General features: G+C 67.6%; 50 protein-coding genes and 2 pseudogenes. 22 read left to right on the top strand and 30 right to left on the bottom strand.

The features are described from left to right. The first annotated feature begins 117 nt into the window (after positions 1-117). From ABNQ39_RS36780 to ABNQ39_RS36750, 7 genes are all read left to right on the top strand, one after another. Positions 118-1,467 carry a hypothetical protein gene (locus ABNQ39_RS36780; RefSeq protein ID WP_376967819.1) on the top strand — a complete coding sequence of 450 codons (1,350 nt, stop codon included), beginning with the start codon at positions 118-120 and terminating at the stop codon, positions 1,465-1,467. Between the two features lie 129 nt (positions 1,468-1,596). After that, complete coding sequence (locus ABNQ39_RS36775; RefSeq protein WP_376967817.1) at positions 1,597-1,728, top strand: hypothetical protein; 132 nt, start codon at positions 1,597-1,599, stop codon at positions 1,726-1,728. Between the two features lie 11 nt (positions 1,729-1,739). Beyond that, positions 1,740-2,171, top strand: coding sequence for a hypothetical protein (locus ABNQ39_RS36770; protein WP_376967815.1), 432 nt, complete (start codon positions 1,740-1,742; stop codon positions 2,169-2,171). 345 nt (positions 2,172-2,516) lie between these two features. Continuing rightward, complete coding sequence (locus tag ABNQ39_RS36765; RefSeq protein ID WP_376967813.1) at positions 2,517-3,716, top strand: IS256 family transposase; 1,200 nt, start codon at positions 2,517-2,519, stop codon at positions 3,714-3,716. 1,053 nt (positions 3,717-4,769) lie between these two features. Further along, on the top strand, positions 4,770-5,666 hold the full coding sequence (locus ABNQ39_RS36760) for a hypothetical protein (RefSeq protein WP_376967810.1): 897 nt from the start codon (positions 4,770-4,772) through the stop codon (positions 5,664-5,666). 332 nt (positions 5,667-5,998) lie between these two features. Further along, positions 5,999-6,277 (top strand): DUF4167 domain-containing protein, encoded by a 279-nt coding sequence (locus tag ABNQ39_RS36755; RefSeq protein WP_376967808.1) that lies wholly within the window; start codon positions 5,999-6,001, stop codon positions 6,275-6,277. Between the two features lie 13 nt (positions 6,278-6,290). Next, positions 6,291-6,674, top strand: coding sequence for a hypothetical protein (locus ABNQ39_RS36750; RefSeq protein WP_376967805.1), 384 nt, complete (start codon positions 6,291-6,293; stop codon positions 6,672-6,674). A 6-nt stretch (positions 6,675-6,680) separates the two neighbouring features. On the opposite strand, the gene ABNQ39_RS36745 is transcribed toward ABNQ39_RS36750, so the two are convergent. The 3 genes from ABNQ39_RS36745 to ABNQ39_RS36735 all read right to left on the bottom strand — a co-directional run bounded on the left by ABNQ39_RS36745 (position 6,681) and on the right by ABNQ39_RS36735 (position 9,092). Further along, positions 6,681-7,052 carry an SDR family NAD(P)-dependent oxidoreductase gene (locus tag ABNQ39_RS36745; RefSeq protein WP_376967803.1) on the bottom strand — a complete coding sequence of 124 codons (372 nt, stop codon included), beginning with the start codon at positions 7,050-7,052 and terminating at the stop codon, positions 6,681-6,683. A 466-nt stretch (positions 7,053-7,518) separates the two neighbouring features. Then, positions 7,519-8,805, bottom strand: coding sequence for a type II toxin-antitoxin system HipA family toxin (locus ABNQ39_RS36740; RefSeq protein WP_376967800.1), 1,287 nt, complete (start codon positions 8,803-8,805; stop codon positions 7,519-7,521). Beyond that, entirely contained in the window at positions 8,802-9,092 is a 291-nt protein-coding gene (locus ABNQ39_RS36735) for a helix-turn-helix domain-containing protein (RefSeq protein ID WP_376967798.1), read from the bottom strand. The genes ABNQ39_RS36740 and ABNQ39_RS36735 overlap by 4 nt, the downstream gene beginning before the upstream one ends. Before the next feature lie 148 nt (positions 9,093-9,240). Between ABNQ39_RS36735 and ABNQ39_RS36730 the strand changes: the two are divergent. The 3 genes and pseudogenes from ABNQ39_RS36730 to ABNQ39_RS36720 all read left to right on the top strand — a co-directional run. Then, positions 9,241-9,657: pseudogene (locus ABNQ39_RS36730) on the top strand (DDE-type integrase/transposase/recombinase); the annotation flags it as partial. Positions 9,658-9,710: 53 nt separating this feature from the next. Beyond that, positions 9,711-9,845: a hypothetical protein gene (locus ABNQ39_RS36725; protein ID WP_376967795.1), complete on the top strand. Its 135-nt coding sequence runs from the start codon at positions 9,711-9,713 to the stop codon at positions 9,843-9,845. Positions 9,846-9,931: 86 nt separating this feature from the next. Further along, entirely contained in the window at positions 9,932-10,402 is a 471-nt protein-coding gene (locus ABNQ39_RS36720) for a hypothetical protein (protein ID WP_376967793.1), read from the top strand. A gap of 237 nt (positions 10,403-10,639) precedes the next feature. Here ABNQ39_RS36720 and ABNQ39_RS36715 read toward each other — a convergent pair whose 3' ends face one another. Continuing rightward, complete coding sequence (locus tag ABNQ39_RS36715; RefSeq protein ID WP_376967791.1) at positions 10,640-11,551, bottom strand: hypothetical protein; 912 nt, start codon at positions 11,549-11,551, stop codon at positions 10,640-10,642. A gap of 1,121 nt (positions 11,552-12,672) precedes the next feature. Between ABNQ39_RS36715 and ABNQ39_RS36710 the strand changes: the two genes are divergently transcribed. Continuing rightward, the gene (locus ABNQ39_RS36710; protein WP_376967789.1) at positions 12,673-13,842 is read left to right on the top strand and encodes a hypothetical protein; all 1,170 of its coding nucleotides are present in this window, start codon (positions 12,673-12,675) and stop codon (positions 13,840-13,842) included. A gap of 128 nt (positions 13,843-13,970) precedes the next feature. On the opposite strand, the gene ABNQ39_RS36705 is transcribed toward ABNQ39_RS36710, so the two are convergent. Next, complete coding sequence (locus ABNQ39_RS36705) at positions 13,971-15,113, bottom strand: hypothetical protein (protein ID WP_376967787.1); 1,143 nt, start codon at positions 15,111-15,113, stop codon at positions 13,971-13,973. 301 nt (positions 15,114-15,414) lie between these two features. On the opposite strand from ABNQ39_RS36705, the gene ABNQ39_RS36700 reads away from it, so the two are divergent. Next, positions 15,415-16,569, top strand: a complete 1,155-nt coding sequence (locus ABNQ39_RS36700; RefSeq protein ID WP_376967785.1) for a tyrosine-type recombinase/integrase — start codon at positions 15,415-15,417, stop codon at positions 16,567-16,569. Positions 16,570-16,655: 86 nt separating this feature from the next. Here the strand turns inward: ABNQ39_RS36700 and ABNQ39_RS36695 are convergent, their stop codons facing one another. From ABNQ39_RS36695 to ABNQ39_RS36685, 3 genes are all read right to left on the bottom strand, one after another. After that, entirely contained in the window at positions 16,656-16,904 is a 249-nt protein-coding gene (locus tag ABNQ39_RS36695) for a hypothetical protein (RefSeq protein WP_376967783.1), read from the bottom strand. 12 nt (positions 16,905-16,916) lie between these two features. Next, positions 16,917-17,165, bottom strand: a complete 249-nt coding sequence (locus tag ABNQ39_RS36690; protein WP_376967781.1) for a hypothetical protein — start codon at positions 17,163-17,165, stop codon at positions 16,917-16,919. Between the two features lie 256 nt (positions 17,166-17,421). Continuing rightward, positions 17,422-17,781 (bottom strand): hypothetical protein, encoded by a 360-nt coding sequence (locus ABNQ39_RS36685; protein WP_376967779.1) that lies wholly within the window; start codon positions 17,779-17,781, stop codon positions 17,422-17,424. Between the two features lie 441 nt (positions 17,782-18,222). Between ABNQ39_RS36685 and ABNQ39_RS36680 the strand changes: the two genes are divergently transcribed. Next, a complete protein-coding gene (locus tag ABNQ39_RS36680; RefSeq protein ID WP_376967777.1) occupies positions 18,223-19,770 on the top strand; it encodes a hypothetical protein in 1,548 nt (515 codons plus the stop codon). 16 nt (positions 19,771-19,786) lie between these two features. Here ABNQ39_RS36680 and ABNQ39_RS36675 read toward each other — a convergent pair whose 3' ends face one another. Continuing rightward, positions 19,787-23,809, bottom strand: a complete 4,023-nt coding sequence (locus ABNQ39_RS36675) for a S24/S26 family peptidase (protein WP_376967775.1) — start codon at positions 23,807-23,809, stop codon at positions 19,787-19,789. 453 nt (positions 23,810-24,262) lie between these two features. Between ABNQ39_RS36675 and ABNQ39_RS36670 the strand changes: the two genes are divergently transcribed. Together ABNQ39_RS36670 and ABNQ39_RS36665 are read left to right on the top strand one after the other, a co-directional pair. Beyond that, complete coding sequence (locus ABNQ39_RS36670) at positions 24,263-25,072, top strand: IS5 family transposase (protein ID WP_376967773.1); 810 nt, start codon at positions 24,263-24,265, stop codon at positions 25,070-25,072. Between the two features lie 230 nt (positions 25,073-25,302). Continuing rightward, a complete protein-coding gene (locus tag ABNQ39_RS36665; protein ID WP_376967771.1) occupies positions 25,303-26,364 on the top strand; it encodes a sigma-54 interaction domain-containing protein in 1,062 nt (353 codons plus the stop codon). A 369-nt stretch (positions 26,365-26,733) separates the two neighbouring features. Here the strand turns inward: ABNQ39_RS36665 and ABNQ39_RS36660 are convergent, their stop codons facing one another. The 14 genes from ABNQ39_RS36660 to ABNQ39_RS36595 form a co-directional block, all read right to left on the bottom strand. After that, entirely contained in the window at positions 26,734-28,974 is a 2,241-nt protein-coding gene (locus tag ABNQ39_RS36660) for a DUF4157 domain-containing protein (RefSeq protein WP_376967769.1), read from the bottom strand. A gap of 89 nt (positions 28,975-29,063) precedes the next feature. Next, positions 29,064-31,091 carry an ATP-binding protein gene (locus ABNQ39_RS36655; RefSeq protein WP_376967767.1) on the bottom strand — a complete coding sequence of 676 codons (2,028 nt, stop codon included), beginning with the start codon at positions 31,089-31,091 and terminating at the stop codon, positions 29,064-29,066. After that, positions 31,091-32,650, bottom strand: coding sequence for a hypothetical protein (locus ABNQ39_RS36650; RefSeq protein WP_376967765.1), 1,560 nt, complete (start codon positions 32,648-32,650; stop codon positions 31,091-31,093). Before ABNQ39_RS36650 ends, ABNQ39_RS36655 begins: the two co-directional genes overlap by 1 nt. Beyond that, on the bottom strand, positions 32,651-34,825 hold the full coding sequence (locus tag ABNQ39_RS36645) for a tail fiber domain-containing protein (RefSeq protein ID WP_376967763.1): 2,175 nt from the start codon (positions 34,823-34,825) through the stop codon (positions 32,651-32,653). A gap of 54 nt (positions 34,826-34,879) precedes the next feature. After that, on the bottom strand, positions 34,880-36,310 hold the full coding sequence (locus ABNQ39_RS36640; RefSeq protein ID WP_376967761.1) for a hypothetical protein: 1,431 nt from the start codon (positions 36,308-36,310) through the stop codon (positions 34,880-34,882). A 105-nt stretch (positions 36,311-36,415) separates the two neighbouring features. Beyond that, the gene (locus ABNQ39_RS36635) at positions 36,416-38,878 is read right to left on the bottom strand and encodes a YncE family protein (RefSeq protein ID WP_376967759.1); all 2,463 of its coding nucleotides are present in this window, start codon (positions 38,876-38,878) and stop codon (positions 36,416-36,418) included. 9 nt (positions 38,879-38,887) lie between these two features. After that, positions 38,888-40,993 carry a phage tail protein gene (locus tag ABNQ39_RS36630; protein WP_376967757.1) on the bottom strand — a complete coding sequence of 702 codons (2,106 nt, stop codon included), beginning with the start codon at positions 40,991-40,993 and terminating at the stop codon, positions 38,888-38,890. After that, a complete protein-coding gene (locus ABNQ39_RS36625) occupies positions 40,990-42,906 on the bottom strand; it encodes a putative baseplate assembly protein (protein WP_376968083.1) in 1,917 nt (638 codons plus the stop codon). Before ABNQ39_RS36625 ends, ABNQ39_RS36630 begins: the two co-directional genes overlap by 4 nt. A 34-nt stretch (positions 42,907-42,940) precedes the next feature. Next, positions 42,941-43,759: an IS6 family transposase gene (locus ABNQ39_RS36620; RefSeq protein ID WP_376967755.1), complete on the bottom strand. Its 819-nt coding sequence runs from the start codon at positions 43,757-43,759 to the stop codon at positions 42,941-42,943. A gap of 82 nt (positions 43,760-43,841) precedes the next feature. Beyond that, a complete protein-coding gene (locus ABNQ39_RS36615; RefSeq protein WP_376967753.1) occupies positions 43,842-44,225 on the bottom strand; it encodes a hypothetical protein in 384 nt (127 codons plus the stop codon). A gap of 13 nt (positions 44,226-44,238) precedes the next feature. Then, positions 44,239-44,394, bottom strand: coding sequence for a DUF4167 domain-containing protein (locus ABNQ39_RS36610; protein ID WP_376968080.1), 156 nt, complete (start codon positions 44,392-44,394; stop codon positions 44,239-44,241). 216 nt (positions 44,395-44,610) lie between these two features. Further along, the gene (locus ABNQ39_RS36605; protein ID WP_376967751.1) at positions 44,611-45,105 is read right to left on the bottom strand and encodes a BLUF domain-containing protein; all 495 of its coding nucleotides are present in this window, start codon (positions 45,103-45,105) and stop codon (positions 44,611-44,613) included. A gap of 249 nt (positions 45,106-45,354) precedes the next feature. Then, positions 45,355-45,726 (bottom strand): response regulator, encoded by a 372-nt coding sequence (locus ABNQ39_RS36600; RefSeq protein ID WP_376967749.1) that lies wholly within the window; start codon positions 45,724-45,726, stop codon positions 45,355-45,357. Between the two features lie 260 nt (positions 45,727-45,986). Next, positions 45,987-46,736 carry a sulfite exporter TauE/SafE family protein gene (locus tag ABNQ39_RS36595; RefSeq protein ID WP_376967747.1) on the bottom strand — a complete coding sequence of 250 codons (750 nt, stop codon included), beginning with the start codon at positions 46,734-46,736 and terminating at the stop codon, positions 45,987-45,989. A 187-nt stretch (positions 46,737-46,923) separates the two neighbouring features. Between ABNQ39_RS36595 and ABNQ39_RS36590 the strand changes: the two genes are divergently transcribed. Next, a protein-coding gene (locus tag ABNQ39_RS36590; RefSeq protein ID WP_376967598.1) for an IS630 family transposase occupies positions 46,924-47,873 on the top strand; the annotation gives its coding sequence in 2 pieces (ribosomal slippage) (positions 46,924-47,263 and positions 47,263-47,873; 951 coding nt in all). On the opposite strand, the gene ABNQ39_RS36585 is transcribed toward ABNQ39_RS36590, so the two are convergent. Genes ABNQ39_RS36585 through ABNQ39_RS36560 form a run of 6 tightly spaced genes read right to left on the bottom strand, consistent with a single transcriptional unit; the run spans position 47,858 to position 51,366 of the window. Beyond that, positions 47,858-48,061, bottom strand: a complete 204-nt coding sequence (locus ABNQ39_RS36585; protein ID WP_376967745.1) for a TniQ family protein — start codon at positions 48,059-48,061, stop codon at positions 47,858-47,860. The two genes, ABNQ39_RS36590 and ABNQ39_RS36585, sit on opposite strands and share 16 nt — an antisense overlap. A gap of 16 nt (positions 48,062-48,077) precedes the next feature. Then, positions 48,078-48,992 carry a TniB family NTP-binding protein gene (locus ABNQ39_RS36580; protein ID WP_376967743.1) on the bottom strand — a complete coding sequence of 305 codons (915 nt, stop codon included), beginning with the start codon at positions 48,990-48,992 and terminating at the stop codon, positions 48,078-48,080. After that, a complete protein-coding gene (locus ABNQ39_RS36575) occupies positions 48,986-50,164 on the bottom strand; it encodes a Mu transposase C-terminal domain-containing protein (RefSeq protein WP_376967741.1) in 1,179 nt (392 codons plus the stop codon). The genes ABNQ39_RS36580 and ABNQ39_RS36575 overlap by 7 nt, the downstream gene beginning before the upstream one ends. Further along, on the bottom strand, positions 50,143-50,811 hold the full coding sequence (locus ABNQ39_RS36570) for a hypothetical protein (protein WP_376967739.1): 669 nt from the start codon (positions 50,809-50,811) through the stop codon (positions 50,143-50,145). The genes ABNQ39_RS36575 and ABNQ39_RS36570 overlap by 22 nt, the downstream gene beginning before the upstream one ends. Beyond that, positions 50,796-51,026 (bottom strand): hypothetical protein, encoded by a 231-nt coding sequence (locus tag ABNQ39_RS36565; RefSeq protein WP_376968089.1) that lies wholly within the window; start codon positions 51,024-51,026, stop codon positions 50,796-50,798. The genes ABNQ39_RS36570 and ABNQ39_RS36565 overlap by 16 nt, the downstream gene beginning before the upstream one ends. Next, the gene (locus ABNQ39_RS36560) at positions 50,974-51,366 is read right to left on the bottom strand and encodes a Tn7 transposase TnsA N-terminal domain-containing protein (protein ID WP_376968077.1); all 393 of its coding nucleotides are present in this window, start codon (positions 51,364-51,366) and stop codon (positions 50,974-50,976) included. Before ABNQ39_RS36560 ends, ABNQ39_RS36565 begins: the two co-directional genes overlap by 53 nt. A gap of 358 nt (positions 51,367-51,724) precedes the next feature. Between ABNQ39_RS36560 and ABNQ39_RS36555 the strand changes: the two genes are divergently transcribed. From ABNQ39_RS36555 to ABNQ39_RS36530, 6 genes and pseudogenes are all read left to right on the top strand, one after another. Next, positions 51,725-52,482, top strand: a protein-coding gene (locus ABNQ39_RS36555) for an IS5 family transposase (RefSeq protein WP_376967737.1) whose coding sequence is annotated in 2 segments (ribosomal slippage) — positions 51,725-52,058 and positions 52,058-52,482 — 759 coding nt in all. Because the reading frame shifts where the segments join, the coding sequence is not laid out codon by codon here. Between the two features lie 125 nt (positions 52,483-52,607). Continuing rightward, entirely contained in the window at positions 52,608-53,489 is an 882-nt protein-coding gene (locus ABNQ39_RS36550) for a hypothetical protein (protein WP_376967735.1), read from the top strand. A 292-nt stretch (positions 53,490-53,781) separates the two neighbouring features. Further along, entirely contained in the window at positions 53,782-54,069 is a 288-nt protein-coding gene (locus ABNQ39_RS36545; protein WP_376967733.1) for a toxin-antitoxin system TumE family protein, read from the top strand. Next, on the top strand, positions 54,066-54,428 hold the full coding sequence (locus ABNQ39_RS36540) for an HVO_A0114 family putative DNA-binding protein (protein WP_376967731.1): 363 nt from the start codon (positions 54,066-54,068) through the stop codon (positions 54,426-54,428). Before ABNQ39_RS36545 ends, ABNQ39_RS36540 begins: the two co-directional genes overlap by 4 nt. A gap of 27 nt (positions 54,429-54,455) precedes the next feature. Then, positions 54,456-54,740 carry a hypothetical protein gene (locus ABNQ39_RS36535; RefSeq protein WP_376967729.1) on the top strand — a complete coding sequence of 95 codons (285 nt, stop codon included), beginning with the start codon at positions 54,456-54,458 and terminating at the stop codon, positions 54,738-54,740. 27 nt (positions 54,741-54,767) lie between these two features. Further along, positions 54,768-55,420 (top strand): annotated as a pseudogene (locus ABNQ39_RS36530) (IS5 family transposase). 792 nt (positions 55,421-56,212) lie between these two features. On the opposite strand, the gene ABNQ39_RS36525 reads toward ABNQ39_RS36530, so the two are convergent. After that, positions 56,213-57,031: a hypothetical protein gene (locus ABNQ39_RS36525; protein WP_376968074.1), complete on the bottom strand. Its 819-nt coding sequence runs from the start codon at positions 57,029-57,031 to the stop codon at positions 56,213-56,215. Positions 57,032-57,142: the final 111 nt, after the last annotated feature.

The raw sequence follows: 57,142 nt of genomic DNA, 5'->3' as shown, positions 1-57,142 counted from the left end.
GCGATACGACGTACCTATGAGATGAGGGCGGCAGCCGGAACAACAGGTGTTGATCGGCCAGAAGGGTGAGCAATATCCGCCTGGGTCCATGAAGGCAGAACCGCAAGGGTCCACAGAATGACGATGTTCTCCCTGTCGATTGATCGGAATGCTCCGCCGCTCTCCGGTGCCGTCACCCTCGTCGGGCTCGCCCCGTCGCCGGTCACGGTGGTGCCGACGCCCGTGCCGCAGACGGCGAGCCTCAGCGGCCGGCCGGTGTCCCGGCTCACCGCGCACTTCCTTGTCCACCAGACCGATGACAACGGCGATCTCATGGCCCATGCCGTCGCCTCCCTCGACGTGGTGGAGATGGGGACCCTGCGGTATCCCGCCTTTCTTCAGTGCGTGGCCGGGCTGGTACGGCGGTGTGGCTCGCTGGGGCGGCGTGCTCTCGTCCTGGCCATTCGCGAGGCCGGTCCGGTGTTCGGTCTGGCGAAGCACGTCGCCGAACGCGAAGGCCGGGCACTCGCCGACGCCCTGCTTACCTTGCGTGATGTCAAGCAGCAGGCGCGCCGGCGCGAGGGGCCCAAGCCTATGCGGCCCGTCTGCTTGCCGTCTACCCGCTTGAAGCGGCGGCTGGCCCGCGGTGTCGCGCAGACTGTCCGCACGGCGCCGAAGACTGCCGCCACCGTCATGGTGAACGGCTCCGGCGCGGATGGCGCCCCGCCCCATCCGGGGCATGAGCGCTACCGGCCTGTTCTGCTGAGCACGCCGACCATCCTGTTCCGCAGCGTTTCCTTGCCCGAATTGGCGGACATTGTCCGCTCCGGACGGATCGTCGGGCGGCAGAATCTTTTCAACCCGTTTGAAGAGCGTCGGGAGGTGTTCTTCGGCACCATGATGACTTCAAAGCTAATCTGGCAGGGGGAGGAGATCGCGCGCCAGCTGAGCACGGCGTTGGAGAAGCACCCCCATCATGCAGCGCTTGCGTGCATTTGCGCTGCCAAGGAGCTGCTCAAGAAGGACTTGGCTGCCGTGAAATCCGCCAACGCCGAGCGTCTCAATCGGCGGCGGCAACTGAACGGTTTGCCGCCGATCGATGAATCGGCATTCGATGATTTCATGCTGCGGGACGAGGATGGGGATCGCCTCTTTCGGGTGCTGCGTAAGTTGGATCAGGAGATAAGCGAGCTGCACGCAACACACGGGAAGCTGCGCTGTTGCATGGAGGCCGCGGCCAAAGCGCATATCAAGCGCCTGCCGGTGACCTCGGCGGTGTTGGAGACGAGGCCCTTGACCGGTGGCTGGCTGTACAGTGAGCGTTATGGCGGCATCTCGGCGATGGACAATCAGGATGAAGTCGGCTTCCTGCCGGGGGTGGTAGAATGGGCCGACATCGTGGCGGTGCATTTGGTGCGGCAGCGCACCGTGACGCGCTGCATTGAGCCGAAGAATGTCGAGGCGGTGCTGGCCCTGTGCCGGATGTGAAAAGGCGCGTGGACCTCTCGCCAAAGACGTGATCATCGGTGCTTGCCGGAACAGCACCGCCGGGGTGGGGCAATGCCGTCGTACCCCGGCGTGGAGGTTGCAGGCTGCTCCGAACAGGGGAACGGACGTGTGATCCAAGCCGAACCTATCGGCGCCATCGCCGCCAAGCTGCGCGGCAGCAAGGCGGATGCCGGCGAGGCGCTGGAGGCGGTTCTGGACAGCCGGCAGGACGCGCTGGTCAAGTGTTCGATCTGTGACTGAGGGGCTGCGACATGCTGCCTCTCGGTGGTAGAGAACCGGACGACGGGTCCCCGACGTTAGAGGCGCCGATATTTTCCCTCGAACAGATCGCCCAAGGCACGCCGGAGCAGGATCGTCACCCGGACTTGCCGGCGGTGGAACGCGCGGTTGTGCAGAATGTGGTGCCGCTGACACCAAGCCGCGAGATCGGGCGGCGTCACATTCGCCGGATCATGGTCCCGGTGACAGGCCGCGAGGATCACCCGCGTCCTGCGGACGGTGCAGGCGTCCACGACATCCGGCCAAGCTGCGTCGCGACCATGATCGTCGCGCCAGGTATGCTGCTCCGGATCGAACCAGCGGCCGTCCGCCAGCACCCGGATTTCGTGCCCATGTGGCTTGCCACAGGTCCAGCAGCGGCCTCTCCCGTGTGGACCCTCAATCTCGAAGCGGACGCGCTGTGAGATCAAGGGCCAGTCGATCGGATACAGCCACCTCCGTTCGCGCCGGATCGGCACCGAAGGCCTCCCTTCTTGGATCATCCATCTATATTGCAGCGTTCATGGTTCAGTCTCAACATGTTGTTTTGGGGACGGTTGGAAGGGGGCCTTATGCCAAACGATCGAATCTTGATTGGGTGCAAACTGCGATCGCGTCCCACTGCGTGGTGTCTGAGGCGTGAGGCCGGCCCGCCGGAGCGCTCCCCCATAGCTGGCGCAGGCGGGCCGGCCGTTCGGAAGCGGGCGGTCACCGTGTTCTTCGGCTAAGTTGAGGTTGCTTGACGACCATCAACTGTGACGGAGACCACGATGACCGAGGACAGGATCGCTCTTCAGGAGCTGATTGGGAAGAGTGCTGACGCTGACTTCTTGCGCGAGATGGTCGGCTTCGCCGCCCAGCGCCTGATGGAATTGGAGGTCGAGAACCTGTGCGGCGCCGGCTATGGCGAGCGCAGTGAGGATCGGCAGATCAAGCGCAACGGATACCGAGATCGCACCTGGGAGACCCGCGCCGGCGCCATCGACCTGCGCATCCCTAAGCTGCGGCGCGGTTCCTACTTTCCGGCCTTCCTGGAACCACGGCGCACAGCGGAGAAGGCGCTGATAGCCGTGATCCAGGAGGCCTACGTGCAAGGCATCTCGACGCGCAACGTCGATGATCTGGTCAAGGCGATGGGCATGACCGGCATCTCGAAAAGCCAAGTCAGCCGCCTGTGCCAGGAAATCGACGAGCGCGTGCAGGCGTTCCTGAGCCGTCCATTGGAGGGCGACTGGCCGTTCGTGTGGTTGGACGCAACCTATGTGAAGGTGCGCCAGGACGGCCGCATCGTCTCGCTGGCCGCCATACTGGCCATCGGCGTCAACAGCGATGGCCGGCGCGAGGTGCTGGGGCTCGGGCTGGGGCTGTCGGAAGCCGAGACCTTCTGGACCGAGTTCCTGCGCTCGCTCACCCGCCGGGGCCTGCGCGGGGTGAAACTGGTGATCGCCGACGCGCATCTCGGGCTGAAGGCTGCCGCTTCCAAGGTGCTGGGCGCGACACTCCAGCGGTGCCGGGTTCATTGCATGAGGAATCTGCTGGCCTGCGTCAGCAAGGACCATCAGACGATGGTCGCGGCGACCATCCGCACCGCCTTTGCCCAGGACACCGCGCAGGCAGCGCATGAGCAGTGGCGCCGGGTTGCCGACAGCCTACGGCCACGGTTCTCCAAGCTGGCGGCGCTGATGGACGAGGCAGAGTTCGACGTGCTGGCCTACATGAAGTACCCCAAGGACCTCCGCACCAAATTGCACAGCACGAATCCTCTGGAGTGGCTGAATGGCGAGATCAAACGGCGCACCAACGTCGTTGGTATCTTTCCGGGACAAGCAGAGGTTGAGCGCCTGGTTGGAGCCTTGCTGCTGGAACAGCATGACGAGTGGGCGGTGGCCCGGCGCTACATGACCATGGAAAGCCTAGCCGAGCTGTGCCACCCTCAAATCCCTGACCCGCTGACCATCGCAGCGGAGTAGACCGGCGGCCTCAACCCGCCGAAGAGCACAGAGCCCCCTCAGACACCACGCCTCGGGGCACGATCCAAACTGCTCCTTTTCACCACGGATCTGCGCTGCTCCATTCGGGACGACGAACTCACGCGGCTTGGACAATATCCTGCCGTAAGACCGTGTTGCGTGATTGGGTCCTGGAGTGGAGAGCTGGATGATCTGGACTGAGACCAGCCTCAACGGCGGTTCTATTCCCGGCGAAACCACCCGCGTGGGCTGTTGGACGCTCACGCTATGGCCATCTTGGCGGGGGTGGGGTTGGTCCGCCGCAGCCTCCGGCCGCCGCTTTGTCGATGGGATCGAAGAAACCTGGGACGCGGCGCGTACGGCCGCAGCCGCGGCGGTCCTCGCGCGGGCCCATGCCGACGACCTAAGCGGACATGAGCGTGGGGCGCTGACGGCTCTCGCCCAGCGGCGCGCCTGACAACGACGTCGGGGCCAATGTCGTCCTGGTTGTCGCCGGCACACGGACGCTGTCGGCGTCCGCCGATTGCGCCGTGCTGACAGTGGCCCGCCGGTGTGTCACTTGCGGTACCTGCAGCAAGTTTGGCAGCAGGGGGCTCTGGAAAGCGAGCGGCTGCCTCGGTACCGCGCGCCGGTCTGCGTTCGAACTTGCATGCCGGGCAGGTGTCGCCGGCGGCGAGTATCAGCCGTAGAGATATCGGGCGTGGGGCCGACGGCGCTGCCGCGTCTTCACCATGGTTGGCACGTTCGATGCCGTGGGTGGTGTCGGCGAGCGGCGCTGTATCGTCCCTTCGGACATTGGCAGCAGGCCGCTCCGATAGCTTCAGAGGGCCGCCCCAACGGCTTCGTAGCCGGTCTTCTCTCTGCCGGACGAGTTCGAGCCGTGCGCTGCTGAGGCGATGCGGAGTGGTCCATGTCTCCGTGCTAAGAGTGCAGGCCGTCATCAAAAACACGCGTCGGCGCCGTGCCTACGCGGCAGCGGACCATATACCCCGCCACCACGGCCTCGGCCCGGCAGTCCGCCGCGCCGACCCTGGTGGAGAAGGGGTGCAAGCCATGTCGAAACAGTCTGCCAAAAGGACGGCAGCCGTCGCGATGTACCGCCGCGACCCTGGGATGACGGCCGCGGCGATCAGCCGCGCGCTTACGCTGTCGCCCGGTGTTGTCCGGCAGTATCTGCGCGATGCCGGCTGTTCCCCGGCCCGGCGGTGGTCGCAGCGGGGAATCAGCAAGGGCGAGGTCTTGCGCCTGGACGGCGAGGGACACGGCAGCTCCGCGATCGCGGCGATCATGGGCTCTCCCGAGAGCAGCGTTCGCTCAGTGCTGCGGCGCGCCGGCGTGCGGCCCAAGGTCGTGCATCCGCCGCCGTTGACGGAGGAGCAGGCCCGCGAGGCGCGCCGGCTGCAGCGCGAGGGTTGGTCGGTCCGGCGCATCGCTCAGCGGCTGGGGCGCGGTCATACGGCAATCCGAACCGCGCTCCGCCGCTGGCGGGTTCCGCGCGTTCCCCGGCAGTGGCTGACGCCGGCGGACAAGGCCCGCGTTCTGGACCTGGCAAACAGCGGGCACACGATCGTGGCGATCATGGCCTGGACGGGGCGCTCGGAGCATGCCATTCGGCGCGTGCTCCGGCGGGCGGGCGTTCAGCGGGGGCGGCCGCGGCTGGACCGGAGCCGCATCGTCGCTCTGCTCACGGCGGGTTGCCGCATCGGCGCAATCGTCGCCGAAACGGGGTGCGCGCCAGGCTCAGTCTACCGCATTTCGCTCCAGGAGGGCGTCGGCACCGCCGGGGTTGCGCTTCGGGCCGAGGAACTACTGCTCGCCGGACGGTCCATCCCGGACATTGCGTTCCTTCTCGATGAGGAGGAAGCGAAGGTCCGCCGCCTGTTGAAGGCGCGGATTCATCACCGTCGTCGGCGTGACGAAGGCGGGCGAAGATCGGCGCGTGACTCTTGATGAACGCCCTCCGACCAGACCAGATGCCCCTTGGAGCCGAACCGAAGCGTCCCAATGCAAGGGGGCACTACATGAAAGTGTGCTAATTGTCCGGGATGCAAGGTTGCGATGCGAACGTGGGCGTGGCTGCCGGTTGGTGGCTCAGTCGCTGATGACGAGAGGGGCGGTTTGGCCATCTCGCCAGCGCCGCTTCGGCTACGGACCACTGGCCCGGCCGGTCGGTCGCGCCCCCGGTGTCGGTCCGCGCGTCGGCAGATGTCAGCATCACCGCCGCGTCAGAAAATTTTCGCGCATCGTAGCGATGCACGGCGTAGACTCTGCCGGGTTACAGGATGACGCTTCACTCTCCAAGGAAGTCGGTAAGCTCCATGCCACCCTCGAGGCCCCGCGTACCAGTGCCGCGACCGAATTTCAACAAACCTCGTCCAACCACTGTCGCTTCGGCCGGAGTTCGACCATTACCCGCCCGTGTGAACGGATCAGCTCTTCAGAAACAGTCTCAGTGGCTCGCCCGCGCGGCCGATGCCGAACGCACCGGAGATGGCGTGGAGGCTGAACTGTGTCGGCAATATGCTGAGCATTGGTTCCGCGTATCGCGGGGAGAGGATTGAGGGAGATGAACCGGTGAGCGACACCACCTTGACGTCGCGGGAGCGGGCTCTGATCCGCACCGAATTCATGGTGCGCTTTGGGCAGGCACCACGGCTGGAGAGCGGCATTCTGGTGAAGCGGTGGGCCACCGGGCCGAACAAGGGTCAGCCGAAGCCGGGAACGGTCATTCAGGGGATGCTGGACCGTGGGCTGCTGGAGTTGCGGGATGACGGTAGCCATTGGCTGCGGGCTCGGTTTACCGAGGCTGGCCTCGCTGCCTTACGGCATATGGCCGAGGATGCACGCGCGCTGCCACCAAGCGAATACCAGCATGTTTTGGACGAACTCGGAAGCGGGCGACGGGCAGATCACAACGACGCATCGCCGGCCACCCCAGGTTCGATATCTATCGCGTAAAGGAGGTTAAGCGCCGCCAAGCCTACGTCCACCTCGTGTTCCTACATCCCGGACAATCTGTACATTTTCGTGTAGTGCCCCCAGGAACAGCCGCGCGGTCTGCAGCGCCCCGACGAAATTGACCGAGAACTGCTCGTGGATGGCCTGTTCGTCGCTGTCGGCGAAGGAGACCACCTTGGCGACGCTGGCGTTCGGCACCACCACGTCCACCCCGCCGAAGCGCTTAACCGTCGCCGTGACCAGACGTTCGAGGTCGGCGCGCACGGTGACATCGCCGGGCACGGCAAGCACTTGTTCCGGAGCCCTAACGGCGAGATCCTGAAAAGCTTTGGCGTTGCGGGCGAAGACGGCGACCTTGCCGTCCAGAAGCTTCGCCATGAGGGGCCCCCTGTTCGAAATCGAGATCGGGAGCCGTGTGGATTCCGATGTCGGAAGCATCGAAGAAACCGGGTTTGTGAGTCTTGACCGCGGTCAGCTAAGGGAGCGTGGGCAGCCCTGCCGGTGGGAAACCCCAAGATGCTCAGGGCGTGGCGGCAGACCACGGACGACGCGTTCGACGGGATATACCCCGTGAAGGCGCTCCGTGCCGGCCGCGCCACCGCCGCCTCACCACGAACTCTGTGTCTCCCGATTGGGCGAATGGACTGCGTTTGCAGTGCGTTCGCATTACGGATTCGCAATCGGATCAACGCCCTGCTGCTGGCTGAACAGCGAGTTGGCGCACCGTCAGATCGGCGCCCGCGGTTCTTGCGCGGGTCATCCCGGACTTCGCGGTTGCGGCTTCGCCCGCGCGGGGCCCCGGCCGTCCCCGCCGGTGCCCCCGTACCGGCCCAGCCCAGCGGTCTCACCGTGGATGCTCGTTCTCGGCGTCTTCCTCGACGTGGGTGAGGAGCCGCAAGACGGTCCGGCAGCGAGCCTCGATCGCCGCGGCGAACTCGCCCAGCAGCGGGTGGTCCCCGCCCGGCATCGCCCTGACCGCTGCGACCGCCTCGGGCAGCTCACGCCGGACCCGTTCCGCGACCGTCTCGATCCGCCGCAGGATCATTGTGCGGTTGAAGCCGCACTCGTCGGCCATGCGCTGCCAATGGTGGCCCTTGAGATGATCGCCGCGATCCTTGCCGGCGATTGTCTGCGACAGGTTCTTCGTGACGTTCTCCCACGCGGCCGCGCACATGAGGTCGTAGAGCGGGGCCAGCGAGAACCCCCGGCCCGTCAGCAGGATACTGTAGTTCTTGGCGTGGGCGTCGGTGTTGCAGATCAGCACGTTGAAGACTATGGCGTCGAGCAGCCGCATGCGGTCGGCCGCCGTCAGGTGGTCGTCCACCACCTTGAACATGTCCACGAGCCGCGGCCCTTTGATGCCCGAGCGGTTGCGCTCGTACTTCGCCCCAGGCGGCTTGCCGAGCGCTTGGCAGAAGTCCTCCTGGTGGACGCGCAGCCAGCGCCCGTCCCGCTGCACCCGGTCGTAGCGGGTCACCAGAAGGTAGCTCCGCTCTCCCGCCTTGCCCGTCGTCACCGCCGCCGTCTTCAGGTCGCAACGGTGGGAAAGCGTCATGCAGAGGGCCTCGTTCTGCACGCTGCCCCACAGCCGTCGGCGGGCGTCGGGCTTCAGGATGTGTGTGGACGGCGCCCCGTTGACCGGAATCGCCATTCGTCCGTCCGCCATGAAGGCGACGGGCAGCTTCTCTTGGGCGCCGGCCAGCGACATCGACACGCCGTCGTCGCCCGCCAGGAAGGGCTTGGCTGGCAGCTCCTCGATGATCTTCTCAAGCTCGGTCTCGCCGTCGATCGGACGGTAATTGGGAGCCTCCCCCGCGCGGAGACGTCCGATGGTCAGCGCTCCCGCCGTGTCGCGGCCGATCCGCTCAAGGATGCCGATGACGTCCTGCGGCGAGACGCCGAGGTTCCGTCCGACGGCAAGCAGATTGGCGTCCTCGGGCAGCAGGTTGGCCAGCCACGGCATCAGGACCTTCGGGCCGAAGGGCCCCCCGCCAAGCGGCATCCCCAGCGATACCGGGAACGCCCCCCGCGTGTTTTGCCAGCGGATGTCGTAGGCGAAGGACGGCCCCTCTTCGGCGAGGGTGATAGTGCCAACGACGAGATGTTCGTAATGGACGGGAAGCGTACTCACGCCTCGTCTCCCAGGTCGGGGAGGTCTGGATAGGCATCGCCGGGGCCGAGGTCGGACAGTGTATCGGCAGACGGAACAGGGGCTTGGTCGGTCAACCGGATGCCGACGCCCCTGGCAACGGCGAGGGCCTTGCCGAGCTGGCACGTCGGCTTGCCGCTTTCGAGATCGACGATGAACCGCTCCCCGACGTTGACCGCCAGCGCGAGGTCGCGCTGGGTTATGCCGAGGGCCTGCCGCCGCGAGCGGACGAGGCTGCCGAAGCGGCCGGGTGTGTCGATAAATTCCATGGCATGCACCGTTCTTCCCGCTCGGGAAGATGATGCCTCCTCTCTCCTGGGTCAAGGCGATATCTTACCGAGCGGGAAGGAATGCTTGGTTTGACAGGGTCGGGGACAGAAAACTTCCCGCTCGGGAAGCTCGGCGCGGTTTCACCGGGGCCAATACAGGGACCTGTGGAGGGGCGTCGATGATGAGAGCGAGGTGCTGGAGGTTTTCATCCAACGCCGAAGGGACAAGGCTGCCGCCGGCAAGCTGATGCGTACGCTGCTCAAGAAGCAGGGCTTTGCCCCGGCCCGGGTTTCCGCCGACAAGCTGCGCTTCTATGGGGCCGCGTTTTGTGAGATCGGCCTGATGACGCACCATGAACAAGGCCGGCGCCAGAACAACCGGGCCGAAGTCTCGCACCAGCCGCTCCGGCGACGCGCAAGGAAGATGCAGCGCTTCAAGTCTCCAGGCTCAGCCCAGCGCTTCGTCTCTCTGCACGCCGCCGTCAACAACACCTCCACCCCTCAGCGCCACCTGGTTCCCCGCCGCATACTGCGCACCGTCCGGGCGCAGGCCATGGCCGCCTAGCAATTCGCGATCGTGGCCGCGTACGGTCGGCACCGCCGGGGCAGCTCGGTCGCGTGGCTCAGGATGACCTCGAACACGATCACGGCGGGCTGACGGCGCAGGGCGAAGCCGAGCTCCCGAACGCACTGCTCGCGATGGGATTGATCTGCAGCCGCGTGCTGCCGATGGCCGAAATTTTTTCGTGCTGACACGCCGCCGCAACGCGTTGACCGGGGCGCCTAAGAGGGGCGGGTGGTACCTTCGTCTTGGGGGGAATGTCTGGGAGTATCAACACATGGGCGCTGAGACGAAGCTCCGCGAGTTCCTCGCACTGATCGATCCTTCCAAGATGCCGGGTCAGCGCCGTCCGGGTCTGCCGTTCCCGACCGCCTTTCTGTTCGGCAAGGGCCGTTTCTGGACGCCGGCGCCGCTGCCGCCCGACATCCCCTTCGGCACGCGGAAGATGTGCTTCCAGAACGCCTTCCAGCTGATGATGTCCAACCCGCGTCGCTACTGTTATGCGGAGGGCTACGCCCTGGAGAAGGACGGTGGCGTCCCCCTCGAGCACGCGTGGTGCGTGACGGAGTCCGGGACGGTGGTCGACCCCACGTGGCGGACGCCCGAACGGACCGCCTACTTCGGTGTCGCGCTTGATGCATCGGTGACCTGCCGCGTGCTGGCAGCGACTGAGACGTACGGTGTGCTTGATTACGCGACGTGGCGGGTTGCCGGACCGATTCTGCATGAGTCAGTCATGTCGGTTTAGGCGCGGATCGGCTGAGGGATGGGCGCCGGCTCGGTTCGGAGCGGCGCCCATCGCTGGTCGGTCTCTTTATCGGCGGACTGGCGCCGCGTGGGTCCTGGCCGACAACGGGGCCTTTGTCGGGAGTGGCACCTTAAAAATAGACCAGAACAAGAACCCATAGAACAGAGCGCATACAGATCATGCGCACGCACGGCGGGCGCGCAGATTGTACCGGCAGTCGCACAATCCGGTCTCGCCCTACCGCTTCTTCAGCATCGCCTGGACGCGCCCGACGACCCGGTTGGTGTCGGCGAGCAAGGCGGCGAGCGTCGTGTAATCCACCTCCAGGCGGTCGAGGCGGGCGGGTACCGCCGGGGCGGCGGCGGCGATTCGGTCGTAGCCAGCGGCTCCGGCACCACGATCTTTGGTGGACGGCCCCGCCGCTGTCCGTAGCGGCGCGGTTCGGCGGTTTCGCCGCGGATGCCCTCGGTGCCGGGCAGGCCGTAGAGGCGGTGCGAGCCGCGTCCGGTCACCTCGACGGCAGCGCCGCAGGCCACCAGCTCCTCCATCATCAGCCCGGCACCACGCAGCGAGCAGCCAAGCAGGCTGGCCAGCCGGGCAGGGGCGTGGCGGCGAGAAGATCGACGGCGGCCGGCAGGCGGCTGTTGGAGCGGCGCGAACCGATGGCGGGCGGGCACTGCGCCAAGTGTGCTCGAGGCGGCGCAGGATGGCGAGGCCATCCGCGGCCTCGTGCTCCAGGCTATAGGTGAAGGCCAGCGTCCAGCCGTCCGCGTCCGTCGGGCTGTCCGGGCGCAGGGTGTCGGCACCGGCGAGGATGGGCAGCAGGGCGCGGGTCACGCCGGTGGCCTGCAGCGCGGCGCGCACGGCGCCGCGCGGGCGGTCGGCGACGAGCCACGCCCGCATCGCCTGGGCGAGCGCCGGCAGGCGGGCGCCGGGGGTGGGCTGCGTTAACGACCACAGCGCGTCCTCCGCGAGGCGCCGGTGCTCCGGGACGTCGGTGGTGGCAATGAGTTCCCGCTCCGGGCGGCGGTCATCGAACCATTCAGACGCAGGGCGTGCTTCAGGGCTTCGAGATCGGCGCCGAGGCGCTGCAGATCGACGCGGGCCATCCAGCCTGAGCGGTGCCAAGCGGTGCGAAGGCACCAGCATTCGCAATGCATTGGCACCCTGGAATCTACGTTGTTCCAAAGACTTAGGTGGAAGGCGCGCTGCAGGGCGCGTCCGCATCGGCATGATGCGTCGTGCCTGCCCCGTTCAAGGCACCCCAGATCCCCGTACATGTCACCCCGTCGGCGACTGTCCCTCCGCACACGCGATCCCGTAACCCCGTACTTTCCACCCCAACACCCCGTTTCCGTCCAGGGCTGGTGCGGGGTTCAGGCTCTCCGGAATCTTAGAACAAGATATACAGGGGAACACGGGAACGAAGTTCCCGCCCGGCGGGGGCGCGGACCGAAATGCCCTGCTTGCAGTCCGGTCCGCACCCGTATTCAGGCAGAGGCACCCGGCCTATGAGCGCCGCCTCGTCCGCCACCCTGGCCGGCGCAGCGGGAAGCTCTTGACACGTCCTCATCCGTCCGGTCGGCAGTGCGGCATCGCACGCTAGGAACACCCAGTGGTGGGCCTCCTGGAAGGACTGGGGCCCCTTCCCCGAGCGTTGACACTGTTGCCGTCGCCTTGCCGCCTTGCGCTGGGCGTCGTCCGGCTGAACAGCGCTATCGGTTCGCCTTGCGAATGTCGGCGCCGTATCGAGGTTCGGTCCCGCTGGATGCCTGCTATAGCCCTGCGGCATGATCTTCGCCCAGCACCTCGAAGCTATCGCCCCAGCCATAGTCGGACATCGGATCAGATGGAGCAGCATCGTGAACCGCGTCGTCCGCTCCACCAACGTGCCGATCAGCGCCCGATCGATCCCTCAACGCGGATCGTCATGATGTTGATCCAGCGCAGAAGGGCCTTCGTCGGCCCAGTCTGCCCGCTGCGTCCGTCCGCGGCACGCAGGATGGGGATGCTCGTGCCTGAGCGTCGGCTCGGGAGGGCGCGACCGGGAACCGGCACGTCGGGCCCGAGCGAACTCCGAACGGAGCGCCCCATCCCACCGGTCTGGTGCAACGCCTGATCCCCACTGACGTGGCGGGGCCGTCCGGCAAAATTGTTGCGGAATCGACTGGTCGTGGGCTTGCCTCGCAAAATTCGGACCATATCCGCCGGGGCCACCGCCTCGCCCCGGTATCCCGCCGGCCGCGACGCGTGGCTGCGCAGGGGATTTCATGACTATTCTCGGTTCCCGCGATGCTGCCGCGGCGTCGCCCGTGCTGGCCAGCAGCCTGCCGAAGCACATTGGCCGCAACGGCGGACCGGTGGCGCGGCTCAGCGCCCGCCTGCTGGCGAACCCGCCCTGGTATGATCAGCCGCTTGTGGACCGCGCTCTGACCGCCCTTGACATGGTCGCGCGGGCGTCCGCCATCCGTCCGGGGTTTCTGCACGCTGTTGCTGGGCTGATGCGCACGCACGACGGGGCGAAGTTTTCCGACCTCGTGAAGGCGCTGCGGAACGCCGGGCCGGCGCACGGCTTGACCAAGGGCGCGGCCGAGCAGGAGGGCAGGGCGCTGGTCATGGCGTTGGGAGTGCTTCAGGCTCTCAAGCGGCGCGCGCAGACGGCCCTGCGGCCGGGCCATGCTCTGCCGGCCGGCACGCCGACTGACCGTTTGCAGGCCCGCCGGATCCAGCGGGTGAAAGAGGTGGCGCGAGCGCTGTTCCGCAGCGCAGCGCACGGCACCTCCTGCGAGGTCTGGCTGACGGATGACCCTGCGGCGGTTGGTTTCACCGTAAGCTTTGGCCGGGTCTACCCGTACGGTGGCCGGTACAAGAGCTATGCCGCGCCCAGCTCATCGTGGACCATCACGGTTCCCCAGCGTTGGCTCTCGCGGGTGGACCGTCGAGAACTCGCGGTCGTGGACGGTCTCATGACCCTCGATGCCCAGCCGTTGCTGTCTCCGGTATCCGGCGTAGAGGTTTACGCGGCGACGTGGGCGGCGCAGGCGCGCGGGCTGGATGTGAGGGTCGAGCGCGGCGTCATCGCCCGGCAGGGTGCAGTCTCCTATCACGGGCCGGATGTCGCCCGGGCCGTTGCCGGACTGACGCGCAAGATGAGCCTGACGGTCCGCCGTTCCCTGTCGCCGGACGAGCGTGCCGAACGGCGTCTGCGGCGTCTTGCAACCTTTGCCCGGCGTTTTGGCGACGAGCCGGTGACCCTGCACGACAGTGAAGCCGTCGGCAATTGCTCGTACGGCACCCGGAGCTGGTGCTGCGGGGTGGGCATCGATCCGGAAGCCGGTGCGACGACGCTGGCACGCGTGATTGAGGGCTATCGCGAGCGGCCGCAGGACGAAGCCTGGGCGGTGGTGCTGCACGTCGTGAATCGCTGCCGGTTGCGCTGAGTCCGACCTCAGGCCCTCGCGCCACTGGTCGGCGAGGGCCCTTCTCTTCACGCGAACACGGACGGAACGGTCGTACCAGTCGGTGACCGCGATCGACGGCTTCACCGTCCACCCCGTCCACTCCCGTTCTACCGCCTCTTCAGCATCGCCTGGACGCGTTCGACGACCCGGTTGGTGTCGGCGAGCAAGGCGTCGAGCGCCGTGTAATCCACCTCCAGGCGCTCGAGGCGGGCGGGCATGGGTGGTGACGGCGGCGGCGGTTCGGTCGCGGCCAGCGGTGCCGGCACCACGATCTTCGGCGGACGGCCGCGCCGCTGTCCGTAGCGGCGCGGCCCGGCGGTTTCGCCGCGGATGCCCTCGGTGCCGGACAGCCCGTACAGGCGGTGGCTGCCGCGGCCGGTGACCTCGACGGCGGCCCCGCAGGCCACCAGCTCCTCCATCATCAGGCCGGCACCGCGGACGGTGCAGCCGAGCAGGCTGGCCAGCCGGGTGGGGCCGAGCAGCGGCGTGGCGGCGAGCAGATCGACGGCGGCGAGCAGGCGGCTGTTGGAACGGCGCGGCCCGATGGCGGCGCGGGCACCACGCCAGGCGTGTTCGAGCCGGCGCAGGATGGCGAGACCATCCATGGCTTCGCGCTCGAGGCTGCGGGCGAAGGCCAGCACCCAGCCGTCCGCGTCCGTCGGGCTGTCCGGGCGCAGGGTGTCGGCGCCGGCGAGAACCGGCAGCAGGGCCTTCGTCACGCCGGTGGCCTGCAGTGCCGCCGGCAGGGCGGCGCGCACGGCGCCGCGCGGGCGGTCTTCGACGATCCATGCCCGCATCGCCCGCGCCAGCGCCGGCAGGCGGGCGCCTGGGCTCGACTGCGTCAGCGTCCACAGCGCGTCCTCGGCGAGGCGCCGGTGCTCCGGGGCCTCGGTGGTCTCGTCAAGCTCCCGCGCCGGGCGGCGGTCGGCGGCGGCGAGCATCAGACCATAGAGGCGCAGGGCATGGGAGAGTGCGTCGAGGTCGGCGCCCCGTTCGTGCGGGACCGCGGTGTCCGGCGCGCGCAGGCGCAGCCCTTCGAGGAAGGCGGCGAGGCGCTGCGGGTCGACGCGGTGGCCGTCGAGGCCGGCGTGGGCGCGCACCGCCTCCAGGCGTACCCAATGCTGCCAGGCGGGGAGCAGCGGATGACCGTCGAGGGTGGCGTCGAGGCGGGCGACGGCCAGGGCGGCGCGCTCAAGGGCGGCGGCGCGGGCGGCGGGATCGGTCTTTTCGAGGGTGGAAAACTCCAGCACGATCAATCCTTTCAGCACAGCCCTACAAACCCATGTGGAAGCAAACTAACAGAATACTTCATGTCGGTGAATTCCCTATGAACGGGTCCGGGGCGCCGCGGGCGGGGCGGCGGGCCGGCGCCCGGAACGCCCGGAAATCCGCGGATTTGCCGGCGCTGCGCCCGTCCGGCGGGCCGCGGGCGGCCTGGACGCTGCGGCGTTGGCGCCGACGCTGGCGGATTGCGTCCGACAAGCATGGTTGTCGGGCTTGAAAAAAGAATGGAATGAGCCGTATCTTCTTCCTAAAGGAGAAGCCGACCCGATGCCGCCCAGCCCGCCCGCCGATCACCCCGCCGACCGCGCGGCCGACCTCGTCCGTTCCGTCGCCGTGACCGCCGCCCCTGACGACACCGGCGTGGTGATCACGTCGAAGATCATCGACACCCTCCTCCTGCCCGGTGCGCACACGCCCGAGCAGATCGTTGAGATCACCCGGCTGGCCAAGGCTGCGGCGCGCACCGTCGCCGCCCGCTACAGCCGCAACACCGAACGCGCCTACCGTGCCGCCTGGGCCGCCTACCAAGCTTGGGCCATCAGCCTCGGCCTGCCGCCGCTCGGCGCCGACCCGCGGGTGGTCGGCATGTACCTCGCCAAAGCCTCCGAAACCCGCGCCCTGCCCACGCTCAAGGTCCACCTCTCGGCCATCCTGCTCGCCCATCGCCTTGCCGGCCGCTCGCTCGACGCCAAACACCCCCTGATCGCCGACCAGCTCGCCGGCGTCGCCGCCCTGCAGGCGCGGCGCAAGGTCAAGCAGGCGGCGCCGATCCTGCCGGATCTGCTCAGGCGGCTCGTCGCCGCCCAGCCCGACAGCGCCGCCGGCCGGCGCAACGCCCTGCTGCTGCTGCTCGGCTTCGGCGCCGCCACCCGGCGCAGCGAACTGGTTGGGCTGGACGTCGGGGACGTCGTCGTCGTGCCGGGCCGCGGCCTCGAGGTGACCATCCGCGGCGGCAAGACCAAGCGCGGCCGCACCGCGGCAATCTGGGCCGCCGACGACCCGGCGGTGTGTCCGGTGGGGGCGCTGCGCCGCTGGCGCGCCGTCTACACCGTGGAGGATGCGGACGCGCCTTTGTTCGTGTCGGTGGGGAAGGGCGGGGCGTTCGGCGGCCGGCTCTCCGACCGCAGCGTGGACCGGGTGGTGCGCGAGACCAGCCAGGCCATCGGCGAAACCGACGCCGATCTGATCCGCTGGACCCAGGGGCCGGAGGTGGCGCAACGCCTGGGCAGCCGCTTCTCCGCCCACTCCTTGCGCAGCGGCTTCGCCACCGCCGCCGCCGAGGAGGAGGCGTCGCTCAAAAAAATCATGGAGCAGACCGGGCACCAGAGCAGCGACGTCGCGCTGAAGTACATCCGCCACGCCGACCGATGGCGCGACAATCCGACCGAGCGCCTCTTCCGCAAAAAGGCCGAACCGGGCTGACCGTGGGAGGCTGCAAAACGTGGAGCGATAGACGGCAGGATTTTCCTTTGAAATCAAGCACCTGTTCTGGCGAGAACTATCTGCACTCAGGCCCGCACGCGGAGGCCAAGGTGTCGCAGTACTGCGAGCGGAATCGGGCGCCGGCCAGCTTCCCAGTCGGCGATTTTGCGGCGATCGTAGGTGGTGCCGAGGTCAGCGTTCAAGCCGGCCGCTAACGCCTCCATGGTCATGTTGTTGTTGATCTCGCGAATGACGTGCAGCGCAGCGCCATCACGCCGGCGCTGCTCCACGACCTGCTCGGGCGTCAGTCCCCTTTCCCTGGCGAGTGTGGCCATCAAATACCCGCCTTACGACTGCGGCTGATGCCGCCTCAGGCGGATGTCCTCCAACTGCAGGCCGCGATCCACCGGGTTACCGTCGCGATCGAGCAGGGTGCAGCGCAAGTCGCCGGCGTCGTCCTCCTCAACAACCACGCCAGTGTCGCCATCGGCCGTCCAGTAGCGATCTTCGGCACCGTCGGTGACGTCGAATTTGAAGCCGCGGTCGGCTAGGTGCTTGGCGATATCAGTGCCGCTCTTGTCGTTCTGATACAGCATCGCGTGGTCTCCCTTCATCCAGTTGGCGGCCGATGGCCGCGTTGTTGACGCGCTGATTATAGAATGTCCCCTTCAAGGGGACAAGGCTTCAGCGGCGCCGTTCAATAAACATGTTCGGCTGCGCCACATCCGCTTTGCCGACCGCTGGCGCGACAACTCCACGGAGTGTCTCTTCCGCGAGTCGGCACACGGATTGAACGCGCCCGTCACCAGGGACTTGGCCCCGCTCAGGAGAGAGCGGAGTCCCGTCTCGGCGTCACACCACCTCGTAGGCGCCCACGTAGAGATAGCCCTGGCTGCCCATGGCCGAGGCCATCGCGCGCAGGCGCGGGTTGACCGAGTGCTCCAGGGTGTACAGCTCGCGGCCGTGGGGGTTGATCCAGATCTGACCACACAGGGTCTTCAGCCAAGCGGTCACCTCGTTGTCCAGGAACGCCTGGAAGTCGGGGCTGAACGGGGTGTCGGGCGGGAAGAACGACTTGCGGTCGTAAAAGAACTCCAGCCTCTGGCGACCGTAGTGGCCCTCCAGAATGGCGCGCAGGCCAAAGGCGCCGCGAATCGACGTGTTGTCGGGCGGCGGCAAGCCGAACCAGTGGTCCTTCGGAGCAAAAAGCATCGCGTCTCCTGTGGTCGGCCGGGGGTTGGGGCCGGCGTCGCGCTGGGATATGGCTCGGCCTTGGGCCGGGGAAGGCCTTTCGGGAAACTTTCTGCAAATGCGTTCGGTTTCGCGCGCCGGGCTGGGGTAGCAGGTCCCGTCAAGGGCGTGGAGGGCGTTGTTCGCTGTCGCGATCGTACGCCACCAGTCCGCATCGGTGCCGCCGGTGCCGCCAATCAGAATGATCTATCAGCGGGAGCAGTCCGCGGCATCGGCACCGGGACGCTAGCGTGAAGATCGGGACCGCTCACGCAACCAGGACCTATATGCGGCGCCGCGCCTGGGGGTACATCGGTCCGCGGACGGTATATCCGTTATTGGCGAGTGCATATCGACTCTGCAACCAGTGCCGGGTAAAGTGCGCCGCGGTTTCCCGACGGACGACAGAACACGATGACTAGCATGAATGTGATCGAGCGTGATCCGGTGGCGCACGGGACCACGCACCCCATCACCTCGGTTGCCGAGCACACGGTGTTCCTGTTGTACCCGTTCCAATGCCGCAAACGGGATTGGCCGGTGACACCAACTGCCACGCTCGGTTCCCTGGCGGGAGCGGGATGGCTCCCTGCAGTCGGTGAGTGCCTGCGGGAAACCGAGACCCGGCCGCTCTGGCTGCGCAAGAGCTGGCCGGTCGGCGATCTCTACCACAAGGCCAGCCAGCAGCTGGGTGCAGGAGACGAACCGGACGGCGTCTGGACCCTCGACTCCCAGCGGCACGTCCAGCAATGGCTGAGCGGTCCATCAGGATCGACACTAGTTCTGCAACTGCCGCTGTCTGTGACCGCACAGGGACGGCTGCAGCGTTGTGGCCTGCAACCGACCGATGCGTTGTCGATAACATTCGGCAGTGTTCGCCTCGTGCCCTTCCGCACCGGACAGGGACTGCTGATCGTCGAGATCCGTCTGGCGGGCGGGCAGGAGCTTCCGGCGCCTCTGCTGGTCGAAGCGATCACCGCGCTGTGTCACGACCGCGGCCTGCGCTGGCGGCTGAAGGACGGCAAGGAGGTTTCCACGCGCGCCGGCAATCCTACCTTCCGCCTTGCCGAGCAGCTGACCAACTTGATCGGCGACGTCGCTGCCGAACCGCTCCAGGGTCGGCGCCTGTTCAGCTACACGTATGCGGCGTTCGACCAGCGGCTTGCCGACGCCGAGCGGCAGATGTTGCAGGCGCAGCTCGCCCGCAAGTTCACCGACGATTACCGCTTGGCCGATCCTCGTGCAGGGCTGCACGAGGTGCGGGTCTTCGACACAGTGACCCATGCCGCTTCTGTGGAGGGATGCGTCACACTCGTCGAACGCATCCCCGCCGAGGGGGCGAAGGAGCCCCCCAACTTCCTGTCGACCTTCCGCAGCGAGGCTCTCGAACGGCGCTACCTGCCGATCGCCGCCATCAATCTGCACGCCCGCGAGGCATTGCTGGCGCTCACCCACAGCAGCGGCTTTTGGCCGAACATGGCGCAACCCGCCGCCGAGGACATTGAGCGTCTGCACCGGCTGCGCGAGGACATCCTGGCCTTCCGGCTGGGCTGCCGCCTATCGCGCATCAGCCCGATCGGTATGCACAACGCCTTCCACGAGGCTCTGGGTGACGCCTTCGGCCTGGAGCCCCTGCTCGCTGATGTGAACCAGGATGCCCTGGAGATCGGCGCCTACTTAGAGGAGCGTGCCGCAAGCATTGCTGCGGATGCGGCACAGCGGAACGCCCGCCCTTGGCGGTGGATCCCGCGCATGGTGTCCGCGGCACTGGTTGTCATCACGCTGGTGACGTTCGGCAAGCTGTTGCTCGAGGCGCTCCACCACGATCACACGGAATGGGCACGCTGGGCTCTGCTGGGGGTGAGCTTCGCAGCGGGCCTTGTCACCTTGCTGAAGGGCGATCTCGACGCCCATACGGCGAAGCATGCCGCCGGGGACAACGTGCTGCACCAGAACCTCGGGGGACACTGACCGGCTTCAGGCCGGATCAGGACTGGCGGGAAAACCAGTAGCCGAGGATCGGCCGGATCGAGTCGGCGCGGGGAACGGCGGCGAAGCCGTCGGGAACGTCGTCGCCGAAGCGGATCACGGCACCGTTCCCCTGAATACCCAAATTGTCCAGAACCCAGACGCGCCCCTTCGCGTCCAGCGGCTTTTCGCCCAGCCGCTTGACGAGGCGGCGGCCACCCTTCAGGCGGACGGCCACCGGGCTGCCGGCCAGCGCGGACACGCCGGCGGGATCGCCCACCCTGGGACCCACCAGGACGCTGTCCCCCTTGTGCAGCAGCGGTTCGGCACTGTCACCTTGGTCGATCACCACCGTCCCCTCGACGTCGGCGAAGCGCGGACACGCGTCCAGCGGCTCCAGCGCCTTTCCGGCGTTGGCACGGGCGCCGCGGAACAGGATGCCGACGACCGGGTGGCATTCGTTGACGTCGGTATCGAACTCGCGAGCGTATCCGGTGTCGTGATCGCCGACGAGGATTACGGTCCCTGGCCGCCCCTGCACCGGCTTCAGCCAGCCGGCCTCTGCCTGTTTGCGCGCTCCGTCCCACACCAGCGCAAGTCCTCCGGACGCCAAGGCCTTGCAGTCGACGATCAGCACGTCACCGGCCTGAAACAGCCGCGGCATCCAAGTGAGCGCCTTGCCGACCCCGAACAGCTGATGCTGCCCATCGACGAGCGACACCCCGATGTCGGAGCCGACACCATCGCCGTCGTCGACCTCGGCGCCGCCCTCGGCGGCGGCGCGGCCGATCTGGTACAGGCTCAGCGGCCGGCAGGGCCGCTCCGGGAACGGTACGATGTCGGCATCCGGCGCGGCAGGGGCGAGCTGGAGTGACAGCGTTCCCTGGGACAGCGCCTCGTCGAGCACGCCGCGGCATTGCTCGAAACTGTGCAGAAGGGGATCGAGGTACTTGCCCACTTGCTTGGCATGCGTATGGCCGAGGTCCTCGGCGGGGTAGTGGTGAGCCCAGCGGATGGCTTCGCTGAAGACCTGATCCTTCAGCGCCTGATGCTTCATGAGCGCCGAGAACGCAGGGTTGGAGTACGGGCCGCCGCGCCCGATCAGTCTTTGCAGCTTGAGCATCAGCGGCTGCATGGTCTCGCTGCCGGCGACGACGGCGGGGCTCGGCCAGATCAGGTCCCGCAGCCCCTGCTCGATCATGATGCGCGCCTCGTCGCAGAAGGCGCGGATGCGAGTGGGATCATGATCGCTACGCTGCCAGTCTTCGTGGACCAACTCGATGTGCAGCTGGTGACGGCGGATGCGTGCGCACCCTTCGCCCGTGGAGCGGGGCAGGATCTGAAGGAACTCGACTCCCTTACCCTTCGCCTGCCGGAACAGGCTGCCGGCGAAGTGCTGGTCGTAGGTGGTGATGAGCGGCCGGAAGTCGTGCTCGGGCAGGGTGCCCAGGGCTCTGGCGACGCGGCGCTGGTTGTGTTCGTCGAACAGCGTCTGCGGATCGTCGAGCAGCAGGAGCGACACGCCGCCGTCGTCGTCCCGGATGCGCTTGATCAGCGCGAGGGTGAAGGCGAACAGGTGGGTGCGCAGGCCCGAGCTGTTGACCAGATCCCGGCCGTCGCCGGTGACGCCGTCGCGCCGGACCTGCACCCGCATGCCATCGCCATCGAGACGCGTTCCCGCCAGGGTCGGTGCCGTGGCACTGACCGGAAGGTACAGCCGCTCGGTCCAGGCCTGGGTCTGCGCGTCGAGTTCATCGACGAGCGTCTTCACCTGGGTTTCGATCCTTTCTCCAAAATTCACCAGTTCGCGGATCGCCGGTACCGCGGCGGCGGCAAGGGCGATCCAGGCCCGCTGCTTACCCCACTCCGTTCTATGGTCGCGCAGCGTCTTCAGCGTCCGCCGCGCGCTGTCCACCGGACCATCCTCTCCCAGCGCCTTGTCGAGCGCATCGAAACGGGCGGGCAGGTAGCCCACCTGCTGCCCTTCGCCGGACCCGCTGCTGAACAGGGCGGTGCGGATCCCGTCCAGCTGCGCGCCGGCCTCCAGGCACCAGGCGGCATCCGCCAGCGTGGTGAGGATCTGACGGATCACCTTGCCGAGCGCCCCGTCCCGCAACGCCTCGGGCAGCTCCACGGCGTCGGCCGTCCCGGCGTCCGGCAGGTCGGCGGCTAGGCGGATGAACTCCGCAGCCAAATCCTCCTGCAAAGGCGCAAGGTCGCCGGACAGGTGCACCTGCGCAGACTTCGTGCAGCCGCGACGCAATGCCTCCCAGGGCCGGACACGGACGTCCAGCGCCGCGCCCAGTACCGGTGCAAGGCCGGACCGGAGTCTGTTCGCCAGCGCCTTGTCGCAAGCCTCGACGTCCAGGTGGCCGGCCGCCGCGTCGTGCTCCGCCCGCGCCAACGCATCCCGGACCGGCAGGCCGAGCGTTTTGTCGGTCCTGCCGTCGAGGTCGGCTTGGCACACCGGGCAGGCGCAGGGCGGCCAGCCATCCTTGGGGGGATTGGCTTGGCGCCATTCATCGATGACCACGTACAGGCGGCGGCGGGCCGCCTCGTCGGGGTGCGTCGCCAGGTCAGCGAAGGCATGGGCATCCCGCACAGCCTCGATGACGAGCGCGCGGGCGGCTTCGATCATGGACGCATCGACGGCGCTCAACGTCTTCAGCGCCTTGAAGTCCGCCCAGGCCTCGACCGTCCCGGGCGCGAGCGTCGTCCGCGCCGCCAGCACCGCCTTCCTGAGCGTGGACAGATTGGCTTCGGCGACATCCAGGCCGGTGGCGCTGCGGATGGTGGCCCGCAACTCGGCATCCCGGCGGTTCAATTCGGCATCCAGCGCCGCCAGTGCGGCGTCGCAGGCCTTTCCCTCGTCAGCATCGTCCGGTGCCGGTGGAAGCGCATCGGCTGGCAGCGGCGTGCCGAGGCTGAAGTAGCCCGGCAGTTTGGCCGCTTCCTCCGTGAATGCGGTGACGGTCCTGGCCATCTCCTTGCGCGCGGCGTCTGGAATGGCTTTCTCCAGCCGTGGCAACACCGAACGCTGGCAGCGCCGGCCCAGGTTCTCGAAGGGCTGCAGGCCGGTGAGGACCTTTACCGCGTTTACCAGGGCGTTGGGCCCGTCGAGGCGCAGGAAGGGTAGGCGCGCCATCATCAGCCCGATTGCCTCCAGCGAGGCCGCCGACACGCCCAACGTCTGCGCAACGGACTCGACTGCCTGCACGGAACCCGTGTCGGGATTTATGCGCTCGACGCGCGGGACGTAGGTTCCCCGTTGCAGGACGAGGCGGCGGCGGATGCGGCACCGCGCGGTGCCGTCGCGGCGCACCAAATCGAGTGTGACCGCGGTGGCGACGAGCGGCGCCTTGTCGGCGAGCCATTGCAGTTCCTGGCGTCCGGGGACCGGAACGATCACGGGCAGGCCGATGGTTCGTTCGGCGGCATCACCGGTCTCATCGGGCGATTCGGCCTCAGGGGTATCCGGTTCGACGGCATAGTCGTTGACCTTGGGTTCACAGGGTTCAGCCAACGAGCGCGGGATCTGTCCGGTCAGGCACCACGCCACCGCCCTCGCGAGCTGGCTCTTGCCCACGCCGTTGCGGCCCTGGAGCAGCGTGCGCGGTTCCTTGAGCGGCAACATGATGGCAGGAGGCGGTTTGCCCCCCTCCACGCAATGCGCGTGCAGCCCGCCGAACTGCTCGATTTCCAGCGCCACGACGTCCCATAGCACCGCCTCCGACCGTCCGGCCTCCGGCATCGGGACATCCGGCAGGTCCGCTTCGAGCGCGGCGATCAGCTCCTCGCCTTCACTTGGGCGCAGATTCCGGACTTGGTTCTTCCACAGGTCCAGACGCTTGGCATCGAAATAGAAGTGCAGGGCCTTGCGCGCTGCTTCCCCCAGCGTGACAGTGTGCCTGCCGGAGAGTTCCAGGCAGCCTCCGGCGACGAGCACCTGGACCGCTTGGTCGAACGTCAGGCCTGCCAGTGCGTAGCTGCGAACACGGGGAGGTTGATCCTCTCTCGCAGAAACCTCGTCCAGGTCATCCAACGGAGGCTCTCCCTTCCAAGCTGTACCTTAACTGTGTGTTATCAGCACGCGGATCGGGCAGCAAGAGCGACATGGCAGGCGCAAGCGTGCATGTGGCATAGAACCTGCTCTTACAGAAAAATCGGATCTTCGTCCGGCCTCAGTCGCGCGGCGAGTTCTTGCAGGAACTTTCGAGCATTGGCCAGACAGCCAGCCCCGGACTCGGCCGGCGTAATGGGACCAATGCCGTTGACCTCGCCCGACCACGCGCAAATCGGCTGACGCTCAGAGCTTGTTCGTGACGGGCTCGTCCTGACCGGTGCTGGGCGGGATGCTACTCTAAGATGAACAGGGGTGTTGCGCCAGGTGGCCCATCTGGTAGGGCTGTGAGCGTCGTCAACAGCCTCGGGTCAGCAGTCTATGGGCAGCGCCGTTCGTCCCGCAAGCACCACGCCGGCGTCCTGGGACGCGTTCTTGAATGTCGATGCCTTTGTGGATGAGGTGCTGACGGAGTTGACAACCATGGCGGCGGAGAGGACGCGGACAACGCGATCCGGCTCGAAGCCAGCGCTTGCCGGCGCCACCTTGCGCAAGGCGATCATGGCGGTGTGGTGCGTGTGCTTCTGCGGCATGCAATGGCGGGCCATCGGCCAGCTCTCCGGCATCCCCTTCGGCACACTGTACACTCTGTTTGCGCGCTGGACCCGATTGGGGCTATGGCGCCGTTTGCTCGACCGGCTACGCCGCACTTGGCGGCTGGCCTGCGGCGATACGGCCGAGCCGAGCACGGTGGTGATCGACAGCCGAACCTGCCCTTCGGCCCCGAGCTGCTTCGCGCGGGGCGTGGACGGCGGCAAGAAGATCCGCGGCGTGAAGGTCCATATTGCCGTCGAGAAGTACGGCATTCCGCTGGCGATCGATGCAGCGCCGGCCAACGTGCACGACACCAAGGGCATCGTCCCGGTCCTGCGGGAGATCGCCGGCCGCGGCTTCCAGGGCCCAGCCATTGGTGACCTCCGCTATCGCGGCCAGCGCCTGGCCAAAGCCGGGGAGGCGCTTGGCATCACCATTCAGCCGATCGCCCGAGGGCGCGACGGCGTGTTCATTCCCACCGAAATCGCCTGGGTCGTGGAGCGCTCGTTTGGATGGCTGAGCCGCTATCGACGATTGAACACCATTGTCGAGCGGACGAAGGAGCACCTCGTCGCTTTCATCGAGATCGCCTTCATCTCGATCCTCTCACGTCGCCTGAAGCGGCTCGTCACCCAGACAGCCCCCGCATGACATCCACAAACAGCCACTCAGAGCACGTCGAATCCGTCGGCGTTGGTCTTGGCCGGAGTGGGTGCGTCGGTGGTCATCCTTCCGTGATATTTCTCCTAGGGAATTGCCGCGGCGCATCACGCAGGTTCAATAATCCAAGTCACGAAGATGTCTGCCTTTTGCCGCCATGTGTGCCGATCCCCAGGAGATAATTCGAATACTTGGCATTTCTTGAGCCGCGGAGGTGCCGGATGAGTCATTCGGGAGATACGCGGGAAACCGGCGAACAAGACCCGCCGGATTCAGCGGCGACGTCCGACGACCGCGCGTTGTGCCTGCGGCTTGGCTTGGTCGGCCGGTCCACGTCGTTCCAGACGGCCTTCGCGTTGGCCCGGCGGTTCGCCCGGTGCGCCGCGCCTGTGCTGATCCGCGGGCAGACCGGCAACGGCAAGGAGTTGTTCGCCCGTGCCGTCCATCATCTGAGCGACCGCCGCGGCGGCCCCTTCGTGCCTGTCAATTGCGGCGCATTGCCCGACACTCTGGTCGAATCGGAACTGTTCGGCCACGCCCGCGGCGCCTTCACCGACGCCAAGGGCGAGCGCACGGGGCTGGTGGCCCTCGCCAACGGCGGCACGCTCTTCCTGGACGAGGTGGACAGCCTGTCGTCCAGGGCGCAGGTGGCGCTGTTGCGCTTCCTACAGGACCACGAGTTCCGCCGCGTCGGCGGCTCGAAGGTGGAGCGGACGGACGTGCGCATCCTGGCCGCGACCAATGGCGATCTGCAGGCCTGCATCGCGCTCGGGCGCTTTCGCGAGGACCTGTACTTCCGGCTGGACGTGCTGAGCCTGGACCTGCCGCCGCTTGCCGAGCGGCGCGAGGACATCGGCCTGCTCGCCCGGCACTTCCTGGCGCGCTTCGCCGGCCTCTACGCCGGCGCCGTGCCCCAGCTCGACCATGACGCCGAGGAGTGGCTGGCCGCCCAGCCCTGGCCGGGCAACGTCCGCCAGCTCGAGAACCTGATGCACAGGGCCTACGTGCTGGCGCGGGACGGCCGGGTACGGCGTGCCGACGTGGTCCCCGGACCGGCGCCCGCGTCATTGCCCGAGGCGGAGGCTGTCGCGGTGATGCACGAAGGCGGGTTGAAGGCCGGCCGTGAACGGCAGGCGCGGGAGTTCGAGGTGGCCTATCTGCGCCGCCTGCTGGCCCTGACCCATGGCAACGTCACCGAGGCGGCGCGGCGCGCCGGCACCGAACGGCGCGCCATGGGCCGGCTGCTCAAGCGCCACGGGATCGACAAGGAGGGTTTCCGGTGAGCGGAACGACGTGCGCTATGTCCACAGGGGGTCAGATACGAGCCGGATCTTGACGCCCCGCTGCCGCGCAAACTCCCGCAACGCCGGGCTGACGAGCTGTTCGTTCCGCGGCTTCACCGGCAGCGGGTTCGACCCCTCGATGAGCCGCTCGATCGTCGCCTCCCGTTCGGCTCCACTGACCGCCGCAGCCGTCCCCAAGGGCGGGAGCAGTGCCTTCGCGCAGGGGCGGCGCTCCGGGCTGAGCCGCCATTTGCCCGGCGGGCGTGGCCGGGGCCTTGACGACATCGTCGTTCAGTCACGCCGACTTGGTACCGAACTAGGCCGCATCCCTCCCCAACAGTACAGGAGGAATTCAGGTCAAACCGGCTCTCAGGGAGGCAGCCTGATGTTGGTGATCCGAAACCAAGGATCCGTCCCAAGGAAGTGCTTAACCATGTACAGCGCCGTCGGCCACGGCGCCCGCTCCGGCGGGTCCGACGGCAAATTCATGTAGACTGTCTGGTTTGCCATCTCCCGGCCGGCTCGCATGTTGAGTGCTGCGTCGAGCGGCCACAAGTTCTTGTACGCCAGCGAATCGGGGTCGGGTTGCTGCATGCTCCTGAATTGAAGATCGACGACATGATCAGGTTGGTATCCGCCCCAGTCGAAGCCGTTCTCGTCGAGCGCCTCGACAAACGGTCCTTGAGCCCGTCTGGGCGGTTGCGTTCGGAGGTTTTGGACCTTGTGGCCGACCGCAGGCCAATACGTCACTCCAATCCAGCCGGACTTGTCGGGGAGCCGGTCGCGCTTGTCCTTTCTGTAAGCAGTCCACTCCTCCGTCGGGTCCCATTGATCGAAGCTCAGATGGATGGGATCGGGGTACTTGGAGGCCGGCTTGTACCACTCCATAGAGATCGGCTGGTCTTCGGTGCCGATCGGCCGCTGGCCAGGAGCAGCAGGCAGCGCTGGAGCGGCGGGGCCGAATCCGAGCGGTTCGAGGCCCGGGAATGGAAGATCCGACGCGCCCGCGACGACCTGTTGAGGAATCGCACACACCGACGGGGGCAATTTGCCCGCGTTGCAGAGCTCCCGAACAAGTTCGTTGAGCTTCATGCACTCGTCCGGTGGCCTCGCATGCCAAAATGCCGTCTGGATGGAATCGACGTCGATTTCCTTGGACGTAATCTTCCCTACATCGATACCGGTCGTCCCTTCCTTGTGGCTGACAGTGAAAGGCAATTCATACTGCTCGGCTGTATCTGCGATCCGCAGCGACCGGACCGGCCAAATGAGACGGCAGACGCTTCTCTCTTCCAGCATCGCCTGCAGGAACACCTCCAGATCCAGTTCGATCAGTCCGCCGATCTGCAGCCGTCCCAAGTAATTCACGGCGAAGTCGCCGTTTTTGTATTCCACCGCGACGCGTTGCAGAAGACCGCCCTTGCCGACCCCGCGCAGGATGGCGCGTACACCACCTTCGATGGTGCCGACGATCGGGATTGGAGGATCCATGGGAATCACTCCCTCGGCCAGAAGGCCCACTTCGAGGCCTGCTTCGACGGACTCGCTGACCGCACCGGCGACGTAGAGCTCCGCCTCGCCGCCATAGGTCCCCGTTCCCGGGTTCAGGATAAGCCTCACGTTCTGGAGCCGACCGGGACCGATACTGCCGATCATGGTCGGGTTTCCGAGGCGTAGGGCGAGGGCGCCTTGGGCGGAGATCGGGCCCACAGTGAAACCGATCGGCAACAGCGGGATGAATCTTCCCAGTGCAAGCGAGGAGAGCTCTTCGGTCGCAGACTCGAACAGCTGAACGCTCGGCAGATGAATCTCCAAACCCCGCGGCGTCCGCTCGACTTTGCCCCCGAAGCGTTTTGCGATCGCGTTGGCGGCCTTGACCGCCAAGGACAAAGCTCCTTCGGTGATGCTGTCGATCACGCCGCCGGCTTCGCCCTTCAGGTCGGCGGTGCTCGGAAAGCCATCGCCGACGCCGGTCAATGTGGCAGCGGCATCGACTGCGGCTGCCGGCAGCGCGGAGACCTTCTCGAGGGCACCCGTTACCCCCTGCGCAGCACTTCCCAACAGTGCGAGCGCGTCGTCCGCAGCAGAGCGATGGACTTTGTCCCCTCCATGTCCACGTACGACGTGCGCGAGTTCGTGCGCCAGAAGGCGTTGGCCGGCGGGGGAATCGGGCGCGTACTGTCCGTTGCCGAACGCAATGTCGGTCCCGTGGGCGAAGGCCCGCGCGGAGATGGACCGCGCCGCTGCGGCTGCGGCTGGGCCCGTATGGAGGCGTACGCTGGACAGGTCGGCCCCGAGCCGCGGCTCGAAGAAGCCGCGCAGCCGTGGCGGCAGAGCCTCGCCACTGCCCGCAAGATCGCGGATCCCGCAACTGGCGGACGGTGACAGGCCTCTGCGCACGGTCCCGCCGTCCGGAGTACGGCGCACCGTCTCATTCCCGCAGGTGCTGCCGGTCGCGCAGGACGCGCAGCAGGCACCCTCCGGGGTGCGCATGACCCGGTCGGCGATGGCCTCGGCCTCCTGCTCCTCCGGATCATCGACTTCGCCGACCTCGAGCTTCGCACGGATGCCCGCCCGGCGGGCAGCCGCCTGCATCAACTGGTTGTCCACCAGCGGATGCCGGTGCGCGTGCGTCGCGACCTGCCGTCCTGGGGGGACCGATGGTGCGGGCGCCTTCAGGGCAAGTGACCGGGACTGTGTCATGCCACCTCCCGCTTGCCTGCAAGACCTGCAAGGCGCCCTTGGCGGCGGCACTCGCGCGCCGCCGACGCTGCAAGACACTCCATGGTCACGATGTTCCCTCCGGCCGCCGCCATATAGGCGGCCTCAAGGACCGCCTTGCGGATTTCGCCTCCCGTCAGGTCAAAGGTCTGGGCCAACCACGCGAAATCTAAACCGTCTTCGCAGGGAAGTGGCGCTTGCAGCATCTGCCTCCAGAGCCGTTCGCGCGCTGGGTCGTCGGGGCGCGGGAACTCGACGACCTGGTGCAGGCGGCGACTGAAGGCCTGGTCCATGTTGCGCGAAAGATTGGTCGCCAGGATGATGGGGCCATCATGCTCCTCCATGCGCTGCAGGAGATACGCGACCTCAAGGTTGGCGTAGCGGTCGTGCGCGTCCTTCACTTCGGACCGCTTGCCGAACAGCGCATCGGCCTCGTCGAACAGCAGCACGGCGTTGGAGTGTCGGGCCGAACGGAAGATGCGCTCGAGGTTCTTCTCGGTTTCGCCGATGTATTTCGAGACGACGCTCGACAGCTCGACACGGAAGAGGTCGAGGCCGAGGCCGCCCGCGATGACGCTGGCCGCCATCGTCTTTCCGGTTCCCGACGGTCCCTGGAACAGCGCTGCGAGCCCCGCGCCGCCGCTCAGACGCGCCAATCCCCATTCCTCCTGGACGCGCGCGCGGTGGGCGATGGCGTCAGCCACGGATCGGACGCGTTCGATGGTCGCCTGCGGCAGCACAAGGTCGGCCCATCCGTGGCGGCACGGAACGACGGAGGCGAGCCGCCGAAGCGCCGAACCGGACTGCTCACGCGCAGCACGGCACAGGAGTGGCAGCGGCACCTCACCAGCCCGGTGGCCATCGAGCCTCGCGACGAAGGCGGCGGTCCGGCTCGCGCGCTCGATCTGCCCTCGACCGAGCCTGAACCGCTCGGCGAGGATCCGCTCGTCAGAGGCCGGCACGGGAATGGCTGCCGCCGACAGCGCGCGCCGCCACAGAATTCGCTGATCGGCTATCCTAGGCGGCGGCATGTCGAAGCGCCATGCGGCAAGCCCCTCAACCACGTCAAGCGGTGCCCGGGCCGGATCGAGCATCAGGAGTGTCGGTCCCGGAAGTGCTTCCAGCGCCCGGGCGAGGCGTGCATTGCCGCCGTGGTCCTCCAGCGGGAGGGCGTCGAAGCCACCGACCAGCACGACCGCACGGGTCAGTGCCGCCGTCAGCGCGGCGCGTGAAAGCGTCTTTGGGCCGTCGTCACAACGACCGAGATCGACCGTCACCAAAGCGTGTCCCAGCCGGTGCGCGAAGGCCTCGGCCGTCTGGCGCCGACCCGATCCCGCGCACCCGGCCAGAACCAGACAGGGGCAGGAATGGCCGTTTCCCAACGCATCTGCGGCGGCCACCAAGCTGGCCGGCAGAGGGTCGTCGGCCTCGTCGTTCCGACCGTCGGACCACGTGCAGCCCGCGGCCAGATCCGGCGGTAGGCCGAGGACGAAGCGGGTCAGGGCGGGACCGGCGGCGAAGGCGCGGGCGAGGCTGGACCGGCGGCCCGGCCCCTCCTCCGCGCCCTCTATCAGGCCGGAGGCCAGCAACCGGCCGTCCTCAAGGAGAGCGGCGCGGGCACCGCGCGCGTCGCCGAGAAGCCGGATTGCGAGGTCGACCGTCGGCCAGCGCCGCGTCACCTCATTGTTGAGGTAGGCGAACAGAACCTCGTACTTGCGGTCCAGCTCGGGCGCAAGCGCCAGCACCAGTACGCCGCGCTCGACGGGCGCCAGTTCCAGGCGCCCGCATGCCACCGCCCATGCGGTGCCGGGCTGCGGGTCGGGCAATGGGCCGGGTGCGGGGGACTCCGAGGGGCCCGCCGCCAAGTGGGCATCGACCTGTTCGTCGCTGACGTAGATGCCGCGGAACTCGTCCACCGACAGTTCGTAGAGGGCGCGGACGCGCCGGACCTCCCGGTGCAGCAGCCCGTCCAGCCACGCCAGTTCCGCGTCGAGTCCAGGCTTCATCAGCACGCCTCCCGTTGGATGCGGATTGGGACGGGGCCGAGCCAGCTCAGGGCGAGCGTCGCGCCGGAGAGCGTGCTCATGGCGAGGACGACGTCCAGCGGCGGCCGGGCGAGCGTCGCGGTGATCGCCGCCGGGCTGCGCTCGACCTTCGCCGCGACGGACAAGAAATTCGCGCGCAGGTGCCCGGCGCTCGTCCCGGCAAAACCGGGAAGCCGCCGGGAGAAAGCCTGGAGCATGGCGGCGGCGGCGAGGCCGAGCGGCCGGGTGAGGGGGGTTCGCATCGCCCGAGCGCACGGAGGAGCCGAAGTATCCCCCTCACCCAAGCCTTCCCCCGGGGGGGAGAGAGCTATCAGGGTTCGCGTCCAGGCGCTGGCCCGGCTTGGGGGGACGCTGCGCGCCCAAGCGGTCACGGCGGCGGGCGAAAGCCGTGGCGGCAGGCCGAACAGGCGTCGCCACACCGGATCGCCGAATATGCCGGGCGCCCGCTCCGGCCCCAGACCGTTGGCGAGCACCAGGAAGCGCACCAGCGCGTCCGTCGCCACCTCCGGCGGCTCCGGCCAACCGTCCGGATCGGGGAGCGGCAACCCGTCGAGGGCGTCCAGCAGCAGGAAAAGACCGCCGTGGACGGTGTACTCGGCGTCCGGGGGCGTCGCGGCTGCCCCTACCGATTCCACAAGCGCGCGGCGTTGCCCGGGCGACAACGTCCGCAGGGCGAGCGCCAGCGCCGCTCCGTCGCTCCCGCCCACCGCTACAGCGGCGCCGAGCGCGCCGTCCGCGAGCGCGTCCAGGAGCGCCGGGTCGTCGAAGGCGGCTGCCCGGATTCGGGCGATGGCGCCGGCGAGCGCCGCCGTGGCCGGGCCGGGCCGGACGCCTCCGGGACCGCAAGCCGCAAGGTAGAGTTCCAGCGCCGCCCGCCCCGGCATGGCCGGGGTGGACCGGCACAGGGGGGCCTCCTCCACGATCCGGGCAGGGTCGGCCTCCCCGTCACCCCCGGCGGCGAGATCATCGAGGACGCGGCGGCACCCGGTCTCGCCCAGCGTGTCGAGGATGCGGAACCGTGCCCAGCCGTCGAGCCGCCTGAGCGCTTCGATCGCCGGCGCGGGGTCGGCCAGGATGGCTGTGCGCAGGGCCATGGATGCCGGCAGCACGCGCAGGCCGGCGAACGCCTCGTGGTACCACAGCGACCAGGCGTCGCCCGCCGCCAGCCGGTCGAGGAAGTGCGCGAGCTGGCCGGCGCGGTCGGCGAAGCGGACAATCCCATCCCCCTCGCTCGACAGCCGGCGCGCAAGCGCCGTCGCGATCGCGCCCGCCCAGGCGCCGCGCTGCTCGGTCTCGTCGCCGTCGGGGTCGAGCGCCACGTCCAGGTCGAGCCGACGAATCAGGCAGACGGCGCCGTCGGGTTCGTCGGTGAACAGCCCCTCCAGGACCGGACCGAGCGCCGCGCCGAGCCTCTCGGCCATCCGGTCGAGCCGCCCGCCGACAGCCTCCAGGCGCGGGTGGTCCCTGTCCACAAGGCCAATCATGGACAGCCGGCCGATCGTGAGGCGCACGGCGACCATCTAGGCGCTCCCGCGTGGGCGCTTGGGCGGTCGCGCGGGTTTGGTCGGCACGGGAGCGTCCACTCGGCCAGCAAGCGCCGCCTCCAGCCGCGCGATCCGTCCTTCCAACTCCTCCACCCGCCCGGCCAGCGCGTCGTTCTCGCGCACCCGGCGGTCCAACTCGCGGAACGCCTCGACGGCGAGCCCTTCGAAGCCGCGGGCGCTCATGCGCTTCAAACCATCCGGCCCCTCGCGCACCCATTGCGGGAAGATCGTCTCGACCTCGTCCGCCAGCATTCCGACCTGCGGGCGCTGGTCCTCGTCGGCGTCGGGCCGCCAGACGAAGCGTACGCCGCGCAGGCGGAGCAGCGTCGCGAGCGCGTCGTCGATGGGGGTTACATCGTTCTTCAACCGGCTGTCCGAGGGTGGCCAGAAGGTCCCTGTGGAGTAGAGCTGGCCGTAGACCGTAACGTCGTTCCCGAATCGGGCCGTGCCGGCCACATCGAGCGTGGCCGCAGGGACGGCGGTGCCGATGCCGACGCGGTCGTTCCCGTCGAAGGCGACGGTGGCGCCGCCGCTGGCGATGCGCAGCACGCCGTCGCCGCCATCCCGGATGAGGGAGCCGAGCAGGCGCACGAAGGCCGGTCCCTGGCTGGACCCGATCCCGCCCTTGACGTCCAGCAGAAGGTCGCCCGCCGGGGCGTCGGTGCCGATGCCGACGCGGTCGCCGCCGTCGAACGCCACGGTGTTGCCGCCGCTGGCGATCCGGAGAACCCCGTCGCCGCCGTCCCGGATGGTCGAGTCCAGCAGCGTCACCGCGGCCGGTACTGCCGTCAGCCCGACGGTTCCTTTGACCTCCAGCGCGAAGGCGGGGGAGGGGGCGGCGGTGTTGATCCCGACGTGGTGGTCCGCATCGCCCAGCACGATGGACCGCGCCCCCGCCGTGAGGACCAGCCGGCCGTCGCCGGCGTCGCCGACACGGGACTGCTGGAGGTGCACCGTCGCCGGCCCGTCGTCGCGCCCGAAGTCGCCCTTGACGTCGAGCGTCAGGTCCGGCGTCGCCGTCCCCACGCCGACGCGCCCGTCGGCCTCGACCGCCAGGACCGGGCGGAGCCTGCGCGGAGCGGCGTTGGCGTCGACGACCGGACCGACGATCAGGCGGTTCTTCAGCCCGGCTCCCGTGGCCGTGCCGATGGCGACCTCCAGCTCCTGGGAGACGGTGGGGATGGCGTCGCGCCGGCCGAGGGTGAACGGCCCCTGCGGCTCGCCGCCATCGCCCCCCCGCAATTCCAGCCGCCCGCCGAACAGCCGCGCGTCGCCGTAGGCGCGCAGGTGCCCCTCGACCCAGACGAGGTCGCGCGGCAGCGCCCGCCCGTCCTGCTCGACCAGATCGGCGGTGCCGAGCGCCCGCTCAGCGCACACGGCGTCGACGTCGCCGTCCGTCTTGCCCTGGGCAAGGGCGAGGCGCGGGCGCAGGCGCAGCAGCCCGCCGGGCGCCAGGATGCTTTCGGCCACCGCGCCGGCGTAGCGGCGCAGGGTGCGCGCGCCGAGCCGTTCCGGCGGCGCGAGCGGCCGCAGCCTCCCGGTCCCGGAGTCCCAGCCGACGAGGCCCAGCGGCAGCAGCCAGACCGCCTTGGCACCGCCCGGCGGCGCCCCCTGCTCGGGTACGGAGCCGTCGCACAGGAAGGGTCCTGCGGGATCGAAGACCCGACGGACGAGGCGCGGGTCGGGGCGGGTGGCGCCGCCGAAGGCGACCCCGCCCACCCGCTCGTCGAGCCGCAGGTCGCCGGTGACGCGCAGCTCGCAGCTCTCCATGACCCGGAGATAGAGGTCCAGCCCCTCGCACAGGCCGTAGGCGGCGCGGGCGGCGCTCTGCCCGGTCTCGCGGTAGGCCAGCCAGACGAACCATGCGCCCGACGGGAACCCCTTCAGCGCGTCGGGCGCGACCGGGACGGGGCTGCGCACGGTCATGACGCGCCCGTAGCCGTCCCAGCCGTACCCCGGCTGCACCCAGGCGTCCACGGCGCCGTCGGGCCGGGGCTTCTCGACGATGTCGAGCCCCGCCGCGATCCCCCAGCTGTGCCCGCCCAGCAGATGCTCGCGCAGGCGCGCGTCGCCGTAGGCGCCGATGGCCTCCAGGTCGTCGGCGCCAATGTACTGGCCGTCGAAGAACTGCGGACGGACGGACGGGTCCATGGCGGCCTCCTATTTGGAGCAATAGCCGCTCTCCCCAACGGGAGAAAGGCTCAATCACAGATTGCGTTTCAGATCCTCGACCTCCGCCTTCAGCGCGTCGAGCTGCGCCTTCAGTTCGGCGATCCCGCCCAAGCCGATCACGTCACCGAGCGCCTGGAGCGCCTGGTTGGGATCGGGCTGCATCGTCTTCAGCCAGTCGCCGACGATGCCGAACTGCGTGAAGTCGAAGTCGAACGGGACGACACCCGGAGGCACGTCCGCGTGCCGGTCCTCCGCCGGAGCCGTGCCACAGCAGAAGCAGAACAGCGCCGTGCGGATCCGCTCGATCACGCCGAAGGCGGACAGCCAGTAGGCGGCGTTCGGGAAGGTGCCGACGACCGGACGCAGCGGCGTCGTATTGCAGACCTCGACCACGCGGCAGTCGGCACCTCCCTCCACGGTGACGAGCGCCAGCGGCAGGCGCGGGTCGTGCACCGGCTCGTGACAGGGGGGTAGGGCGGCCAGGCACAGGCAGTCCTTGACCGCCGCGTTCAGGATCGGGGTGACGTGGGCGAACGCGGCGGACATGGCGTCGACGAAGGCCTGCCCTTCCAGGTCGGGGCTGGCGCAGGGCACCGTGCACAGCTCCTCCACCAGCGCGCAGGCCGTGGTCCCCTCGTGGATCAGGTGCTCGCGCAGGCCGGCCTTCAGGCGCACGCAGAACTCGTTCCAGGCGCGCCGTCCCGTGCGGTCGAGCGCGGCGTTCAGCGGCGCCTGCGGCGGCCTGCGGACGATCTCCAGCAGGTCCTCCAGGCAGGCCTGGAGACGCTGGACCAGCCGCCCCGGCTGCGGCGTCCGGTTGCCGCGCGGCCGGCAGTCGGGCTGCGGCGGGGCACGGAACACCTCGTAGCGGTAGGTCTCGCACACCACCGTGGGCAGGCAGGCTGTGGGGATCTCGCGGCGGATCTGTTTTGGTGGCGGCTTCGTGCCGCACCCGCACTCGCACCCGCAGGAGCCGTCGCAGTTCCCCTCGCAGCCGGTGCCGCAGTCGCGCTTGCCGGCGCGAAGCATGGGGGAGTTGCGGCTCGGCCGCTCGTCGTAGCGGACCGCCAGCACCCAGGCCTCCCGTACGTCGCGGCAGGCGCGGTCGTCGCCCCACGGGCGGCACTCGACGTCGCGCCGCTCCAGCGACCGGCATTTCCGGATGAGGGCGCAGACGTCCACCGTGTCTTCGTCGCAGACCACGATGTCCTCGCCGCAGGGGCCGAGCGCGTAGCCCGGCGACACCCGCACCACCCCTTCGCCGCACGGGTGGCAGGTCACCAACAGTCCGCAGACCACGCCCATGCCGTGGACGAAGCGGTTGTGCAGGCGCTGCTTGGCGGTGATGTAGTGGTCAAGCCGGTTCAGGTCCGATTCCTGGATCACCATGCCCGCCACCCAGCGCGGCCGGCACAGGCATTCGAGGCCGCCGCAGGCGCAGCCGCAGGGGTCGGGCTCGCACATCGGGGCGGCGTCGGGCGCCGGCCGGGGCGCATACCGGGGGAGATTGGTCCGAGCGGAGGAGGCGTGGCGGGCTCCGCCGTGGCCGGAACAGTGGGCGCAGGCCATTCAACCCTCCCTTCCCAGGCGAAACCAGCTCTCGAACATGCCGCCCTCGATGAAGTCGCCGGACTCGCGGTTCGACACCCAGGGCGGCAGATGGTCGGCGTCGACGCCGCGGTGCTTGCGCACCCCGCCGATGACGACGTCGTCGCGCACGAGGTCGCCGTTGAAGAGGACGCGGACGCGCAACTGCCCTTCGGCGACAAGGTTCCGGAGCCGCTCGGCGGCGCGGTCGGCGAACAGGTACAGCGCGGCGTTGGCGCTCGCCCCCCCAGGCTGGACGTCGAGCTCCGTCGCCGGGGGCGGAATTGTGCAACGCTGTTCGAGCCTCACCCCGAAGACCTCGCCCGGGATCTGGCACCAGCAGCTGCGCTGGAACTCCTGGGCTTCCTGTTCCGGAGTCTCCACGAGCGGCATGAAGCTGATGTCGTTCAGGTCCTCGACCAGCACCTCGTTGGTGAAGGCGATCACCAGCCCGAAGCCGCGGCGCTCCCACCCCGGCCCGCGGGCGTGGACGCCGAGCCGGTCCATCGGCCAGTCGCGGGTGTGCTCCCAGTTGATGGCGCAGATGCGCGTCAGCGTCAGGTCGACGGCTGACAGTCCGTCCTTGCCGGGGGGCCCCCGCTTTCCTTCCGGTCCTTCCTTGCCCGGAGGCCCTTCCTTGCCCGGCGGTCCCTCCATCCCGGGCGGCCCGGCGGCACCGCCGCCGCCGGCATTCTCGATGAAGCACCTCAGCGCGGCGGCGATGGCCTGGGTGCTCGGCAGGACGGAGCGTTCCGCGTCATTGTCGATGCGCGCGATCCCGGCCGCGGCGTCGGCCCTCGGGTCGTGAAGTCCGGGCGGCGGATCGGTCAGCCGAAGCGTCGGCTGCCAGTTGTCCACCCGCGCCACCACGAGGCAGTCGGCTTCCAGGCAGCCGGGGCAGTCGCCGCCCTCCAGCAGCGACGCGCAGTCCACGTCGCCCACGTCGACCACCGCGATGCCGTTGGCGAGCGGCACGTACAGCCGGTCCCCCTTGGCTGTGATCGCCGGGGTGCCGGCCTTCGGCCCGACGGCGAACGCCGGGCCGGCGTTCACGCTCTTGCCCAGGCGCATGGCGTGCAGGCTGACGGGCTGGACGTGGCCGTCCCCCGCGCCGTCGGCAACCACCACATAGGCCCAGCGCCCGTCAGGCGAGACGACGGCGTCCACCGGCGGGTGCTCCAGCACCACGCTGTTCTCGACCGTGCCGGTGGCCGGATCGACGAGGTGCAGCGACGACGTCGCACGCTCCAGCCCCACCACCCGGTCGGGGCCGTCGGCCGTCAGGGCGCGGACGAGGTCGAGCGGCACCGGGGTCGTCGCCCCGCCCTGGCCGACGCGCTTCACCCCGACCTTCGCCGCGGTCGGCGCCGGGACGTCGAGCGCCACGGCGTGCAGGCTCGGCTGCCCGGGCTCGGCCAGCCAGGCGGTGCGGCCGTCGCCGGACAATGCGAGGCCGGCGGTCTTGACGCCGAGGTCCACCTGCCGGTCCGGGGCTCCTGGAGCGGCCACACCGGCTGCGAACCAGCGCACGCCGCCCTTCGGCTCGATCACCGACACCAGCTCGCCGCCGGCGGTCTCTGTCAGCGCCACGCTCCCGGCCAGCGCGCCGGCCAGCGCCCCGTCGCGCAGCGCCGCCGTGGCCAGCGGCGTCGGCCCGCCGATGTCGAGCACCGTCAGCTTCGGGTCGCTGCCGGCGCCGCCCCCGACGATGAGGTCGAGGCGGGAGCCGCCGGCCCCAAGCGCCATGGCCCGCACCGGGGCGCCGAGGTCGCGCGCCGGCAGGCTCGGGAGCTGGGTGGCTGCGTCGAGTTCCATCACCGTGTCGCCGACGGCGGCGAACAGCCGGCCACCCGCCTCATCCAGGGTGACGGCCGAAGCCCCCGGAATCAGCAGCGTTCCGGCGCGTTCCAGGCGCGGCTGGGCGTACGCGCGGACGAGCCGCGGCGGGTCGATCTCCACCTCCAGTGCCCAGGTCTCCAGGATGCGGTTCGGTGCGCAGCGCGTGTCATCGCAGGCGCACTCGTCGTAAAGGACCGGCACCTCCTCCGTCGGGCACTCGCGGTAACGGATGCAGAACCGCAGCGTGTGCGGCTTGCCGTCGGGGTCGGCCTTGAGGGCGCGCACCTCCTCGAATGCGTCGAGATCGACGACCTCCTCCTCCAGGACCAGGATGTGGTGGCCGCAACAGTCGATGGCGCTGCCGGGCTCCAGCACCACCAGCCGGTCGCGGCAGGCCGGATTCGGGTGCTGGACCAGCCGCAGGCCGCAGACGATGCCGGTGCCGTGCAGGCGCTGGTGGTGCAGCCGGATGTGCTCGGCCACCCAGTTCTGCTCGTCGGTCATGTCCCGGGGGACAACGGACTTGCCCCAGAACCAGTGGTTCTTCAGCAGTGGCCGCGGCTCGCAGTCCGGGCACAGTGCCGTATCCGGGTGTGTGGTCAGCATCGCCCCCTCCTATGTGCCTGCACCGCGCCGGTCGAACCGGGTGTCCACGCCCAGCCGGCCGCTCATCCCGGCACCACCCCCGGTCTCGGCGAGCCGGGTGGCTCGGCCCAGCCTGGCCTCGCCCACCGTCGGCGGCGGCGCGCAGGGCGTGCCGAGCACCGCGTCGAAGCCGAGCGTGGATTGGATGCCGAGCCTCATGTTGGGCTCGACCCAGTGGACGACGGCCCGCGTGTGGGCCGGCGCCTCGCGCGCCACCAGCGCCTCGATGCGCCGGCGCCGCGCCGGGGTGGCACCCCGGCCGGCAGGCAGAAAGACGCTGAAGGCGTGCGCCTCGGCGTGAAATGGATCGCGCAGCGGATCGCGCTCCAGTGCCAACCGCGTTCCGCCGAGCCGCATGCCCTCGCCGACGCGGCTGCGGTCGAGGACCGCCTCGCCCCACAGGCGCGAGGCTTCGCCCAGCCGTCCACGGCCGAGGAAGAGCCAGCGCCGCAGCCGCCAGTGCTCCAGGATCAGCCTGGGGGGTTCGGGCGGGTGCGGCGGCGGCGCGCAGGTGGGCCCGCATACGACCGTGCGCGGCCGGCAGGCGGCACGGTCGAGGCCGAGCTGCAGCATCAGGAACTGGCGCAAGCCCTCCAGCGTGCCGCGCTCGGCGTAGAGCCGTGGCGCGTGGCGCAGCAGCCGGCGCTTCTCCGCCGCGCCCAGCCCCTGCGGAAAGCCGAGGCCGATCCAGGAGGCCAGCCAGTCCAGCATCCCGTCCGGCGCGGAGCGCGGGTCGAACAGGTAGCCGACCTCGTCCAGGCGGCTCTCTATCCCGCGGAACCCCTGGTCGAAGATGGCGAGCAGCCGGTCGGTCAGATCGGCCGCCACGGGGTTTTCGCTGACGACGGCCGGCAGGTAGCGGCGCAGCGGGACGCGCGGGAACTCCACGTCGAGCGTCCACAAGGCCGGCGTCGCCGACCCGTTGCCGGCCAGCGCGACCTCCACCCAGAGGAACCGGCCGGGCGGGCTGACAACGAGGCATTCCGGAGCCGGGTCGCCCGAGACCCAGGTCTGGGGCTCCGACCACCCGGCGTCGGCCGGGTCGGCAACGTCGGCGATGGGCCACTCGATCTCGTCGCTGCGCGTGCGCAGCGTCAGGCGCGTCCCCGGTGGCAGCTCGGCCCGAAAGGCGAGGCGGTGCCACCGGCAGGCGTGGATGCGGCTGTCGAGCGCGGTGGTCACGAAGCGCCCGGCCTTCGTGAAGATCGCCGGGGCGAAGGGGGCGGGGGCTTCGGCGAGCGGCGTGCCGTCCTCCGCGAACAGGCCTGCGCCCCGCGGCGTCCCGCCCGCGGCCCGGCAGAGGTCCCCCAGCACGAAGCGCCCGCGGGCGTCGAGCCGGAAGGGCAGGGGCGGGAAGGGGCCGATACCCTCTCTCCCTGGGGAGGAAAGGGCATTTTTCAACTGGATCAATCCCGTCTCCGCGGCGGCCCACGGCATGCCGGCGCAATCCACCGCGAGCCCATGCACCACCCCCACCGGCACGCTCCAGGACGGCCGGCCGCCCGCGGCAAAGCGGTGGACCACACCATGCTTCCGGTCGGCCACGTACAGTCCCCCATGCCGGTCGAAGGCGAGCGCGTTCGGCTCCCAGTCCCGGTCGAGCACCAGCCGGGGCGTCAGGTCACGCCGGCCCATGACGGCGACCCGGCCTCCCTTGGGCGTGGTCCCGCCGACCGCCAGCATCGTCTCATCGGCGGCGAAGGCGAGCGGCCTGTCGGGCATGCGGACGTCCCCTGGCGCGTCGCCCAGGCACGGCAGCGGCACGAAGCGGCAGCAGCAGGCGTCGAACCACAGGATGCGCCGCCCCTTGCGGTCCAGCGCGTAGAGCTGCCCGTCCGGCGTGTACGCGGCGGTGACCGGCGGCACCATCCCGCCGAAGGTGCCGCGCGGGTCGAGCGGGCCGGGCTCGGCCGGGGTGACGGTCTCCAGGCGGAGCGCCAGCCCGTCGCCGCCGGCGGTCACGCCGTCCAGCAGGGCGTCCGCCAAGCGCCAGCCGTCGGTCGCCGACAGGCGCATCGCCAGCGGGTCGTGGGGCGGCCGCGGCGGGAGCGGCAGATGGGGGCCGGCGCTGCTCATCCGTCGTCCTCCTCGCCGGCGATCAGGACCGTGACCTCGTGCTCGCCCGACCGCAGCAGAGCGCCGGCCGGGATAGGGACGTCGGTGCAGGGCGGGTGCGTGGTGCCGTCCAACGCGATCTCGACCGTGCCGAGCCGGTCCACCCCGGGCAGCAGCAGCACGTGGTGGACGCGCGAGAAGTGGATGTCGCCGCCGAACGGCCAGCCATTCCCGTCCGGGCCGCCGCGCAAGGGATGGAAGAAGCCGGCGAGGGCGGCGAGGGCCGCCTCCTTCAGGCCGGCGGGGTCGGCGTCCGGGGCTGCGTACAGCTCCGCCGTCACCTGCACGGTCAGATAGCAGGGCGGCACCACATAGACCTCGGTCGTCAGCAGCCGCGCCTTGTCGAGCGCCGCGCAGACGCAGCGCAGCAGCACCTCGCCCGGGCGCGGGGCCGGACCTTGCTTGTCGGGGACGACGACGACGGTGACGACGCCCGGCACGGGGGTGTCGGGAAAGTCCGGATGGTGGAGCGGCAGCGCCTTCGCCCGGCCGACCGGCCCGGCGCCCATCGCGATGTGCTCGAAGTCCTCGGCCGTCACGGCGCGGTTGCGGCTGCGGATAACTCGCGCGCCACGCAGCTCGACGGCTTCCAGCGTCTCCTCGTCGGTGCCGCCTTCGGCGGCGAAGAGGTTGGCCGTCGCGGCTGCGTCGAGCCCTGGAACCGGCGTCAGCAGCGTCGCCAGCGCCCCCGCCGGGACGTTGCCGCGGGTCCCGCCGCCGGCGCGGTAGCGGTCGGCGCGCACGCTGGAGGTCGGCCGATCCGGGTTGGCCGCCGGGGCGTGGGCGCGGTACCCGTCCAGGCGGACGTCGCCGACCGTCCGGTCGAGCACGTAGAAGCGCCGCTCCCGCCGGACCTCCGGATCCAGGCCGGGTGTGTCGGCCGGGTCGACGAAGTCGTCGACCTCCTGCCAGCGCACGAACCCCTCGCCCTCGTCGATGGAGAGCTCCAGCGTCCCCTCCAGCACCGGGGCGTTGCCCAACCGGAAGATCTGGCGCACGGTGCCGTCGCTGCCGCCCAGGATCTCGCCTTCGATGGTCTCGCCTTGGGAGGCCTCGACCGTGTTGATGCGGACGGCCAGCGCCAGCGGCGGCCGGTCCCAGCCGCCACGCTCGACCCGCGCGCGCAGCCAGTAGTGCGGCTCGGCCACGCCGTTCATGGCCGCGCGGCGGAGCACCCCCTCGGCCGGGGTCTTCAGGAAGACCTGGCCGGTGCGGAAGAAGCCGGCCGTCTCGTCCTTGAGCACGGAGATCCGCCGCCAGTCGCGCCCGTCGAACCCTTCCCATGCGATGCGCGCGCCGCTGGCGACCGGCCTGCCCCCGCAGACGACGGGCGTCAACTCCTGCCCCCCGGCCAGCCAGACGGTGACGGCGAGTTCGGTGCGTGCCGGAAACGCACCGTCGTAGGCGAAGCCCAGCAGCAGCGCCGTTCCCGGGTCCGGGGCGTCGGTGAAGAGCGTCCAGGGGGCATCGGCCCGCGCACTGTCGGCCGTGTGGTCGATCACCGCCCCGCCGACGAAACTCTGCACCACGGCCAGCTCCGGCGCGAAGGCGACGAGCCGGCGCGACGTTTCGAAGATCACCGGCCCGTCGTCTGCCGGCGCGGCCACCCGGGTGCGGCGCGGCACCTCGACGGTCGCCGCCGGCCAGGGCTTCTCGACGCCGACGGTGACGTAGGTCCGCGCCGGGCGGGCGGCTTCGGGCGCGATGCCGACCATCTCCAGGAACTTCAGGCGGGCGTGGCGCGGCAGCCGGTTCAGCCGGTAGAGCAGCAGGTCCGTCATGAAGGCGAAAACCTCCACCAGCGCCATGCCGCAGTCGCCGTCGTTGAAGTCGGTCCATTCGGTTCTGTCAGCTCTCGCGCCACGACTGGCGATTCGGCGCGGAGCAGCCGGCTACCGGCACGATTGGTTAGGCGACGGCGAGCATGTCGCGCAGAGCAGCGACTCTCTGGACATGGATCGCCCGTCGGCGGGCGGCTGGAATGTGCTGGTTGCGCCGGGTCGCTGGGCGCAAGAAGTTGCGCACCTCATCGTGAGCCCGACAGAAGCGGGCCGCACCGAGCGGCGACTTGAAGCCGCGCATCGGTCGGATGCGGCCTTTGACCCCACGATGGTCCTGTTCCAGATGATTATTCTTGAACTTTGACGTGCGGTGTTCGACGTCGTCTCCGAATACCTCTTCCAGGGCCGGAGGGTAGCCGGCATGCTTGTCCGTCGTGATGGTCTCCGGGATGATGCCTGTCACCTCCACGGCGGAGCGGAAGAAGGCCTCGGCGGCGGCTTGGTTGCGGGTGGCGCTGAGATAGACGTCGATCAGGTTGCCGTCGCTGTCGATGGCACGGTACAGGTACTGCCACTGACCGGCGACCTTGAGGTATGTCTCGTCCACGTACCAGCTCCGGCCAGTCTTTCCCCGACGGCGTTGGCGCAGCGTCTCGGCGAGCCGCGGCGCCAACTTGGCTTCCCAGTCGCGCACCGCCTCATGGGAGAAGACCAAGCCGCGCAAGAGCAGGATCTCGGCGAGATCGCGCAGGCTGAGCTTGAGCCGAAGCCGCCACAGTACGATCAAGAAGACCACGTCCGTGGGCAGCTGAAGCCGATTCAGCAGCGAGCCGGTGCGCTCGTTGAAGCCGCGCCAACATTGGCGGCAACGGAAGCGGCGATAGCCATGCGCCGTTCGGTCCGAACGCTCCGAGGTTGCGGTCGAGTGGCAGTGCGGGCAGCGCATTCCTCACCTCCAGAGTGGAGGTGTCCCTCTACGTCAGCCCCACGGTTACAAGCAAGATAGCGCGAGGGCTGACGGAACCCCTTTACGCGACAGATCGCGAACCTGGGATGGCCGACGATGCGTCGTTGTGATCTGCCCGTTGCCCGCTTCCGAGTTCGTCCAGGACGTGCTGGTATTCGCCCGGTGGCAGGGCGCGTGCGTCCTCGGCCATGTGCCGTAAAGCAGCGAGACCGGCCTCGGTAAACCGAGCCCGCAGCCAATGGCTACCGTCGTCCCGCAACTCCAGCAGCCCACGGTCCAGCATCCCCTGAATGACCGTTCCCGGCTTCGGCTGACCCTTGTTCGGCCCGGTGGCCCACCGCTTCACCAGGATGCCGCTCTCCAGCCGCGGCGCCTGCCCAAAGCGCACCATGAATTCGTTGCGGATCAGAGCCCGCTCCCGCGGCGTCAAGGTGGTGTCACTCACCAGCTCATCTCCCTCAGTCCTCTCCCCGCGATACGCGGAACCAATGCTCAGCATACTGCCGACACAGTTCAGCCTCCACGCCATCTCCGGTGCGTTCGGCATCGGCCGCGCGAGCGTCCCACTCGGCCGCGGATGGGCCATAATTCCCCTGCCCGGCTAAGTCGTTGATTCATCTTCCACAACCGGAGCGCCGAGCAGTTTATATGGAAAACCGGGCTACACAACCGAAAGCGAGGGGGGTGGGGCACTCTTGGCGAGACCCGCCGAGGAAACAGCCTCCGCGGCTATGGCAAACGGGGACCCGCCCCCCCGCCCACGGGTCAACACTGCCGGCGGTACGGCCTTCCCTTCTCGCCGCCCGGACTCCGGCCGCGGCAGATTCAGGTTAGGCGCCCAGAATTTGACCCCTATGGGGAAAGTGACCGCATTGATCTTCGCAAGGCACTGGACTCAGTTGTGACGCCTCGCACGCATACCGGTACGACAATATCAAGACCCCAATAGCAAAAGCGGCATCATAGGATTTCGCATAAAAGCCATCGTAAGATTTGCGAGAGCCAATTGCTTTTTGCCAAAGAAGCGCGTCATCAAGAAACATCATATTCATCGACCAAGAGCCAAACAATCTGGCCGAGGCAGACTTGTTGTGGAATATAATTTTTATGTTTTGGTGCCTCTCTTCATTTTTAATATTTTTAATTATTCTTCTCAAACTTACCGGTTTTCCTTCTATTGAAAATAGGAAAACACCACCACATTCGACCATAAAGCCTGTAATATTATTATCTTTGTTTGAGCGCGCCGAGGAAAAGCAAATATTTATTATTTCATCGTATGGCATGATATATTTTAACTCACTGCGCAGAACGAGTCTGTGCATGGCAATATCCCCCACGCTGCGCTTGCGAACGTTCGTGAAATTCTTAGCTTACATATTATAGTATGCCTGTCAAACTGTTTGAAGTCTTAGGCAATTCCGCAACCGGCAGCCACTTTTGTCGAGTTTGCCATCGTCGATAGTTTGATCGCTGGCGCTCAGACGAGGTGCACCCTGCCCGTCGCCCTGGCCGCCGCGGTGCGCTACGTCCTCGCTGTCAAAGCCGGCGAAGTCCGCAGCGAGGCCTGCCCGTCAGGCCCCAGCCCGCCCGGACAGCAGTGCGGAGATCGTCGGTGCCATCGCGGCCGTGTCGTAGGGTTTGCGCATGACCACCAGATGCCCGGGCTCCGGCAATGGAAGATCCTCGCTGAACCCGCTCACCACGGTGATCGGCAGATCCGGGCGATGCTCGCGGATGGATCGGATCAGGGCCGCGCCATCCATCACCGGCATCCGCATGTCGGTGATCAGGATGTCGGCCGGATCGCCCGCGTCAGCCTCCACCGCTTCCACACCGTTGCGGGCGACCGTGACCCGGAACCCGTCGCCCTCCAGAATTTCGGCCACCACCAGGGCAACCAGATCCTCGTCCTCGGCGAGCAGAACATGAAGGGAGCCGGGCATGTGTCACGCCGAATGGGACTTCAGATCGTTCAAATATACACAAATAATCGCCTCCGGGATAATCGGAAACATTTTGTCAGTACTTGCCATTTTCTTACGATATTAATTTAGTATATTTATACTTAAGGTGGCGCAACGCCTCCGATTAGCCAAGACGAGCACCGGCCCCGGTGCCGCCTTCGGCCGCTCTCCAAAAAGAAGACGCCAACGATTGTGGAGCATGAACATTTGCAACCGCGCAGGACCGGGCGGAGCGTCGCTCACAACGACAGCATCTTTACCCCCGACGTCACCAGGATTGCCGATAGCAGATAACGTAGAGCCGCGACCGGCAGATGCCGGCTGCCCAGCCACGCCCCGACCGTTCCGCCAACACCGGCAGCTACCAGCCACAGTGGCAGCGCCGCCGGCAGCGTCGGCAGCGTCGCCCAGGCGCCGAGCAAGGCCGACGCCGAGTTCAGCAGGTTGAAGGCGGCCGACACCGCCGCCGTCCGCCGGGTGTCGACCCAGCCCATCAGCAAGATCAGCGGCGCCAGGAAGATACCGCCCCCCGTCCCTGTCATACCGGAGAGGAAGCCAATGCCCGCCCCCGCCGCCAGGGCCGCCCAGAAGGGCGGGTGCTCGCGCGCCGCCGGCGTCGGCCACCGGTTGCTGGCCCAGGTGGAGCGCGCCAGTTCCAACCCGGCCAACAGCAGACAGCCGCCCACCACAGGGTAGTACAACGCCCCTGGAAGATGAACCAGCCCCCCGGCGAAGGAGAAGGGAACGCCCAGAACACCGAACGGGTAGAAGATGCGCCAGCGAAGCAACCCCGCCCGCGCGAACCGCGCCGTGCCGATCGCCGCAACCAACAGGTTCAGCGCCAGGGCAACCGGCTTCATCATCGCCGGATCCAGGCTGACCATCCCCATCACCGCCAGATAGCCGGACGCCCCCGCCTGACCAACGGCGGCATACAGCACCGCGATGATCAGGATCAATCCCGCCAGTTCGACCGTCTCCCCCAGCACGCGCACCTCCCGGTTCCCGGACCTTCTAATCGGCCGGTCGGCGGCTCACCACCGTTTTCGTCGTCGCTGATAGGGATGACCATGCGCGGCGGAGCTAGAGCGGATTGACCGGCATCTGAATCGAGGGATTTCCACGAGCGGCCATTTGTGATTCAAGCTTCGGACCGGTTGAAGGAGGCCGGTCTGGATGTCGAAAGCCCTGTCTGTCGATCTTCGTCGGCGTGTGGTGGAGGCGGTTGCGGCTGGAGCGTCTTGCCGGGCAGCTGCGGCGCGCTTCGAGGTTGGGGTTTCCTCGGCGATCCGCTGGGTTGCCCGTGCACGAACGCGCGGCGACCTGAGCCCGGACAAGCGCGGTGGCAATGTCCGCTCGCATCGGATCGACGAGCATCGGGACCTCATCCTTGGCTGGATCGAGGAGAAGCCCGACCTGACCTTGGCAGAGGTAGCCGAGCGCCTGGACGAGGCGGTGGGGTATCGGCCACTGCCCAGCATCGTGTGCCGGTTCTTCCAACGTCACGGCGTGACGCGGAAAAAAAGACAGCGCACGCTGCCGAACAGGATCGAGCGGATATAGCCGACAGCCGCCAAGCCTGGTTCGACGCCCAGCCGGACCTGGACCCGGAGCGGCTGGTGTTCATCGATGAATGCGGCACCTCCACCAAGATGGCGCGGATGTACGGCCGTGCGCCGCGAGGAGAACGCTGCCGCGCTGCGGTTCCCCATGGGCACTGGAAGACGACGACCTTCGTCGGCGCTCTTCGCTTGTCGGGCGTCACCGCTCCGATGACGCTCGACGGTGCCATGGGCGGTGCCGCCTTCCTCGCTTATGTCGAACAGGTTCTGGGGCCGACGCTGAGCCACGGAGATGTCGTCGTGATGGACAACTTGCCCGCCCACAAGCTTCCGGCCGTGCGGGCGGCAATCGAGCGGACAGGCGCCGTCCTGAAGCTCCTGCCGCCCTATAGCCCAGACTTCAACCCCATCGAGATGGCATTCTCAAAAATCAAAGCGAACCTCAGGAAAGCCGCGGCAAGGACACTCCCCGAACTGTGGGATGCCATCCGAGATGCCATCGACAACGTGACACCAACCGACAGTCGAGCCTTCTTCACTGCCGCCGGTTACGAACCAGAATGATCGGAATCCGCTCTAGATGTCGGCCCCGTTAGGTTATCGAGGTCCTCGTGCAAGGAAGCAGGACTCAGGCCGTTTGCAAGAGCAAGCCTGGAAATCCAGCTGCTCAGCAGTTCGTTCGGTTGGATTGGTGGGCGGATCGGCCAACGTAAGGGCGCCACCACCGCTGGCGGAATGTCCTCGATCTCCATCGTCGGTCGTTTCCTATCAGTCGACCCGCATAGCGACCGCCGAGGCTCGGCGTGCTGACGGAGGCATAAAGTCGATCCGCTCGAACAGGCCGACATCAATCCGTTCGTTTCCTGTCCGCACGGCCATCTCCGCCGCCCGAACGATGAGCGTCACGATTTCCCCAAGGATACCTTCCGACAGTGCGATGAGGCGCCGCGTCATCACCGGATTTGCCAACCCCGACGGCCGCCGCAGAGGAAGGGCACGTTCGAAGGCGGCGAGCAGGCTGCGCAACTCATCGTCGTCCTGCCATCGCGGCAGTGGAAACGGTTCGAACCGATTGGCAAGCTGATCGTCGCTGTGAATGACCTGCAGCGCCTCCTTCACGCCAACAGCCACAAGCGGTATCTGCAACTCGTTTCCCAGGTACCGCAGCAGATTCAGCATCTCCGAGAGCTTGTTCGTCGGCCCGGCCAGTGCATTGTGGATCTCGTCAATGATGAGCACCCGGACGCCAGTTGCGCGGAGAAGCTGGATCGCCTGAGACTCTTTTTGGACAAGGCGCTGCCATTTGGCCGCCGCTACGCCGGGGGCGCCGAGACTTTCCAGCACGACATGGTAGAAGCGCAGCGGGTCCGCGGCGCTTGGCATCTGAACGCGGAGTACGGGGACAATGTCTGCTCGGCCGTCGAGACTCATGGTCGGCGGATGCATGCGGCGGAACTTTTCCGTGATCATCGTCTTGCCAGAGTTGGTGGGCCCGACGATCAGGAGATTCGGCATTCGCATTTTCTTCGGTGACCGAAGCAACCATTCCAGCTTGGCAACGGCGTCGTTCGCCCGGGTGTATGCAATATACCGATCGGCGAGGATGCGCTCGATGCGCGCTTCGTCGTCCGTCGACTCGGCAATCTGCCGAGTGACATCGCTCAAGTGATCCAGGTTCACCAATCCTCCACCTCGAACGGTCGCGGGGGAGCGACCACGGTTTCTTCTCCAGCCGGCTTGTCCTCCGACGGCACCTTCTCCACCTGCGCCAGCGTCCGGTGCCGACGGCTTCGTTCGGCTTGGCGTCGTGCTCGCTTGCTCTTTGCCGTCGCCGCCGCGACCACAGCGCGCATGCGCTCCACACCTTCGAAGATCGCTGCCTCGTCCATCGTGCGTGCTCCTTCGGCGCGGAGCTGACGGGACACCTCGCGGTGCTCCCATAGGGAGATCACCGGTCGATGCCGCGCTTTGTAACCGAGGGGGTAATATTCGTTGTCGATCGACAGGAGCCATATCCGCGACATATCGCGCGGATCGTATCGAACGACGAAGCGCGTGGACTGTCCGATGAGGGGGCGTAGCGCATCGGACCAATAGTGGATATTGAAGAGACGGACTCCGTCGCCCGTCACCTCTCGGCGGGCCAGCGGCAGGAAGTCGATCAGGAATCGCTCGGGGTTAGTGACGCGGGCAGGTAGCCCCCGCCCTGGCCGTTCCGGTGTCCCGAGGATGCCGCGCTCCCACGCTGCCAGCGGCGTCATCCCGAGCGCGGAGTGCCTCTGATTGTGGTACACGCAGACGTTCAGCGTTAGCCATTCCTGTGTCTCCGCCAGCGTCATTACTGCGCTTTTCTCGGCATCGTAGTCGCCTTTCGCAGACACATTGCTGAACGTCGTGCCCGGTAGGAAATGTACGTCGCCCATCATCGTGCCGATAAGGCGCTCGATGTGACCACCGTAATGCGGTGTGCGTACGGGCCGATAGTCGATGGTGATGCCATGCTGCGAGCATCCCCGGCGCAGCGCCTCGGAATGGAATTCCTTGCCATTGTCGACGTGAACCGTATCCGGAATGCCCCAGACCGGCCACTTCATGCCAACGCGCATGCGCTCGAGCCAGTTGTCCTTCGGCGCGACCGCGTGGGTCAGGCCGAGCCCGACCGATGTCGCGCTCGGCGGATCGAGGGACAGCAGAAAGCCAGCCACCATGCGCGTATGGACGTCGACGGCCAGCGTCAGGAAAGGCCGCCCGATTGGGCGGCGGTGGAACTCGTCGACGAGGATAAGGTCGACCACGGTGTGATCGATCTGGATGACCTCCAGCGGCCACGACGTTATGGGGAACGTCCCGAGCACTGGAGCGAACTATCCCGCGCCGCCTTCACCCCGTCCTGGGCGCGAACGACGTCCTTGCGCGGGAGGGTGGCGAGCCGACGATAGACCGTGGTACGGCCCGGCGGCTTCAGGCCCGCTCCTATGCAGCGGCGGCGAATCTCTAGGTGGATGGCGTCCCCGGTCCGTTTCGGCCGCATGAACGCCATCTCGGTGATCGTCGCCATCACGATCCGTTCGACCGGCGCGTCGAGCATCTCCAGGCCCGTGGGTTTGCCGCGCTTGCGCGGCAGCAACGTCGTGGTGCGGGGATCTTCCAAATACCGAGCGATCAACCGGTAGACCATGTTGGCTGTTATCCCGAGGGTAGCCGCACCTTCGGCGACTATTGCCCGGCTTCGCTTCGGTATCTCGGCGAGCGCCTTCACGACGCGCTCCCGGCGCACTGCCAGATCCCAATCCTCCTGAGCTATGATGGCGAGATCGATGTTGCTGTCTCCCGCCGTTTCCGCCGGCGCTGTTGCCGATAGGTCGGCCACCGCGACCGTACGGGACGTTCCATCGGGCAGCACGACAACCACGCTATCGACGCCTGCCTGACTGACGATCGTCACCGGCGTTTCATTGAGCCAGACCGCCGCCCCGGCTGACAGCGTCAGAAGTTGCGGCATTGTACGAACAGAAGTGTTCCACCGCTGATCGGCACATCGAGGTCGCAGGTCACGAAACGGCGCGCGATCATAGGCCACAACGCCGCGAGCACATCACCCTCTGGCCGGCCCTGCGCCGTCAGCGCCTCAACAACTTGGCGAAACGTCAGTGGACCGCCACGATCAAGAAGCTCGATGCAGTCCTGCTGGAGTAGATGGTCGATCGGGTCGCGCATCCGCGGCACCAGCCGCTTGGCGTTCAGCAGACGCGCCGTCCGGATCGCGCTCCGTCGCGATCCTGAAGGACATGCCGTGTAGCCGCGCCCAATCCCGCGCTGCGATTAAGCGATCCCGATATTGTGACCAATTCGCCCGTAGGTCCTGTCGGTACTTCACCTCGACAAGCTCGGTACCGTCCTGACGCACCACCCGGTAATCCGGCGTGTAGTACCGAACTCTGCCGTCGCTGGCTGCCCAGGAGATTTTTACCGGTTGTTCCTCGATCGCGAGCACCGCCGGGTCCAGCCGTTGAAGAAGAACGAAATCACGCTCCAACGCCGATTCATGGCCGATCATGTCCATGCCAGCGGCCAGTGGCTGAGCGCCGGTAACGTGAGATCGGCGGCTTAAAGGAATCTGGCGAACAGGCATTTCGTGTTGACGATGCCAACATTGTTGCAATGTTTGACGGTTACGCGTCGTGTTCTGAATTGTCCACCAATCTGTGGGATATTTTATGGTGGACCACTTTAGTGTGGGACGGGTCCGCAAATTTGCGGGATAACTATCTGCATGATACTTGAGCCTCTGGTAAATTCTAATGCGGGATTCGACAGCTTTGGTTCGCCCCCGGCACTGGCAAGGGTCCGGACCCATAAAGAGTCTTTCCGGCAGGGAGCCGTTGTGATTCAACACCCTGGAAAGGGGCTTTGCGATGAGCGACGGTCAGTTCTGGTTGACGGTGGAGCAGTTTGGGCGGCTTGAGCCGCACCTTCCGCGCGACACCCGAGGCAAGCCGCGCGTGGACGATCGCCGTGTGATCAGCGGAATCGTCCATGTGCTGAAGTCGGGCGGGCGCTGGGCGGATGCTCCACCGGCCTACGGTCCGCGCAAGACGCTCTACAACCGCTTTGTCCGCTGGGCGTCCAAGGGCGTGTGGGAGGGCATCTTCCATGCCTTGGCCGCGGCGGGTGGGCCACCGGCCCAGGTAATGATCGACTCCACGGCCGTGCGCGCCCATCGTTCGGCGAGCGGCGGCAAAGGGGGGAGCGTGCCCAGGCCATCGGACGGTCCCGAGGTGGGAGAACCACCAAAATCCACGCCCTGAGCGATCCGCGCGGTCGGCCGCTCGCCTTCCTGCTGACCGGCGGTCAGGTCGCCGACTGCACCGCCGCCGACCGTCTGCTCGACCGGATGCCTGCCACCGACCTTCTGCACGGCGACAAGGGCTACGACAGTGCCGCTGTTCGCCGGAAGATCGAAGAGGCAGGGGCCGCGCCCAACATTCCGCCACGCGCCAACAAGCGCTGGAAAAACTGCTTCTCTCCCTACCTCTACCGGAACCGCAACGTCATCGAGCGCATGTTCGGACGCCTTAAGGACTTCCGGCGCATCGCCACCCGCTACGACCGGTCCGCCACCAACTTCATGGCGGCCATCCACATCGCCGCAACCGTTGCCTACTGGTTATGAGTCCGGACCCAAGGCATTGGTTACTACCGCTTTGATGGCGCGCCTCCAGGGAAGTGAAGCGCCCGAGGTCGATCCGTCGTTTCCAGAGCAATGGCAGAACGCGTCTATCTGAGGAGGGCACGATCATGACGGAGCAAGGGCATTCCGATAAGCGATCTGGTGTGCTGAGCCCTTCACGCATGGATCGGGCCGCTCCCCCGCCGCACGTGTGGGACTGGCAAACGTACAAGAGTTGGCGGGGTGTCGTTTGGGACCTGCTCAGCGACGTCATTGACGATCAGGTGCGTGGCGCTTTTCTCGTCGATCCGCCCCAGTGCGTGGCAGGAGATGATCTGAGCTGGCTTGATAAGATCATCCTCAAGGCACGTGGCGAAACGGTCGACTCAAAGGCGCTGCTGGCTGATCGGCTTGTTCACCGCTTTACGCACCTGCGAGCGGTTCATGGGACCCGCACCGACGATGTTGGGTCCTTCTACAAACACGGACTGCTTCCACTTGATCCCGAGTTCTCCCATAGGAACGTTCGACGGATCTTCCTGGAGGGCATGTTCCCCGAACTTACCGCCGGGGATGTCGAGGAGGCAATTGCTGCAGTCGGTCACACATACCGAGCTGGACGCGTTTACTTCGAGGCCAATGAGCCGATGTTCCTAGAACAATGTGGACACTACCTGCATTACGGGAGTGAATACGTAACTGCAATCGCCGCCCATCTTCCCGGCTCTCGTGACTATCGGCAGGTGTTGAAGAAAGAGGGGCAACCGACGCTTTTTGTGTGCGACGTGCCGCTGGGACTTGTATCCGGGCACACTGTGCTTGAGTTTTCCGGGATGGCGCTCTCGTATATCTTCGAGGACCTCCTGGAAGGTAACGACTATGTCCCGGACCCTTGGCGCGGCGCAGGGTTCGCAATCCGCTATCCGCTGCCTCCGGCCTGCATTGTCGGGCACTATCATCCGGCTCATGTGCGCGATCCTCTTGCACGCAGGGGCGTCCGTGCAAGCTGACCTACGGTCCAGATAGCGAGCCTGCCGGTGGGCCGGCGGCGATCGGCAGCATGATGGCCAGCACCGGCCCCACCGGCTCCACCGCCCTCCAGGTTGCACCTAATGCAGGGCGATAGGCGCGGTGCCGCCCTGAGCGGCCCATTCGCCGGCAGGCCGACGGCGCCGACCAGACGCAGGATCGCTGGCGGCCCGGCCAGTCGGCCGCCGCAGTGGTGGAGTTGGCCGGGCACCCGGAGCGAAGGATAATGATGGCGCTTGACGCCATCAATCTGTGATGGCATGATGCGCCATCATGAAGGCTGAACTCATCATCCGCGAACGCTACCGCTACCCAGACGGCGACCTCGCCGAAATGGTCGTCTGGCGGGTGCCGGAACCGGTACCGCCGACGACACATGGCTTCAAGTACCGCTTCGCCTACATCGTCGCGGGACAACGCGTGTTGGGATACGACAACGAGCGCGGCAAGGGTGACCACCGGCACGTCGGCGACGCTGAGGAGCAGATTGCGTTTTCCTCGGTAGACGAACTGCTGGAACGGTTCGTGAGCGAAGTTGAGGATTACAGGAGGAGCCGATGAAAAAGACGATCATCGTTGGCGGCAGTCTGCGGGACGCCGCCGCTCGCGTGGCCGATGCCTGGCACCGCGCCGAACGCGGTGAGGTGGTGGCGCCGCAGGACACGGTCACCTTCGCAACCTGGTCGGCGCTTGCCTCGGTGATGACCGACCGGCGCCACGAGATGCTGCGTCACCTGCACGGCCATCCGGCTCCCAGTATCCGGGCACTGGCGCGTGAACTGGGGCGTGACTTCAAGCGGGTCCACGAAGACGTGACCGCGCTGGAATCGATCGGGCTGATCGAACGTGAAGACGGCACGTTGAGGGCCGGCTATGACGAGATCCAAACCACGATCCCAGTCGGATCGCGCGCAGCCTAGTCGTCCAGAAAAGGAGGACTCTATTTCATGTCGAGCGCATCAATCTCCCCGCCGGCTCCGCAGGAATGGCGCCTATGTGCTCGAACCATCATCGAAGCGCTGGCGCAGGCCTGTCCATTCGCAGCTGGGTTAGCAACCATCTACCGGTATACGCACCCCTCCCAGATGGATCTGGATATCGAAAAGTGGCGGGCCGACATCAGCGGGCGCGTCAACGATCACTCTGCGGCAATCGCCGCGCTTGCAGGCATCCTGACGCCGAGGCTAGGGTCCGGACCCATAAATGGACTTTTCTGGATGGAACCGTTGTGATTGAACGCCCTGGAAAGGGGCTTTGTGATGAGCGACGGTCAGTTCTGGTTGACGGTGGAGCAGTTTGGGCGGCTTGAGCCGCACCTTCCGCGCGACACCCGAGGTAAGCCGCGCGTGGATGATCGCCGTGTGATCAGCGGAATCGTCCATGTGCTGAAGTCGGGCGGGCGCTGGGCGGATGCTCCACCGGCCCAGGTAATGATCGACTCCACGGCGGTGCGCGCCCATCGTTCGGCAAGCGGCGGCAAAGGGGGGAGCGTGCCCAGGCCATCGGACGGTCCCGAGGTGGGAGAATCACCAAAATCCACGCCCTGAGCGATCCGCGCGGTCGGCCGCTCGCCTTCCTACTGACCGGCGGTCAGGTCGCCGACTGCACCGCCGCCGACCGTCTGCTCGACCGGATGCCTGCCACCGACCTTCTGCACGGCGACAAGGGCTACGACAGTGCCGCTGTTCGCCGGAAGATCGAAGAGGCCGGAGCCGCGCCCAACATCCCGCCACGCGCCAACAAGCGCTGGAAAAACTGCTTCTCTCCCTACCTCTACCGGAACCGCAACGTCATCGAGCGCATGTTCGGACGCCTTAAGGACTTCCGGCGCATCGCCACCCGCTATGACCGGTCCGCCACCAACTTCATGGCGGCCATCCACATTGCCGCAACCGTTGCCTACTGGTTATGAGTCCGGACCCTAGGGCTCTTGCTCGTACACCGGGATGCCTTCCCCCTGGAACGATCCCCGTCTACGAAGCTGGCCTCGTCGACGCCGACTTCCCCTTTGACCGTGCTTGTTCCTCCCCAAACCATGATATAGCGTTTGCAGGGGTTGTGATCGCAGTAGCATACTTGCAATATTGTCAAACCTATAGCATGGCACCGCGTCCTTCGGGCACAGTGTTCAGCAACCTGGAATCCGGCTACTTCTCGGTCGCAGGCCGCCCAAGCGAAGATGCGCGGACTGTTTCTGATCTTCTCCACGCAAAGAACTATTTATTTATGCGACGGACTATACCTGGAGGTCCGGTAAAGACCGTCAAACCGGAGCACTATTTCGAGGGGTGATCAGCGCCGTCCCGGCCGCCGCGGTGGTGGTGCTGGGGGACTGCCCGGCGCCGTCCTCCGCCAGCAGGTCCTGCGCGTCGACAGCGCCGATCAGCAGCGAAAATTTTCGCGCATGGCGAGCATGCGCGCGGTAGATTCCTACGGAGGACAAAGCGAGGCCTCATGAACCGCCGGTTATCACCCGTCCAGGATCCCGAAGTGACCGACATGCGCCGCCCGGCAGTTGCCGAGCCTCCGGAGGCTCTTGATCCGGCCGCGGCATTCGCACTGGGGCAGTGGTGCATGGCGGAACGGCTTGCCCAGCCCGGTCGACCGCCGCGCCGGCGCTGAAATGTCCGGGCAGGCATTGACCTGCCGCTGTCTATCGATGGAGGCTTTCGACAGAGCAAGTTAGCCTCACAAACGGACCCCCTCAATCAGAAGAAAGACAGCTGCCACAACAGCGGCCGGACGCATCCGTTCTCGCTGCGTCGGCAGGGCGAAATTCCGGCGTGGGCCGAGGAACCGGCGGTAGCGTGCACAGCCACTCCTCCAGGGTCTCAGGCGGCGGGTCTGCCGCGGCGGGCGGCCTTTCGACGGATTGGACGGCGTCCGATGCCTGCGGTGCCGGGCCCGGCACGGCGGTTCGGGGCATGGGCTTCTCAGCAAGCTTCTCAAGAGACCTCTTGGCGGATCGGCCGGGGCTTGGCGCCTTGTGGCGCGGTACGGAAACAGCCGGGGGCAAGTTCTTCCCGGATTCGGGCGGTGGCGGTGGTCGGGCGGGTGGGGCCGGAGCCGCTTCTCCCGGACCTAGCATCGCGCCGGGCCGTACCTCGCCATCCTCGTCGAGCCGGGCGGCGTAACGCGTTCCCGTGGAGGAAATGAACTCCCCCTCCCCGGTCGGACGTCCGCCTTTGAAGGAGCCGACGTAGCGATGGCCGCCCGGAAAGGTCAGTGTCCCATTGCCGGAGGCTTGGCCGTGGCGGTAGGTGCCGGTGAAGGACCGCCCATTCTCCCATTCGACATGGGCCTCGCCCTCCAATCGACCGGCCACCAGGGTCCCCTCCGCCCAACCGGCCGACTGGCCGTTGGTCGTCCAATCCAGCACTCCACTGCCCTGGGCAAAGCCGTCCCGGCACTGGCCCGCCCAGCGGAAGCGTTTCCGGTTGCCGGGCTCCTGGTCCCGGACGCGGCAGCCGCCGGTCAGGTCCGATGCCTGCCTTTCCGTGGCGGGAGCAAGGCTCGATGCCATCGCCCCCAGCAAGACGGCAAAGCCGAAGATCACTGGCCGGACACGCATGAACAGGCACTCCAGACGCACTCGAACCGTGGCGAGAGGAAAGGGTAGCCGCACCTGTCCATC

The organism is Azospirillum sp. A26 (assembly GCF_042604635.1).
GTDB classification, from domain to species: Bacteria; Pseudomonadota; Alphaproteobacteria; order Azospirillales; family Azospirillaceae; genus Azospirillum; species Azospirillum palustre.
Note: the sequence above shows the minus strand (reverse complement) of the source record. Positions and strands in the feature narration are given on the sequence as shown.

Coding starts and splice junctions, on each gene's coding strand:
- ABNQ39_RS36680 (WP_376967777.1), top strand. CDS start 18,223: ATGAATGTGATCGAGCGTGATCCGGTGGCGCACGGGACCACGCACCCC.
- ABNQ39_RS36760 (WP_376967810.1), top strand. CDS start 4,770: ATGTCGAAACAGTCTGCCAAAAGGACGGCAGCCGTCGCGATGTACCGC.
- ABNQ39_RS36685 (WP_376967779.1), bottom strand. CDS start 17,781: ATGCTTTTTGCTCCGAAGGACCACTGGTTCGGCTTGCCGCCGCCCGAC.
- ABNQ39_RS36635 (WP_376967759.1), bottom strand. CDS start 38,878: ATGCTGACCACACACCCGGATACGGCACTGTGCCCGGACTGCGAGCCG.
- ABNQ39_RS36585 (WP_376967745.1), bottom strand. CDS start 48,061: ATGGAGATCGAGGACATTCCGCCAGCGGTGGTGGCGCCCTTACGTTGG.
- ABNQ39_RS36765 (WP_376967813.1), top strand. CDS start 2,517: ATGACCGAGGACAGGATCGCTCTTCAGGAGCTGATTGGGAAGAGTGCT.
- ABNQ39_RS36690 (WP_376967781.1), bottom strand. CDS start 17,165: ATGCTGTATCAGAACGACAAGAGCGGCACTGATATCGCCAAGCACCTA.
- ABNQ39_RS36700 (WP_376967785.1), top strand. CDS start 15,415: ATGCCGCCCAGCCCGCCCGCCGATCACCCCGCCGACCGCGCGGCCGAC.
- ABNQ39_RS36665 (WP_376967771.1), top strand. CDS start 25,303: ATGAGTCATTCGGGAGATACGCGGGAAACCGGCGAACAAGACCCGCCG.
- ABNQ39_RS36620 (WP_376967755.1), bottom strand. CDS start 43,759: ATGCGCTGCCCGCACTGCCACTCGACCGCAACCTCGGAGCGTTCGGAC.
- ABNQ39_RS36535 (WP_376967729.1), top strand. CDS start 54,456: ATGTCGAGCGCATCAATCTCCCCGCCGGCTCCGCAGGAATGGCGCCTA.
- ABNQ39_RS36715 (WP_376967791.1), bottom strand. CDS start 11,551: ATGCTGGTGCCTTCGCACCGCTTGGCACCGCTCAGGCTGGATGGCCCG.
- ABNQ39_RS36770 (WP_376967815.1), top strand. CDS start 1,740: ATGCTGCCTCTCGGTGGTAGAGAACCGGACGACGGGTCCCCGACGTTA.
- ABNQ39_RS36565 (WP_376968089.1), bottom strand. CDS start 51,026: ATGCGCGACCCGATCGACCATCTACTCCAGCAGGACTGCATCGAGCTT.
- ABNQ39_RS36650 (WP_376967765.1), bottom strand. CDS start 32,650: ATGGTCGCCGTGCGCCTCACGATCGGCCGGCTGTCCATGATTGGCCTT.
- ABNQ39_RS36550 (WP_376967735.1), top strand. CDS start 52,608: ATGACGGAGCAAGGGCATTCCGATAAGCGATCTGGTGTGCTGAGCCCT.
- ABNQ39_RS36560 (WP_376968077.1), bottom strand. CDS start 51,366: ATGATCGGCCATGAATCGGCGTTGGAGCGTGATTTCGTTCTTCTTCAA.
- ABNQ39_RS36745 (WP_376967803.1), bottom strand. CDS start 7,052: ATGGCGAAGCTTCTGGACGGCAAGGTCGCCGTCTTCGCCCGCAACGCC.
- ABNQ39_RS36655 (WP_376967767.1), bottom strand. CDS start 31,091: ATGAAGCCTGGACTCGACGCGGAACTGGCGTGGCTGGACGGGCTGCTG.
- ABNQ39_RS36780 (WP_376967819.1), top strand. CDS start 118: ATGACGATGTTCTCCCTGTCGATTGATCGGAATGCTCCGCCGCTCTCC.
- ABNQ39_RS36570 (WP_376967739.1), bottom strand. CDS start 50,811: ATGCCGCAACTTCTGACGCTGTCAGCCGGGGCGGCGGTCTGGCTCAAT.
- ABNQ39_RS36710 (WP_376967789.1), top strand. CDS start 12,673: ATGACTATTCTCGGTTCCCGCGATGCTGCCGCGGCGTCGCCCGTGCTG.
- ABNQ39_RS36540 (WP_376967731.1), top strand. CDS start 54,066: ATGAAAAAGACGATCATCGTTGGCGGCAGTCTGCGGGACGCCGCCGCT.
- ABNQ39_RS36640 (WP_376967761.1), bottom strand. CDS start 36,310: ATGTGCGAGCCCGACCCCTGCGGCTGCGCCTGCGGCGGCCTCGAATGC.
- ABNQ39_RS36600 (WP_376967749.1), bottom strand. CDS start 45,726: ATGCCCGGCTCCCTTCATGTTCTGCTCGCCGAGGACGAGGATCTGGTT.
- ABNQ39_RS36735 (WP_376967798.1), bottom strand. CDS start 9,092: ATGGAATTTATCGACACACCCGGCCGCTTCGGCAGCCTCGTCCGCTCG.
- ABNQ39_RS36605 (WP_376967751.1), bottom strand. CDS start 45,105: ATGCACAGACTCGTTCTGCGCAGTGAGTTAAAATATATCATGCCATAC.
- ABNQ39_RS36525 (WP_376968074.1), bottom strand. CDS start 57,031: ATGGCATCGAGCCTTGCTCCCGCCACGGAAAGGCAGGCATCGGACCTG.
- ABNQ39_RS36695 (WP_376967783.1), bottom strand. CDS start 16,904: ATGGCCACACTCGCCAGGGAAAGGGGACTGACGCCCGAGCAGGTCGTG.
- ABNQ39_RS36645 (WP_376967763.1), bottom strand. CDS start 34,825: ATGGACCCGTCCGTCCGTCCGCAGTTCTTCGACGGCCAGTACATTGGC.
- ABNQ39_RS36545 (WP_376967733.1), top strand. CDS start 53,782: ATGAAGGCTGAACTCATCATCCGCGAACGCTACCGCTACCCAGACGGC.
- ABNQ39_RS36630 (WP_376967757.1), bottom strand. CDS start 40,993: ATGAGCAGCGCCGGCCCCCATCTGCCGCTCCCGCCGCGGCCGCCCCAC.
- ABNQ39_RS36755 (WP_376967808.1), top strand. CDS start 5,999: ATGACGCTTCACTCTCCAAGGAAGTCGGTAAGCTCCATGCCACCCTCG.
- ABNQ39_RS36720 (WP_376967793.1), top strand. CDS start 9,932: ATGGGCGCTGAGACGAAGCTCCGCGAGTTCCTCGCACTGATCGATCCT.